We start from the raw sequence: 55,035 nt of genomic DNA, 5'->3' as shown, positions 1-55,035 counted from the left end.
CAACTTCGCCGAGATGGCCGTCGCGCGGCGCAACGATCTTGGTGTTCTGCAGATCGATTTCCGCAAGACGCACAACCGCTTCGGCGCTCGCCACATTGGCCTCAAGCAGCGAGCGATTGACGATGATCGTCGCAAGGTTCTGCTTGGAAACCTCAAGAGCGGCCTCGGCCTGGTTCACCGCGGCCTTGGCCTGGTCCAGCGTCGCCTGTGCTGCCTCCGTCTCGCTCTGCGATGCGATGCCACGGTTGCTGAGATTGTTTATGCGATCCCAGGCCTGCTGCGCGCGGGTCAGCGACGCGTTTGCGCTGTCGATCTGGGCCTGACTGGAGGCGATGCTTGCTTTTGCCGCAAGCTCAGACTGGCGAGAATTCTCCAGCGACGCTTTCTGCCCGTCGAGCGCGGCGCGCGCCTGGGCAAGTTTCTGGACGTAGATGCGGTCATCGATCTGCGCCAGCGTGTCTCCCTGTTTAACCTGCTGATAATCCTTCACCGGCACTTCGACGACATAACCGCTCACCTGTGGGCTCATGATCGTGACGTAGCCGCGCACATAGGCGTTATCCGTCGTCTCGATAGACGTCACGAAAGGTGGCAAACGCCAGGCGTAAAGAACGAGGAGAACGCCGGCGATGCCGGCAAGCACTGCGATGATGGTCGAAGGGGACCGGAGGGATTTCAGCATGATGGGATCCTGAGATCACGATTGAGCGGGAATTGCGTCGGCGCGCGCTGCCCAGGGCAGCCGCCGCCACGCCTGATGGAGAAGAATGAGGATCAGACCAACGAGCGACGCGTAGCCGATGACGAGGAAAGCGTCATTGTAAGCGAGAATGTATGCCTCGCGGCTAACCTGCTGGGCGAGCAGCGCCAGGCCTTCGGCATTGAGCAGCATCTTGTCGCCAAGCACCTTGCCGTAGGCGGCGCTGAGCTGTGAGACGCGCTGGGCCACAATCGGTTCCTGCAGCAGGATGTGCTCGACGAGCACGTTCGAATGGAACTTCTCCCGGATGGTCACAAAGGTTCCGAGCATCGCCGACGCGAACAGGGAGCCAATACTCTGCGTGAACACGAAGATTACCAGGAAGTTGACGATAAAGGGCATGCCGCGCGACATCGCGGCCTTGAACCCACTCGCCATCACCGGCGGTAGGAACATTGCCGCGCCGGCCGCGACCATCGCCTGGCTCAGATACATCTCCGGTGGTCTTGTCAGGCTCGTCGACCGGCTGTCCAGAAAGGCGCCGGCGGCGATAAGAAGGAGAGCCAGTACATGGGCGGTCTCGACGTAACGTGTGGTCATCAGAAAGGCACAGAAGAGCCCGCCAACCAAAGAGGCGAGAAGGATAATCGTGTAAAGCGTCACCGTCTGATCGTTCAGAAGCCCGAGCTGCTGATAGAAACTGGCAGCGGAGGAGGATTGCTCGGAGGAAACGAAACGGAAGAGAAGCAGCACCCCCGCCATCCGCATGTTGGCGCCTGAGAACAGCCAGCGGAAATCGATCAGCGGACTGGCGCGAGGCAGCTCCATGGCGAGCACGAGCGCGATGGAGCCCACCGAGATCGCCAGCAGCACGCCGATCCACGGTGCCTCGAACCACCAATAGAAGCGGCCGAGCGTCAGTACGACGGCGAGGCAACCGAAGCCGACCGCGAGCAGGAGATAGCTCAATATGTCGTGCGGCTGGATGACGTTACCCCGAGGCGGCGCCGTGAGCGGCAGCAGGTAGATGATCGGAAAGACGATAAGCGCCATCCCCATCTCGAACGTATAGAGCACCTGGTAACCGCCGAACTGAAGCAGCGAAGGCGAGACGATGCGCGCGACGGGGGATGCAAACAGCGTGCACATCAGCGCCAGGCTAATCCCGAGCGACAGCTTCTTCTCCTGCGGAAAGGGTTCGAGCATGTAGAGAAAGCCGAGCGTCGAAAGCGGTGCGGCAGCCATCCCGCTTAAGGTGCGCACGACGATCGCGGAATGCAGGTCGGTAATGAGAAGATTCAGGACCGCTGCAACGACGAAGCAGATGATGCCAAGTTCGGCGAAACGGCGAAGGCCGTATTGCGTGCGGATCTTGAAGAGCGCGATCGACATGCTGGCGTAAGGCGCCATATAGGCTGCCGAAAGCCAGGAGACCTCGGTTGTTGTTGCGGAAAACGATCCTTGCAGCTGGTAGATGTTGACGTTGAGCAAATTCATGCCGAGGCCCTGCGTCAGAAAGAGCAGGACCGACGCCACCATATAAAGCGGAGCCTTCCAGGCGGGCATCGCCACCGCTCCAGCAGCCGGAGGCGACGGGGGCGGCTTTTGCGCTCCCGTCTCTTCGGCGGACCTGGGCGCCATATTGTCATTGGCGCTTTGGGCGAGGCTCATCGGCAGGACCTCAAATTCCGCGGACACCCTGCAGGTTGGCTTGCATGGCCCGTATCACTTCCAAGGTAGTTTTCAGATCGTCTTCGGGAATACCGGCGATGACCTGCGCACGCACTCTCACGGCGATGTCATCGATTTCGCCTGCCACGACCCTGCCAGTCTCGGTGATATAGATTTCCTTGGCGCGACGATCGGAGCCGGCTACACGGCGTTGGACGAACCCTTGGCCTTCCATGGCGTCGAGTATCCTGACGAGCGTCGGCGTCTCGAGCTCCAACCGTTCGGCGAGTTCACGCTGGTTGATGCCGTCCTTCTTGTTGAGCGTGAAGAAGACGCGGGCGCGCGGCAACGTCATATTGCGTTCCCGCACTATCTTGTCGAAGACAGCCCTGAGCTTGCGGTTGAATGCTGCAAGATCTTCGATTAGCTCACGCCCGAGAACGGGATTCCCCATATTTTCAGCCCTATTTTGTTAGTGCACTAATTATATCTTTACTAACTATCGTATTTCCCGATCTTTTTCAAGAGCCGACTGCCTATGCTTGGGTGCAAGTCTCCTCCGACAGGCTTACACTATCATGTAAGGCATCATGGAAGTGAGTCGTTTCTGGCCGTGCTCTGCAGGTGACACTTTCGGTATTTTTGCACCGACTGCAAGTGTGACTGTGGAGAAGTCGAACAACGGGCAAACTATCCCCGTATCGATGGCGGCAGGGAAAACCTTCTTGCATCCGCGCTTGATTTTCTCGGTTGCGCACGCCAAACCCGAAGCTGAAGAAGACAGAACGGATCAAGATGAACGACGTCGCTCGAAAGATTGCCGCCGTTGCTCCAGCGGAGCAGCACTACCGGGAAGCGCCCAACAATATCGAAGCCGAACAGGCGCTCCTCGGCGCGATCCTGATGAACAACGATGCCTATTACCGGGTGTCGGACTTCCTGAAGCCGATCCACCTCTACGAGCCGCTGCACCGCAAGATCTTCGAGGTCGCGGGCGACATCATCCGCATGGGCAAGATCGCCAATCCGGTGACCATCAAGACCTTCCTCAAGGCCGAGGAAAAGGTCGGCGACATGACGGTCTCCGAGTATCTCGCCCGCCTTGCCCGCGAAGCCGTGACGATCATCAACGCCGAGGACTACGGGCGCGCTATCTATGATCTGGCGCTGCGCCGTGCGCTGATCACGATCGGCGAAGACGTCGTCAATATCGCTTACGACGCGCCGCTCGACATGCCACCGCAGACGCAGATCGAAGACACCGAGCGTCGCCTGTTCGAACTCGCCGAAAACGGCCGCTATGATGGCGGTTTCCAGTCGTTCAACGACGCCGTGGCGCTGGCGATCGACATGGCGGCCGTCGCCAAGGAACGTGACGGCGGCCTTTCGGGCATCTCGACCGGCATCCACTCGCTTGACGGCAAGATGGGCGGCCTGCAGCGCTCCGACTTGATCGTGCTTGCCGGACGTCCGGGCATGGGCAAGACCTCGCTTGCCACGAACATCGCCTACAACATTGCCGCCGCTTATGAAGGCGAAGTTCAGGCGGACGGCAGCATGAAGGCGAAGCAGGGCGGCGTCGTCGGCTTCTACTCGCTCGAAATGTCGTCGGAACAGCTCGCCACCCGTATTATCTCGGAGCAGACAGAGGTCTCCTCCTCGAAGATCCGCCGCGGTGACATCAACGACGCCGACTTCGAAAAGCTCGTCGCCTGCTCGATGATGATGCAGAAGGTACCGCTCTACATCGACCAGACCGGTGGTATCTCGATCGCCCAGCTTTCTGCCCGCGCCCGCCGCTTGAAGCGCCAGCGCGGTCTCGATTGCCTGGTCGTGGACTACATCCAGCTGATGACCGGCGCCGGCAAGGGTGACAACCGCGTCCAGGAAATCACCCAGATCACCACCGGCCTGAAGGCGCTCGGCAAAGAACTGAACGTTCCGATCATTGCGCTCTCCCAGCTCTCGCGTCAGGTGGAAAGCCGCGACGACAAGCGTCCGCAGCTCTCCGACCTTCGTGAATCGGGCTCGATCGAGCAGGACGCCGACGTCGTGCTCTTCGTGTTCCGTGAAGAATATTACGTCAAGAACCTCGAGCCTCGTGATCCCAACGATCCGAAGTATGCAGAATGGGAAGCCCTCTTCGACAAGGTGAAGGGCACGGCCGACGTCATTATCGCCAAGCAGCGCCACGGACCGACCGGCACGGTGAAGCTCGCTTTCCAGTCGGAATTCACGCGCTTTGCGGATCTCGCCGACCCATCCTTCATCCAGTACGAAGAGCACTGACGAGGTCTTTCCCGTCAGGGCTCCATCGCGGACTACAGGCCGGCTGCTCGCAAGATCGCAACGGTTGCCACCCCGACGGCAACGCTTGCGAGCATCGGCAGGCGACGCGCTGCGAGCGCCGTGACAAAGCAGGCTGCCGTTTCGGCCCAACCTGTCGCAAAGGCGGTTGGCGCGATCACCGCCATCAGTACCGCAGGCGGTATCGCCTCGATGGCCGTTCGGGTTTGCTCGGTCATTTCGACATGGCGAATGAGGAGCAGACCGCTCATACGGGTCAGTATTGTTGCGGCCGCCATGGTGAGGATCGCAGCAAGGGTGTAGATATCCAGAGTCATGCGGTCACTGCCTTTGTCTTGCCAGTCAAAAGCGCTGCCGCAAGCCCGGCAAGGGCTCCGGCAGCAATGTACCAGACACCGGGGATGAACTGGTGCACCAGGACGGCGGCCAGAGCACTGGCAGCCAGCACCGAACCGGTTTCGCGGCCTTTCCAAAACCCCATTGCCAGCACAACAAAGACGGCGGGAAAAGCGAAGTCGAGCCCGATGGCGGCTGGATCGCCGAGGAACGCGCCAAGAGAGGCGCCGATCAACGTGGACCCGACCCAGGCAAAATAGAAAGGCATAGCGATGCCGGCGAACCACGAAGGCGTCAGGCGCGCCACGCCCGCACGGAATTCCGCGATCGCCCATATCTCGTCGGCCAGAAACAGCATGGCGGCATATTTCCGCAGGCCGGAGAAACCTTGCATCTTCGTGCCAAGGGACGCACTCATCAGGACGTGGCGAATGTTGACGAGCAGCGCGGCAAAGCCGACCCCGGCCCAGCTTGCCGGATGCGTCCAGATATCCATGGCGATGAACTGTGAGCCGCCAGCGAAGACGAGCGCGCTCATCAAGGTCGCCTCCAGGGCCGACAGGCCTTTCGTTGCCGAAACCGCACCGAAGACGAGACCGATCGGAATGACGGCGACGACGAGCGGCAGGATTGCCCGCGAGCCGGCAAGGAAATCGCCGATGGGTCGCCTTTGAGTGAGCATTGGAACCTCCACAACTGCTAGAATTCGGAGGTGTTAAGCCGCCCAGCCGCGACCGTATTGAACGAAAGTGATCAGCGGGCGCGATACTGTCCCGGCGTAACGCCGGTTCGCGCCTTGAAGTGACGGGTGAAGTGCGCCTGATCAGCAAAGCCGCACTGGATTGCAACATCGGCCGGCGCCTTGCCGTCACGCAACAGTTTGCGCGCTTCACGCACCCGCTTGTCAGTCAGAAAGGCATGCGGCGTGATGTGATATTCCCGGCGGAAGGCCCGGATGAGGTGCGCGCGGCTCAAGCCTGCGACCTCGGCCAGTTCGTCAAGGCCGATGTCGCTGTCGAAATTGTCGGTCAGGTAGTCACGGGCGCGACCGACTGCGGAGCGCTCCTTGGTGTCAACCGGTGTCACGATCGTGCTGCCATAGCGCTGGAAGATCGCAGCCAGCACGCGGAACATCCCTTCCTCTGATTCCAGCGCTCCGGCGCCGCTCTCCAGCACACGATGGGCGGCATGGAAGGCGGCGGCCATCTCGGGATCGTTGAGGAGTTCCTTCGGGAAGGAGGGTGTGGCGTTGAAGGCCTTGCCGGTGACGTCTTCGAGGATATCGACGAACAGCTTTGTGTCGGGATAGATCATCCGGTAACGATATCCCTCACCGCCCGGCACGCCGTCATGCACGACGCCGGGATCGATGAGATAGAGATCGCCGGCGCCTGTCTCCTCCCGAACGCCCTTCATCGTCGCGATCTGCGTGCCGCTCTCGATCGCGCCGATACTGAAGGTGTCGTGGGCGTGAGGCGCATATTCATGCGTCAGGAAACTTGCGCTCAGACACTCCATATTGCGAAATCGCCGATCACGCCAGAAGCGAGTCCGCTCGGCGCCTGCAAGCGGCATCGCGTCGGCCGCCTCTTTCTGCGATACATTTTCCATCGAACCAATCTATCGCCGGCGCTACCCTGCGTCTTGAACAAAAGTGATCGCCGCGCCGATATCTCCTTGGCCTGCTTTCACTTTGCCTTATTGATCCTTAGACTGCCGTGCGACAAGCACTCTCCCCTCTTTTGTGAAGCACGATGACTGATTTTGTTGATAGTTTCGAAGATCAAGACCCATTCGATTCGGCCGGTTTGCGCCTGACCGTCGATCTGAAGGCACTCACCGAAAACTGGAAGGACATGGCGCGACGCTCCGGCAAGGCCCGTGCTGCCGCCGTCGTGAAGGCAGATGCCTACGGTACCGGGATCGAAGACGCCGGTGAAGCGCTCTTCATGGCCGGCGCACGCGATTTCTTCGTCGCTACGGTCGATGAAGGCGTGACGCTTCGGCCTTATGCGCCTGACGCCCGCATTTTCGTCCTCTCGGGTGTCTGGCCCGGCACCGAGCGGCGCCTGTTCGAAAACGACCTCGTGCCGGTGATTTCATCGGAAGAGCAGCTCGCCTTCTGGATGGCGGTTCTTGCCGATTACGGCGATTACCCCTGTGCGCTCAATGTCGATACGGGCTTCAACAGGCTGGGCCTTTCCATGCACGAGGCCATGGCGCTCGCCGATGACGTCTCACGCCCGGCAAGTTTTGCGCCGGTGCTTGTCATGAGCCATCTCGCCTGCAGCGACGACCATTCCTCTGACATGAACAGGCAACAGCTTGAATCATTCCGGCAGGTTAGCGCCGCCTATGAAGGCATCGATTCAAGCCTTGCGGCATCGGGCGGCATCTTTCTTGGCAGCGACTATCACTTCGATCTCACCCGCCCCGGCATCGCGCTCTACGGCGGCGAAGCCGTCAATGGCATGGCAAACCCGATGCGTCCGGTGGTGACCGCCGAGGCACGTGTCATTCAGGTGCGCTCGGCCAAGGCAGGCGAGTCCGTCGGCTACGGCCGCGCCTTGCAACTGACCCGCAACAGCAAGCTCGCCGTCGTGTCGGCCGGTTATGCCGATGGCTACCTGCGTAGCCAATCGAGCGGGGGTGTGCCGCTGCGTCAAACGGTGCCGCAGGGAGGTCACGGCTTCGTGGCCGGACAGAAGGTGCCCGTTGCCGGCCGCATCACCATGGACCTGACGATTTTCGACGTCAGCGATCTTCCGGAAAATGCAGTGCGCGCAGGCGATTACGTCGAACTGTTCGGAAAAAACGTGCTTGTCGACGACGTCGCTCGGTCGGCGGGGACGATAGGCTACGAGATCCTGACCAGCATTGGCCTTCGCCACGAGCGCCGGTATCTCTTCGAAGACGAGTGAGGCTCTCAGCGGGTGGTCAGGGCCAGCCGCACGCCGAGCGCCACCAGCAGCGCACCAAGGCCGCGATCGAGCCACAGGCCGATGCTTCTCTTGCGCTTGACGAGATCGGCAAGGCGCCCTCCGGCGAGGATGAGCGGCGGCTCGATGAAGGCTGCGACGACAATGATCAGGACGCCGTGGACCGCCAGCTGCAGCCAGGTCGGCCCGGCGCCCTCGACCACGAATTGCGGCAGGAAGGCTAGGAAGAAGATCGCGACCTTCGGGTTCAGCAGCGAAACGAGGATGCCCTGCCTGTAGACGCGGCTCCAGGGCAGGACGTCCTTTGCAGCATTGACCAGGCCGCCATCGCCCTTCGAGCGCAGAGCCTGAATGCCGAGCCAGACGAGGTAGATCGCGCCGACCCACTTCACGGCAGAGAAGGCTACCGCCGAAGCGGCGAGGATCGCCGAGAGACCAAATGCTGCCATTGCTACATGCAGGCTGGCGCCGGTCCAGATACCGAACAGGGCGGCAAAGCCGGTCCTCGTCCCGCTTTTGACGGTGTGGCCGAGAATGAAAGCCATGTCCGGACCGGGCGACAGGTTCAGTAGAACCGCCGCGGTCAAGAACGCGATCCAGTGCGCGAGCGAGTAGTCCAGCATCGTCGGGATCTCCAATACAGTGGAGAACAAGTGCCACCGTCGCCCCTTATAGGGAAATCATTAGTTTTGATCAGTGCCGCGAATGATTATTTGAGCAATCAAAGTGATTCGATGCGGCGCGCTGGCGACCATCCAACCGAAAGCATGACCCGATGGCGAAGGCCAGGACACACTTCATCTGCCAGAGCTGCGGCGCGGTCCATAACCGCTGGGCCGGCAAGTGCGACAATTGCGGCGAGTGGAACACCATCGTCGAAGAAGACCCGATGGGCGGCATTGGCGGCGGGCCGACCAAGACGCCAAAAAAGGGGCGGCCGGTCACCTTGACGACGCTGTCAGGCGAAATCGAGGAAGCGCCGCGCATCCACACCGGCATTTCCGAACTGGACCGGGCGCTTGGCGGCGGCTTCGTGCGCGGCTCGGCGGTGCTGATCGGCGGCGATCCCGGCATCGGCAAATCGACGCTGCTGATGCAAGGGGCGGCGGCACTTTCTCGCCGCGGCCATCGGATCATCTACGTCTCGGGTGAAGAGGCGGTTGCTCAGGTGCGGTTGCGGGCGCAGCGCCTGCAGGCTGCCGATACAGACGTGCTGCTCGCCGCGGAAACCAACGTCGAGGACATTCTGGCGACGGTGGCCGAAGGCAAGCGGCCGGATCTCGTCATCATCGATTCCATCCAGACGCTCTGGAGCGAACTGGCTGAATCCGCGCCCGGAACCGTGACGCAGGTCCGCACCGGTGTCCAGTCGATGATCCGTTTCGCCAAGCAGACAGGGGCTGCCATGGTTCTCGTCGGCCACGTCACCAAGGACGGGCAGATCGCAGGTCCGCGTGTCGTCGAGCATATGGTCGATGCCGTGCTCTACTTCGAAGGCGATCGCGGCCATCACTACCGCATCCTGCGTACGGTCAAGAACCGTTTCGGGCCGACCGACGAGATCGGTGTCTTCGAGATGTCGGACAAGGGGCTGCGCGAGGTCGCCAATCCATCCGAGCTATTCCTTGGCGAGCGCAACGAGAAATCGCCGGGAGCTGCCGTCTTTGCCGGAATGGAAGGCACACGCCCGATCCTGGTGGAAGTGCAGGCGCTCGTCGCGCCGACATCGCTCGGCACGCCCCGCCGTGCCGTCGTCGGCTGGGATTCGGCGCGTCTGTCGATGATCCTCGCCGTACTTGAGGCCCATTGCGGCGTTCGGCTCGGGCAGCACGACGTCTATCTGAACATCGCAGGCGGTTATCGTATCTCCGAGCCGGCCGCCGATCTCGCCGTCGCCTCGGCCCTGGTTTCGTCGTTGGCTGGTATTGCCCTACCGGCCAATTGTGTCTATTTCGGCGAAGTCAGCCTGTCGGGCGCCGTCCGGCCGGTTTCACAGACGTCCCAGCGCCTCAAAGAAGCCGAGAAGCTGGGCTTTTCTGCCGCGCTGCTTCCCTCGGCGTCAGCCGACCTGCCAAAGGGTTCCGGCGGTCGCTGGAACGAGATCGAGAGCCTTCCGGACCTGGTTGCACGTATTGCCGGGTCAAAAGGCGCACTGCGACGTGTGGAAGAAGAGGTTTGATCCTTTCATCGCCAGCATCGGTGATGTTATAGGAAGCACGCAATGAGGCGCGACCAAGCCGTAGATAAACGGCGGTCCTGGAGTTGAATTTATATGCCCATTACGATTTTCGACGGTATTGTCATCGGCGTCGTTCTTTTCTCCGCCGTACTTGCAATGGTCCGCGGCTTCTCCCGCGAAGTTCTTTCGATCGCAAGCTGGGGCGGCTCGGCAGCCGCCGCCTACTATTTCTATCCGTATCTGGTTCCCTACGCGAAGAAGTACACCGATGACGACCGCATTGCGATCGTCGGTTCAGCCGCGGTGGTGTTCCTGATCGCACTGATCGTGATCTCCTTCATCACCATGAAGATCGCGGACTTCATCATCGACAGCCGGATCGGCGCTCTGGACCGCACTTTGGGCTTTCTCTTCGGCGCGGCTAGGGGCATACTTCTTCTCGTCGTCGCCGTCGCCTTCTGGAACTGGCTCGTGGCGGATCACGGCCCGGCCTGGGTTAACAACGCCAAGTCGAAGCCGTTCCTGGACTCGATGGTCGTCAAGTTGCAGTCCGTGCTGCCAGCGGAATTCGCGCAGATGGTACGGGCGAACGTTATGGACAAAATTCAGCCGCAGGGCGGCAATACTGAGAGCGGCGACGCGCCCGCATCGGACCAGGCGCCAGCCGAAGACGCAACGCCCGCCCCTGCGAATGGTGCACAGCAGCCGTCTAATTGACGCAGTGTTCAACAGCTTGACCCGCCACCTGGCAATTGCCATTTGAGCGGAACGTGAATAAAGGTCCGGCCGGGCATCCGCTCTGCCGGGCCTCAGCCGTTTAAAGCGCATGATCACGGCGTCATGCTATGGAAAGCCGATCCATTCTTGTGAGAGCAAAGGCCCGCATCGATGAACCAGTCTCATTCCTTGACGCTCAATGACGAATTCGATGGAGACACGCTCCACGAAGAATGCGGCGTCTTCGGTATCCTTGGCCATGACGATGCGTCGACCCTGACGGCGCTCGGCCTGCATGCCCTTCAGCATCGCGGGCAGGAAGCAGCCGGTATCGTCTCTTTCGACGGACTGCGCTTCCACTCCGAGCGGCATATGGGCCTGGTCGGCGATCACTATACCAATCCGACCACCCTCGCCCGCCTCCCCGGCAATATCTCGATCGGCCACAATCGCTATTCCACAACAGGCGAAGTCGCGCTCCGCAACGTGCAGCCGCTCTTTGCGGAACTTGAAGTCGGCGGTATCGCTATTGCCCACAACGGCAACTTCACCAACGGCCTGACGCTGCGTCGCCAGTTGATCGCAGGCGGCGCCATCTGTCAGTCGACCTCCGATACGGAAGTCGTTCTCCACCTCATCGCCCGCTCGCGCTACACCTCCACGGCCGACCGCTTCATCGACGCGATCCGCCAGATGGAAGGCGGCTATTCGATGCTCGCCATGACGCGCACGAAGCTGATCGCCGCACGCGACCCCACCGGCATCCGTCCGCTTGTCATGGGTGAACTCGACGGCAAGCCGATCTTCGCTTCGGAAACCTGTGCACTCGACATCATCGGCGCGAAGTTTATCCGCGACGTCGAGAACGGTGAAGTCATCATCTGCGAGATCCAGCCTGACGGTTCGATCACGATCGACGCGCGCAAGGCCGGCAACGGCCAGCCGGAGCGCCTCTGCCTGTTCGAATATGTCTATTTCGCCCGCCCGGACTCGGTCGTCGGCGGCCGCAGCGTTTACGTGGCTCGCAAGAACATGGGTATCAACCTTGCCAAGGAAGCCCCCGTCGACGCCGACGTCGTCGTTCCTGTTCCGGATGGCGGCACGCCGGCCGCCCTCGGCTATGCGCAGGAAAGCGGCATTCCGTTCGAATACGGCATCATCCGCAACCACTATGTCGGCCGCACCTTCATCGAGCCGACGCAGCAGATCCGTGCATTCGGCGTCAAGCTCAAGCACTCCGCCAACCGGGCAATGATCGAAGGCAAGCGCGTCGTGCTCGTCGATGATTCGGTCGTGCGCGGCACAACCTCATTGAAGATCGTGCAGATGATCCGCGATGCCGGCGCCAAGGAAGTGCACCTGCGCGTCGCAAGCCCGATGATCTACTATCCTGACTTCTACGGTATCGACACGCCGGATCGCGAGAAGCTGCTGGCCAACCAGTACGACAGCCTCGAAGCCATGTGCAAATACATCGGCGCGGACTCCCTGGAGTTCCTGTCGATCAACGGCCTTTATCGCGCCGTCGGCGGCGAGGATCGCAACGATGCCCGTCCGCAGTTCACCGACCACTACTTCACCGGCGACTACCCGACCCGCCTCCTCGACAAGGACGGCGAGACGATGGGCCGCAAGGTTTCCTTGCTGGCGACCAACGGCTGATTGCCATTGGCTTTGACATTTGACCAAGGGGCGCTTATTGCGCCCCTTGCTTTTTCAGCTACGGGGGAACCAGGGGACCATGACACTGAACCTTGAAGGCAAGATCGCGCTCGTCACCGGCGCCTCCCGCGGCATCGGCTATTTCACGGCGCTGGAACTGGCAAAGGCCGGGGCACATGTGATTGCCTGCGCCCGCACCGTAGGCGGCCTTGAGGATCTCGACGACGCCATCAAGGCGGTCGGCGGCTCGGCAACCCTCGTTCCTTTCGACCTTGCCGACATGAACGCGATCGATGCTCTGGGCGCCTCGATCTTCGAGCGCTGGGGCAAGCTCGACATTCTCGTCGCCAATGCCGGTGTGCTCGGCGTGATCTCGCCGATCGGTCATGTCGAAGCAAAGACCTTCGAGAAGGTGATGAATATCAACGTGACCGCGACGTGGCGGCTGATCCGCTCAGTCGATCCGCTGCTGTCGCGCTCGGATGCCGGCCGCGCCGTCATTCTCTCGTCCGGCGCTGCGCACAAGTGTCGTCCGTTCTGGGGTCCCTACTCCGCGTCCAAGGCTGCCGTCGAGGCGCTTGCCCGCACCTGGGCCGGCGAAACGCAGCGCACGCCGCTCCGTATCACCAGCGTCGATCCGGGCGCGACCCGCACTGCCATGCGGGCCCAGGCCGTTCCTGGTGAAGATCCCGAAACGCTGCCGCATCCCTCCGAAGTCGCCAAGGCGATCCTGCCGCTGGTCGGCCCCGATGTGACCGAGACCGGCAAGCTCTTCATCGTGCGCGAGAACAAGCTGGTCGACTACCGCCTGCCGGAATAAGCCTGCGTCAGTTGGCCGTCAAAACCGGGAACAGGTGCGCGAAACCTGTTTCCGATGGGCACAACGCGTTGAGGTCAACGGGGCCTTGAATGCCCTCGAGCCTGCCGTTGTCGGCGAACTGCCAGATTGACCAGTCACCGCAATCGTTCTGGTGGGGCTCCTGCGCGATACTGCGCAGCCAGAGATAGTGATCGGGGAAGCGCGTCTCGTTTCCCTTGATGTACTGCTCGAAGAATTGCTGGTTCAAATAGAAGATCGGCTTGCCTGGATAGGCCCCATTCAGTTCGTCGAAGAAGGCTCTGATTTCCAGGCTCAGTTCGTCTGATGTCGGCACCTTGCCGCAATTGCCGGTGAATTCGAGATCAATCGCGATCGGCAGCGCATCCGCTTCGACCGGCACCGTTTCGATCAGATTGCGCGCCTGATCGCGGCCGGGGCGGCAGAAGGTGAAGAAGTGATAGGCACCGCGCACGATGCCTGCGTCTTTCGCGGCCTTCCAGTTTTCCGCAAAGCGCTTGTCGCGGTGGTCGCCGCCCTCCGTCGCCTTCATGATCGCGAAACGGACGGTCTGCTGACGCGCCAGGGCTTGCCAGTCGATGGCGCCTTGATGATGGCTGATGTCGATACCCTGTATGGGATAGTCCGCGAGCGTCGGGGAAGCGAATGGTGCCATGGCGCGATCGTATGCCAGATAGGATGCGACCGCGACAGCTAGAATCATCGCTGCGAGGACCATTCGATTGAGGTTTTTCACGTCAGGGAGCTTCCTCAGTTTCCTAGCGCGTTGTAGCAGAATTTTGTGGGGCTCGTGCGATTGGCACCGGCCCGGCCCTTCACTTCCGCTTCGGGCGTTCGGCGCTGCAATCGATTCACTGGATCGATTGCTCGGACTGGCGCCGGACCGCTCCTCACCCCCTTGACCAAACCCCGTTGGCGCGCCATAAAACCCGCCATGAAAACGGTTATCTGCATTATCTGCCGGAAGATTATTCGCTAGCGCGCTCGCTGGCCTGGCCGTTTTCGTCTCCTGAAAAGTCCAAGATGAGAAACGCCCCGGCCCGCCGGTGGTAGAGTTTTTTTCGGATCATTGCATTTGGGAGAGTAGACATGGCCGGCGCGCCAGACACTAAGAAGCCGGAACTGAAGCTTTACAACACGCTGACGCGCGAAAAGACGGCCTTTGCGCCGATCGATCCGCAGAACGTCCGCATGTATGTCTGCGGTCCGACTGTCTACGACTTCGCCCACATCGGCAACGCACGCCCGGTCATCGTCTTCGACGTGCTCTTCCGGTTGTTGAACCATGTATACGGCGGCGAGCACGTCACCTATGCGCGCAACATCACCGACGTCGACGACAAGATCAACGCACGTGCTTTGCGCGACTATCCCGCGCTGCCGCTCAATGATGCGATCCGCGCGGTGACGCAGAAGACCGAGAAGCAGTTCCTCGACGACGCCAAGGCGCTCGGCTGCCTTGAGCCCTCGGTCCAGCCGCGCGCGACCGACAATATTGCCAAGATGATCGAGATCATCGAAAGGCTGATCGCCAACGGCCATGCCTACCAGGCATCGGGCGAAGTGCTGTTCGACACGAAATCGATGGTCGATTACGGCCAGCTGTCGAAGCGCAATCTCGACGAACAGCAGGCCGGCGCCCGCATCGCCGTCGACGCGCACAAGAAGAACCCCGGCGATTTCGTGTTGTGGAAGCTCTCAAGCGACAACGAGCCCGGCTGGGAAAGCCCCTGGGGCCGCGGCCGTCCAGGCTGGCACATCGAGTGCTCGGCCATGAGCGAACGCTATCTCGGCGAAGTCTTCGACATTCATGGCGGCGGTTTGGACCTGATCTTTCCGCACCACGAGAACGAGATCGCCCAGTCGCGTTGCGCGCATGGCACCAAGGTCATGGCGAATGTCTGGATGCACAACGGCTTCCTGCAGGTCGAAGGCCGCAAGATGTCGAAGTCCGAAGGCAATTTCGTCACCATCTACGAGCTGCTGCACACCCAGAAGTTCGGCGGCCGCCAATGGCCGGGCGATGTGCTGCGTCTTGCGATGCTCATGACCCATTATCGCGAGCCGATCGATTTCTCGGTCAAGCGGCTCGAGGAAGCCGAACGCCTGCTCGCCAAATGGCCGGCGGCGGATGCGGCAGGCGCGCAGCCGGACGCCGCCGTGGTCAATGCCCTGGCCGACGACCTCAACACGGTGGCGGCAATCCAGGCATTGCACGCGCTTGCCCAATCAGGCAATCACGCCACATTCGCAGCCAGTGCCGCCCTGCTCGGCGTCCTGCCCGAAATGGCGGAGATCGACGAAGCGGTTGCCATCGAGATCGACCGCCGCGTCAAAGCGCGGCTGGAACTGCTGAAGGCGAAGAACTTCGCAGAGGCCGACAAGATCCGCGACACGCTGCTTGCAGAGGGCATCCAGCTCAAGGACGGCAAGGATGCGGCGAGCGGCGAACGCGTGACCAAGTGGGAGGTGAAGAGATGACCACCTACACCGGTGGATGCCAGTGCGGCGCGATCCGCTTCCGCGTTCGCGGGACGCTCAAGGATTCGTCCATCTGTCATTGCCGCATGTGCCAGAAGGCTTTCGGAGCCTATTACGCGCCGCTGGTTTCCGTTCGCGGTGCCGAATTCGAGTGGACGCGTGGCGAGCGCAAGCTTTTTCGCTCCTCCAACCTCGTCCAGCGCGGTTTCTGCGCGGATTGCGGCACGCCTTTGACCTACGAAGCGCCGGATGGAGTGGCGGTGGCGGCGGGTGCCTTCGACGACCCTTCCGCGCTTCCGCCTGTCATCCAGTTCGGCACCGAGCGCAAGATCGATTTCGTCGATCGCCTGCGCGACTTGCCTGCTCGCGAGACCGACGAGGACGCCGAGACTGCGCCCTTCCTGCACGACATCGTCTCCTACCAGCATCCGGACCACGACACGACCACCTGGCCTGAGGAGAGAGACTCGTGACAACGGTTGCGGCTCTGAGCGGAGGTTGCCAATGCGGCGCGGTTCGCTACCGGGCCGTTGGCGAGCTCGACTATCCGCACCTTTGCCACTGCCGCATGTGCCAGAAAGCGGCCGGGAACTACTTCATGCCGCTGGCCGCCGTCAAACGACGGGATTTTGCCCTGACGCGCGGCGAGCCAAAGTGGTTTCATTCGTCCGATATCGTTCGCCGCGGCTTTTGTGCCGACTGTGGGACACCGCTTTTCTATGATGTTCCGGACGCGGACTTCATCAACCTCGTGCTCGGTTCACTGGACGATCCTGATAGCGTCAAGCCGGTGATGCAATCGAACACAGGACGCAGGATGAGTTGGTTTCACGAGCTCGACGCTCTGCCCGTCGAACCGGAACCGGAAACGCCCGATCGCGAGAACGCGATTGCCGCCAGCAATCACCAGCACCCCGACCACGACACAGCCCATTGGCCAACCGGAGCCTCAGCATGAGCGAACCTATTCGAACCGGCGGCTGCCAGTGTGGCGCAGTCAGATTCCGTATCAGCGGCAAGCTTGGCCGCCCTTCGATCTGCCATTGCCGCATGTGCCAGAAGCAGTTCGGCGGCTTCTTTTCCGCGCTAGTGACAACGCCTGAGGAAGGCATGGAGTGGACGCGAGGTGAGCCAAGCTATTTCCAGTCTTCCATCAACATCGAGCGTGGCTTCTGCAAGGACTGCGGCACGCCGATGACCTACCGCCACCCGGGGGGCCTCGAGCTGGCAATCGGTACGTTCGACGATCGAACCGACCTGGCGCCGCAGATCCAGGTCAACTACGACGCACGCATTCCATGGGTCGAGACGATCTTCGACCAACCTGTCCACCAAGATCCGGATTATTACTCGCAGCAGGAGAAGATCATCTCCTTCCAGCACCCCGATCACGATACTGCAATCTGGCCAGCCAAAGGCGTCAAAATATGACTGAAGTGCTCCGTACCCTCTATCCTGAAATCGAACCCTACGCCTCGGGTCACCTCGATGTCGGTGACGGCCACAAGATCTATTGGGAGCGTTCGGGCACACCGGGTGCAAAGCCGGCGGTGTTCCTGCACGGCGGACCGGGCGGCGGTTTCTCGCCGAGCCACCGCCGTCTGTTCGATCCCGCTCTCTACGATGTGCTGCTGTTCGACCAGCGCGGCTGCGGCAAGTCCATGCCATACGCCGATCTCAACGCCAACACCACCTGGCATCTCGTCGCCGACATCGAGCGGCTGCGCGAGATGGCGGGTGTTGAAAAGTGGCAGGTGTTCGGTGGCTCCTGGGGTTCGACGCTGGCGCTTGCATATGCCGAGACGCACCCGGAGCGCGTGTCAGAGCTGGTTGTGCGCGGCATCTACACGCTCACCAAGGCCGAGCTCGACTGGTACTATCAGTTCGGCGTGTCCGAGATGTTCCCCGACAAGTGGGAGCGCTTCATCGCGCCGATCCCGCCGGAGGAGCGCCATGAGATGATGCTGGCCTACAATCGCCGGCTGACCGGCGCTGACCGGGCAGTTGCCCTTGAAGCTGCGCAAGCATGGAGCATTTGGGAAGGCGAGACGATCACTCTGCTGCCGGAGAAGTCCACCAGCGGCAAGTTCGAGGACGCCGACTTCGCCTATGCCTTTTCCCGGATAGAGAACCATTTCTTCGTCAATGCCGGCTGGATGGACGAAGGCCAGCTGCTGCGCGATGCCTACAAGCTGAAGGACATTCCCGGCGTCATAGTGCATGGCCGCTACGACATGCCCTGCCCGGCCAAATATGCCTGGCTGCTGCACAAGGCCTGGCCAACGGCCGAGTTTCATCTGATCGAGGGCGCCGGCCATGCCTATTCTGAGCCCGGCATCCTCGACAGGCTCATCCGCGCCACGGACAAGTTCGCCGGAAAGCAATAACAGGCCGCAAGGCTGACAGGACCACCATCATGACTCGCGAAAAGATCTACCTCTTCGACACGACGCTCCGCGACGGGCAGCAGACGCCCGGCATCGACTTCTCCGTCGAGGACAAGATTGCGATTGCGAGCATGCTGGATGAGTTCGGCCTTGATTATGTCGAAGGTGGCTATCCCGGCGCCAATCCGACCGATACCGCTTTTTTCAGTGAGAAGCGCACGACACAGGCTCGCTTCGTTGCCTTCGGGATGACGAAGCGCGCGGGCATCTCGGCTTCGAACGATCCCGGCCTGGCCAGCCTGCTGCAGGCCAAGAGCGACGCAATCTGTTTTGTCGCCAAAAGCTGGGATTACCACGTAAAGGTCGCGCTCGGCTGTACCAACGAGGAAAACCTCGAAAGCATTGCCGAAAGCGTCAAGGCCTGCGTCGCCGCCGGCAAGGAAGCCATGGTCGATTGCGAGCATTTCTTCGACGGCTACAAGGCAAATCCCGCGTATGCTATCGACTGTGCAAGGACGGCTTATGAAGCGGGTGCGCGCTGGGTCGTGCTCTGCGATACCAATGGCGGCACTCAGCCGCCGGAGATCCGTGCGATCATCGAAGCGCTAGTCGCCGCTGGCGTTCCGGGAAACTGTCTCGGGATTCATGCCCATAACGATACCGGCCAGGCGGTGGCCAATTCGCTCGCGGCTGTTGAGGCCGGTGTGCGCCAGATCCAGGGCACGTTGAACGGGATCGGTGAGCGCTGCGGCAATGCCAATCTCGTGACTCTGATCCCGACGCTGGCGCTCAAGGAAACCTACGCGCAACGCTTCGAGACTACGATCGACAACGACCGGCTGACCAACCTGACGCGGTTGTCGCATGCGTTCGACGAGCTTCTGAACCGCTCGCCCGATCACCAGATGCCGTATGTGGGCGCCTCCGCTTTCGCGACCAAGGCCGGCATTCATGCTTCCGCTCTGCTGAAAGATCCCCGCACTTACGAGCACGTGGCGCCTGACAGCGTCGGTAATTTCCGCAAGGTCATGGTCTCCGACCAGGGCGGCAAGGCGAACTTCATCAACGCCTTGAAGCGGCGTGGCATCGAGGTCGGCAAGGACGACCCGAAGCTCGACCATCTTATTGCGCTGGTCAAGGATCGCGAGGCGTCCGGCTATGCCTACGAAGGCGCCGATGCGAGCTTCGAGCTTCTGGCCCGCCGCACACTCGGAACCATCCCGGAATTTTTCTCGGTCGATGGCTTCCGCGTCATGGTCGAGCGCCGCTTCGATTCCCACGGCCGTGTGAAGATCGTCTCGGAAGCGGTCGTGAAGATCGTCATTGACGGGCAAACGATCATGTCGGTTGCCGAAGGCGACGGTCCGGTCAACGCGCTTGACCTTGCGCTGCGCAAGGATTTCGGCAAGTACCAACACGAAATCGACGATCTTGTGCTGGCGGACTTCAAGGTGCGTATCCTCAACGGCGGTACCGAAGCCATAACCCGCGTTCTGATCGAATCCACGGACAGCGACGGCGTTCGCTGGTGGACGGTCGGCGTCTCCGAAAACATCATCGACGCGTCGTTCCAGGCGCTGATGGATTCGGTGATCTACAAGCTGATGAAGAACCGCCAGCTGGCCGGCAAGATTGCCGCCGAGTAGGTTTCACGCACCGAAGACAAGGCCCCAATCGACTTCTGAATACCATTCCTTGCCCTGTCGCGGGCCTTTCCAGCGAAGCGCGCGAACCTGATCCATGCCACCCTTGTAGAAGGCGGCTTCCAGTCGCCTGTAGCTATCGAGCGCGCGCTTCACGGCTTCTCCCCAGACAAACGCAACTGGGCAGAGATACTCGGCTGCGTAACCATGTTCCTCGCGCCGGAACAGGAAGAATCCGGCATAGGAAGCAAGCCCCGTCGGCCCTCTCGCGTCGACATCGGGAACACCGAGCGGCAGGATGAGCCGGCCACCGACACGCAACCGCTCCACCCAGGCGTCAACGAGAAAGTGGATGGCGAAATTCACGTAGACGGCGTCTGTGGGCTCGCGCGGCCATTCGAGCCCGTCGCCGTGGACGACACGAACGTTCGGATAGGCGCGGAGATTTTCTTCTGCCCGCGTCGCCAGCTCGGCATCAAACTCCACGGCGGTCACATGGCCGCTACTGCCAACGAGCAGAGACAGGATCGCGGTATAGTAACCGCTGCCGGCGCCTACGTGGCAAACGGTGTCCCCCTCGCAGAGCGCCAGCTTGTGTATCCCCCGGGCGTGAAGGCTCGGGCTACCGTTGTTGATGTGCCGCCGATGCTGAAGCGCAAACAGTGCATCCTGATATACAGCTGCGGGATCGTCCGAGGCAATGTCGACATAACCGCCCCACCCCGCCATTTTCCACGGCGGCGGTCCAAGAAACCGCTCGCGCGGCACTGTCGCAAAGGCTCGCAGCAACGCCTCGTCACTGAGCACGCCTTCCTTCGAAAGCACCTGGGTGGCAAATGCCCTGCGGCTGTTCGCAAGAGCCTCGTCGTCCATGGTCCTCACCAGCGTGAAGGCCGGCATCCATTCACCGAAATGAATTGGCCTATTCACGTCCGTTAGGTTAAGCGGATCCGTAAAGAACAAATATGGAAACACTCGATGTCCGCCAATGCAAGCGCTCCGGTCGCCAAGAATGAAGACAGTCCACGCGGCTTCGCCTTTGCACTAACGGCCTATCTCCTCTGGGGTTTCCTGCCGATCTACATGAAGGCCGTGGCCCATATTTCTCCGGCCGAGGTCATCGCGCATCGCATTCTCTGGTCGCTGCCGCTGGCAGGCCTCGTGCTCATCGTGCTCGGCCGTACGCAGGACATCCGCACGGCCTTGCGGTCGCCGCGGATGCTGGCGATGGCGGCTCTGACCGCATCGCTGATCACGGTGAACTGGGGAACCTATGTCTGGGCGATCGGCACCGGCCATTCGCTCGACGCCGCACTCGGCTACTTCATCAATCCGCTGTTCAGCATCTTCCTCGGCGCCGTCGTGCTGAAGGAGCGGCTGCAACCACTACAGATCGCGGCCATCGTGCTCGCCGGTCTTGCGGTGGTTGTACTGGCACTCGATAGCGGCGGCCTACCGTGGGTGTCGCTGACGCTGACGATCTCCTGGGGTCTATACGCGCTGTTCCGCAAGACCTTGCCGCTTGGTCCGAACCAGGGCTTCTTTCTTGAAGTGCTGATCCTCAGCATTCCGGCATTCTTCTACATACTCTATCTCGAGCTTGGTACGGGCGAAGGGCACCTCTACCGCACGGGTCTGGCGGATACGGTGCTGTTGCTCGGCTGCGGTGTCGTCACCGCCGTGCCGCTCATGATCTACGCGAACGGCGCCAAGCTGCTGCGTCTATCGACGATTGGGATCATGCAGTACATCGCGCCGACGATGATCTTCCTCATCGCGATCTTCATTTTCCACGAGCCGCTCGGCACGGCGCGCATGATCGCCTTCCCGCTGATCTGGGCCGGCCTCGTTCTCTATAGCTGGGCGATGCTGCGCGGCAGCAGGGAGCGCTAAGGGGCGACCGAACGGGCGAGCGAACCAAAATACCGTTCTAACGTCAGAATCGACGGGACGCTGGTCCCTCGCCCCGGTGGCGCCCTACATCTTTGAGATCACCGCATCTTCGCCGTCGCGATCGACAGAGGCGATCTCGGCAGCTTGCGCCATGATGCCGGGGATGATTTCCGAAATGTCGTCGATGACAAGCGGCTGGACGCGATGGGCGGTGTGAACGAAGCCTTCGTCCGTCATATGCCGCAACAGCTCCATCATCGGATCCCAGAAGCCGCCGATGTTGGCGAATACCATCGGCTTCTCATGACGGCCGAGCTGTGCCCATGTCATGATCTCGACGATCTCCTCCAGCGTGCCTATGCCGCCGGGCAGCGCCACGAATGCGTCCGAACGCTCGAACATCGCATGTTTGCGCGTATGCATGTCAGGGGTTACAATCAACTCATTGAGCTGGCCGAGGGAATGGCGCGTAGCCTCCATGTCGATCAGGAACTCCGGAATGATCCCGGTTACCTGGCCCCCGTTCGAAAGCACGCCGCTCGCCACAGCCCCCATGATGCCTTTGGTGCCTCCGCCATAGATGAGGCGTAGGCCATACTCGGCGATTTCCTTACCCAGCGTACGGCCAGCGGCCATGTGGCGAGGATCGCTGCCCGGTCGCGAGCCGCAATAGACACAAATGGAGCGAATGGAATGAGATTGATCTGTCATACGGGCAAACAACTATTCTCTCTGGCTCCAGTCAAGAAAAATGACGGAAAACCTGTCTCTTACATTTGCCCGGCTACTTTGACTGCTTGTGCAAAGCAGCGGGAATCGCTAGCAATTTTAGGAAGTCCGGCAAGATTGCCGCCTGGGGAGACGTGATGATGAGAAACCGTGCCGGCTTGCTGGCTCTTGCAGTGCTTGTAGTCGCAATTCTTTTGATGGTATTTTTCGTCATGCCCCGCATCGGCGGAGACGCCGCAAAAGTTGGTGACGCAATCAACCAGGCCGGCTCCGAGGTGAAGAAGACGGTCACCGAATCGGCAAAGACATCCCGCCCCGCAGCTCCAGACGACGCCGCCACGACACAGACAGTCGGGCGCCTTGCTTCGGAAGCGGGCCAGTCGATTTCGGAACTTAAGGCGCTCTTTGCTGACGGCAAGGGCCCGACCCAGGAAGTTTTCGAAGCAGCTAAATCGAAGGCGACCACGTCTCTCCAGACTCTTGCAGATCTCGCGATCCCGGATGGCACGAATCCGGTCACGGCGGCTGCCGCCACCAAGGCCAAGGATGGCGCCGCCAAGGCTCTGACCATCATCAAGGCCTTGCCGGAAAACACTGCCGATGCGGCAATGGCGGTTGCAAAAGCTGAGGCGACGCTGACCGGCTCCACGGAAACTGGCACGGCGGCGAGCCAGCCGTCGCCGGCGGCTACCCCAACCGAAAATGCGAGCAACCTTCCGACGTTCGACGTGCTACGCGTCGAGCCGGACGGTTCTACCGTCATAGCCGGCTCGGCCGAGCCGAACAGCAAGCTTGAAATCGTCGACGGCGACACGGTCGTCACCACCACCAACGTCGGCCCGACCGGCGATTTTGCTGCGGTGCTGGACAATCCGCTTGCCGCCGGCGATCATCAACTCGTCCTCCGAGCCACCGGCAAGGACGGCAAAGCGTCGACATCTGAAGAGGTTGCCACCGTTTCCGTTCCGAAGGACGGCAAGAGCTCCGAACTGCTGGCGATGGTCTCCAAACCAGGAACTGCGAGCCGCATCATCACGGCACCCAAGCCAGACGCCCAGGTTGCCTCCAATGGCAATGTTGCGCCGTCGGATCAGCCTGCAGCTCCGGCCCAGACACCGAGTTCGACAGATGTTGCGAATGCGCCAGCAGCTGCCGGTGCACAACCCGGCCCTGCTGCGGCCGCTGATGTCATGGTCAACGCCGTCGAGATCGAAGGCGATAAGATCTTTGTCGCTGGCATGGCAAAGCCGTTGGCAAATGTGATTGCCTACGCGGACGACAAGATGATCGGCAAGGCAAAGGCCGGTCCAGATGGTCATTTCGTCGTCGATGGCGTCATGCCGCTTTCCGTCGGCGATCACAAGATTCGCGTGGACGTTCTCGATGACGCCGGCAAGGTCGCTGTTCGCGCCTCCGTCAATTTCAACCGTCCGGAAGGAAATCAGGTGACGGTTGCGGCGCAGGGCGCCGGCTCAACACCCGCAGCCTTACCCGCGACGGTGCCACTCGATGAAAGCGCACTTGGAAAGCTGAAAAGCGACGCCGCCAAGGCCTTCTCTCTGCTGAGCGGACTGTTCGCCGACGGCAAGATACCAGGCGCGGAGCAGCTTGCCGCCGCCCGCTCCGCCAACGAGTTCGCCCTGCGCGCCATCACAGAATTCCGCCCCGCAGCCGATGCGACTGCTGAGTTCAAGCAACAAGCGTCCACCGCAGCACAAACCGCTGCAGGGGCACTGAAGACGGTACAGGCCTTGCCGAAGGATGCGAAATCGGTTGGCGCTGCGTTGGCCCAGCTCGGTACTGATATCGCGCAATTGACGAGCCCTGCGCTGGTGCCAAGTGCGCCCGCGACGAACGAAGTCACAAGCGGTCAGGGCGAGCCGACGACGATCGAGCAGGCGCCGCTTGCTCCGAGTAACGAGACAGTCATTATCCGCCGCGGCGATACGCTCTGGCAGATTTCTCGACGTATCTACGGCGCCGGCGTTCGCTATACGACCATCTACGTCGCCAACGAGGACAAGATCACCAACCCGGACCGTATCCTGCCGGGCCAGATCTTCGGGCTTCCGAAGGATGCCCTGCCTAACGCAGAAGAGCTTCACCGGAAGCGGATGTCCGGCGAACATCTCTAGTACGCTGATACAATAAAAAGAGCGGCCGGACGGAGATCACGTCCGGCCGCTCTTTTCCTCTGGCGTCGATCTGTTGTATTGCTCCCGCCAACCCCTATATGGCGGTGACGACGATCATGTCCGGCGAAGCCTTTCGGCATTTCCGCCGCTCCCAAATTTGTCGGCAACGCAGCGCCATCAGCGCCTTTCGGCGGGAGATTCGCATGGCAAACGGCAAAACAGTCTCTGATTCCAACCTGCTGCGGACGCTGTTCAATCTCTGGCCCTACATGTGGCCGACCGGTCGTACCGATCTCAAGATGCGCGTCGTCTGGGCGTCGGTCTATCTGCTTGTCTCCAAGTTCGTCCTGCTGCTCGTTCCCTATTTCTTCAAGTGGTCTACGGATGCGCTGAACGGCAGGATGGACCTCGCCGGGAAAGTGCCGGACCTTTTCGTCGGGGCGACGGCGTTAGTGATCGCCTACAACGTCACGCGCCTCCTCCAACTCGGTCTGAACCAGTTACGCGATGCACTCTTTGCCAGCGTCGGACAACACGCCGTCCGGCAGTTGGCCTACAAGACGTTCGTGCATATGCACGAACTGTCACTGCGCTTTCACCTGGAACGAAAGACCGGTGGATTGTCGCGGGTCATCGAGCGGGGCACGAAAGGGATCGAGACCATCGTCCGCTTCACGATCCTCAACTCCGTTCCGACGCTGATCGAATTCCTGCTGACCGCCATCATCTTCTGGTGGGGCTATGGGTTTTCCTACCTCGCCGTCACCGCGTTCACAGTCTGGGCCTACATCTGGTTCACGATCCGGGCCAGCGACTGGCGCATCGCCATCCGCCGCACGATGAACGACAGCGACACCGACGCCAACACCAAGGCGATCGACTCTCTCCTCAACTTCGAGACGGTCAAGTACTTCGGCAACGAGGAGATGGAGGCCCGGCGCTTCGACAGGTCGATGGAGCGCTATGAGAAAGCGGCGACTGACGTCTGGACTTCGCTCGGCTGGCTGAACTTCGGCCAGGGCGTAATCTTCGGTCTGGGAACGACTGTCATGTTGATCCTGTCAGCCCTCGCGGTCCAACGCGGCGAACAGACAGTCGGCGATTTCGTCTTCGTTAACGCAATGTTGCTGCAGCTCTCCGTCCCGCTGAACTTCATTGGCTTCGTCTATCGCGAAATTCGCCAGGGGCTGACCGACATCGAGCAGATGTTCGATCTCCTTGAAGTCAAGGCCGAGGTGAAAGACGCACCCGATGCCGCCCCCCTGGATATCAAGCAAGGCGCCATCTCCTTCAAGGACGTGCATTTTTCCTACGACCCCGCCCGACCGATCCTCAAAGGCATTTCCTTCGAGGTGCCGGCCGGCAAGACCGTCGCAGTTGTCGGCCCGTCTGGGGCGGGAAAATCGACATTGTCGCGTCTGCTCTATCGTTTCTACGATATCCAGAGCGGTTCGGTCTCCGTTGACGGCCAGGATGTCAGGGCGGTGACGCAGAAGAGCTTGCGATCGGCGATCGGCATGGTTCCGCAGGATACCGTCCTTTTCAACGATACGGTTGCCTACAACATCCGCTACGGTCGCCCATCCGCCAGCGACGCAGAGGTAAAGACTGCCGCCGAAATCGCGCAGATCGCTCACTTCATCGATCTGTTGCCGGAAGGCTTTGACACCAGGGTCGGCGAGCGCGGCCTGAAGCTGTCCGGCGGCGAAAAGCAGCGCGTCGCAATCGCGCGAACGGTCCTGAAGGCGCCACCGATTCTCATCCTCGACGAGGCCACTTCTGCCCTAGACACCACGACCGAGCGAGACATCCAGACCGCGCTCGATGTGGTATCGAAGAACCGCACGACGCTGGTCATCGCCCACCGCCTGTCGACAGTCATCGGCGCCGACGAGATCATCGTTCTGAAGAGCGGCGAGATTGCTGAACGCGGCACCCACGCAGAACTCCTTCAAAAGAATGGCCTATACGCCTCGATGTGGAACCGACAGCGTGAGGCCACGCAGGCCGAAGAGCACCTGAAGCAGGTCCGCGAAAATGACGATTTGGGTATCGTGAACAGGCTTGCGCCCGCGAACTAGCCTGGCAATTCGACTGCTTTACTGTTCAGAAGCACGTCATAGATGTGGGTCGAGGAGGTGCGGCATTGCCGACGCCGCGGTTTCCTTGTAACCAGCGGTGAGAAAAGAACGCTAGGAGCGCGGTATAGATGAGCTTGTTCAATACGGTACGCAACACCATCGTCCCGGTGCACAAGGAAGGTTATCCCTTCATCGCCGCGTTCTTCGTCGCATCGCTGGTTTTGGGATGGATCTTCAAGCCACTGTTCTGGATCGGTCTGATCCTGACACTCTGGTGTGCCTATTTCTTCCGTGACCCCGAGAGAATGACGCCTCAGGACGACGATCTCGTCATCTCCCCGGCTGATGGCAAGGTTTCATCCGTCCAGATGGTCGTACCGCCGGTCGAGCTGAATCTCGGCAGCGAGCCGATGCTGCGCATCTCGGTGTTCATGAACGTCTTCAACTGCCACGTGAACCGCTCGCCGGTGCGTGGCCGGATCGTCAGCGTGAACTACCGGTCGGGCAGCTTCGTGAACGCTGAGCTCGACAAGGCGAGCGAAGACAACGAACGCAACGGCCTTGTCATCGAGACCAAGCATGGCCAGATCGGTGTCGTGCAGATTGCCGGCCTTGTTGCCCGACGCATCCTTTGCTGGGCAAACCCGAACGACCCGCTGGATGCCGGCGAACGCTTTGGCCTTATTCGCTTCGGTTCGCGTCTTGACGTATTCCTGCCGGCAGGCGCGGCGCCCCGGGTGACGCTCGGCCAGACGGCAATCGCCGGAGAAACCGTGCTGGCCGAATTCGGCTCAGCCAAGGGTCCGGTCGTCAGCCGTCGAAGCTAACAGCACTGGAGAGCGACATGGAAACGCCCTTCCCGCCCTTCGAACCGAACGGCCCTCCGGATGATTCGGGTCGCGGACCACGGCTTCGCGAAATTCCGTTTCGCCTTATCATTCCGAATCTCATCACGATTCTGGCGATCTGTGCCGGCCTCACCGGCATCCGGCTCGCCTTCGAGAACAGGTACGAGCTGGCGGTCGGCATGGTGCTTCTTGCCGCGTTCCTCGATGGGATCGATGGGCGAGTAGCGCGCCTTATGAAGGCAACGTCGAAGTTCGGCGCACAAATGGACTCGCTGGCTGATATCGTGAATTTCGGCGTCGCGCCGGCGCTCGTTGTCTATGTCTTTGCGCTCGATCAGGCCCGTTCGATCGGCTGGATCGCCGCCCTGATCTATTCCATCGCCGCGGGCCTTCGTCTGGCGCGCTTCAACGTCATGGCCGAGCGTGAGAATAAGGCATCGTGGCAGTCGGAGTATTTCGTCGGTGTGCCCGCGCCGGCCGGCGCGATGCTCGTGCTGTTGCCGGTCTACCTCGGCTTCCTCGGCCTCACGACGGATCGCACCTTCGCCTATCTCTCCTCCGCCTATACCGTGCTGATCGCCTTCCTGCTCATCAGCCGCCTGCCGGTCTGGTCCGGCAAATCCGAAGGCAGCAGGCTGCGGCGTGATCTCGTGCTGCCGGTCATGCTTGGCGTCGTTCTATACGTCGCCCTGCTGTCGAGCTTCACCTGGGAGGTCATGGTCGTGACCGCGGTGCTTTACCTTTGCACGCTGCCGTTCGGCGCCCGGAAATGGAAGCGCAAATACGGCACGCTGACGATCGAGGAACCCGGCGTCGGCGAAGACGATATCGGACGCCACATCTGACACTTTCCCGCGCTCCTTGCGGACATAGGCCTGACTCAAGCCTCGCGAATTATGCATTGGATTCATAATTCCTGATATGCGGCGCCTCGATTTTGTCGCTATTGCAGGCAAAAGAGCAATAAATATAAGAGTCTAGGGACAGCACGTGAGGAGAGTATTGTGACCCCGAAGAAGACAAGCGTCGAACAGCCGGCAAAGTCGGACCTCAGCGCTAACTACCGCCCGCTCGGCCTGAAGGCCGTCCTTGCGGCCGCCCTGATGCTCAAGAGCAAGCCACCGCTCGTCAAGAAGCTCGCCTAGCGATCGAAGCCGCCATAGCGGCAGACAACGACAGCCCAGAGCGGGCTTCTATTTCCGTCATCGAATTGAAATTGCAGCGCGCGTCTGATGACGCGCGACTGATTGTTACTGCTTGCCGACAGGCCGGAAGCCTAGGCCGGGTGGAGGAAGCGGACGAGCAGACTGATTGCCAGCAGTCCCATGACAATGCCGATGATGACGTCAAGGACCCGCCAGGCGGCTGGCCTTGCAAAGATCGGCTGCAACAGCCGAGCGCCGTAGCCCAAACCGAAAAACCAGATGAACGACGCGGTCGCGGCGCCGATGCCAAAGGCGATGCGATCCACTCCGTTGTAGGCGGCGGACAGGCTGCCGATCAGGACGACCATATCGAGGTAGACATGCGGGTTTAGGAACGTGAAGGTCAGGCAGGTTGCGACGGCTGCCTTCAGACCCAGTGGTCTCGGAGAATCAGCCTGCATTGCGCCCGGGTGAAAGGCCCTGCGAAATGCCACCACGGCGTATGAACCGAGGAAGATTGCCCCCCCTATCGTCACGACTGAGAGCAGAATTGGCGATTGAGCAACGAGGGTGCCTAGCCCGCCAACGCCGGCCGCAATCAGCGCTGCATCCGACAGTGCGCAGATGAGGCACAAGATGAAAACATGCGACCGGAGCAGACCCTGGCGCAGGATGAATGCGTTCTGCGCTCCGATCGCGATGATGAGCGAGGCGCCAAGGAAGAAGCCGGCAAGTGCGGCCGAAATGGAGATCATGGAATGTTCCGGAAAAATGATGCGGTGGGATTATCGGATTAGAAGAAGCTGAGCTGGCCGTCGTCCGGCTTTTTCTTTTCGGGCCGCGACGGCGGCTTTTCCACGCTCACCCTATCTTGCAGATCAGCGCCCATATTGGCGACTTTGTTGACCTTGTCGGAAACGGGGATTGCCTCGAAAAAATCCTCCTCAACCGGCCTCATCAGGTCGGCAACGTCGCGCGGTTCTTGCGTCTTGCAATCCAACCAGCGGGAAAAGTCTTCGGGTTTGATGACGACAGGCATGCGGTCATGGATCGGAGCGATCGCCGCATTCGCCGCAGTCGTCAGGATCGCGCCGGTATCGACTTCCGAACCGTCGGCAGAGGACCACGTCTCCATCAGGCCCGCGAAGGCGACGACACCGCCGCGGCGCGGCCTGATCCAGTAGGCCTGGGACTTCTCGCCGCTCGCCTTGCTCGGGCGATGCCATTCGTAAAAGCCGGAGGCAGGGACGAGGACGCGCCGGTGGCGCATGGCGGCGCGAAAGGAGGCCTTGCCGATCGCAGTTTCGGCGCGGGCGTTGATCAGCAGCGGAAACTGCTTCGGATCCTTCACCCAACCGGGCGTAAAGCCCCAGCGCACGAGCACCGCGCGCCGTTCCGGAAGGTTGCTGCCCTTTTCGCGGGTTTCATCCGAGACGACAATGAGGACGGGTTGGGTCGGGGCGATGTTGTAGCGCGCGGGAAAGTCCTCGAGATCCATGATCCCGAGGATTTCCTTCAATTCTTCAGGGGATACCGTCAGCGCATAGCGTCCACACATAGGAGTGTCTTTGCACTCCGATCCGCTGCGGTCAAGGTTCGCTCAGCTGCGCGGCGCGAACAGGATCATGGCGGTGCCGCAGAGGCAGACGAGTGCACCACCGATGTCCCAGCGGTCGGGGACACGGTTTTCCACAATCCACAGCCAGATCAGCGAAGCCACGATATAGATGCCACCATAAGCGGCGAAGGTGCGGCCAGCGGCCTCAGTTGGCACGAAGGTAAGGAGCCATGCAAAGAGCGCCAGAGACACCATGCCCGGCGCTAGCCACCAGGCGGGCTTTGCCATCCGCAGCCATGCCCAGAAGGCAAAACAACCGGCAATCTCGAACACTGCAGCAGCGGCATAGATGATATAGGTCACGACAGCTCCTTCGAATCGCCGAGTTCAATATATCCGGTGGAACGGCGGCGGCGCCAAGCAAGCCAACACAAGATCGACGTGGCATCCCATGAGTTCAATTCCGAAGGCCGCATCCTCGGCTATCCTCCAGCGTGGAGACCGGTTCTTGCTCGTGCTCCGGCGCAATCCGCCGTCGGCCGACATGTATGCGTTCCCCGGCGGACGGGCTGAGCCCGGCGAGACGCCCGAGGAAGCTGCCTTGCGAGAACTCGAGGAGGAAACCGGCATAACAGCTCACAGCCCTGAGCTCTTCGCGACATACGATCTGAAGACACATGCCGCCGACGGCGCTGTCGTCAGCCACTTCTTTCTGTCGGTATTTCGCGTCGAGGCCGACGGGGCCGCCATCGCAACCGCAGCCGACGATGCGGCTGCTATCGGCTGGTTCACCGTTGAGGAAATCCGCCGGCTGCCAGTGCCGCAAAGCGTGCTGGAATGTGCCGAACGGCTGGCATCCAGTGGTGAATAAGACAGTGGAAATTCTTGACCGCGCCTTGTTCCCGTCACGGTCAGAGTATCAACTATGAGCATGATTCCCGTTCGACGCGTGTTCTTGTCTCTTGCACTATGCGCAAGCGCCGCCCTACCCGCTCCCGTACGGGCACAGGGTCTAACGCCGACAGTGTTGCCGGAGGAAAATGCGCCAAAAACGGTCACCGTTCCCTACGACGACAAGCTTTCGCGGCTTGCCGAAGTATTGGGGTCGGTTCACTACCTGAGAACTCTCTGCAAGGCGGAAAACAGCGGCGAGTGGCGCGCGCGAATGCAGCAATTGCTTGATTCAGAGGCCAAGGACGAGCCGCAACGCAAGGAACAACTCACTGCCGCGTTCAATCGCGGCTACCGTGCTTTTGCGTCCGTTTATACGGATTGCACGCAGGCAGCCATCGTGGCAGAAGAGCGATACCGTAACGAAGGTGCAACACTTGCCACAGAAATTACGTCGCGGTTCGGAAATTAACGGTTAATTAACCTCTTTTCACTGGCGGCCGTGTCGTTTTGGGAAAAGGCTGATAAGGTTGTTAACTACGCAGTAAGGCATGCAGTTTGAGGAAATGACAATGGAACCAAGCCTCAATGACATCGACGACATGATCGTTCATGAGAAGACTCAGGCGGCCTTGGAGTACCATAACGAAGCCTGGGCCGACGGCATGGCAGACGGGATCGAACCCGAGATCATTGCCGATACAGCAATCATCCATGCGCTACGTGAAACCATTCGACTTCATGGCGAAAACAGCGCGGAAGCGCTATTGGAATCCTTACGCGAGCGCATGCTCGCCGGCGAGTTTTCTCCGACCCGCACCCTGCAATAACGATCACAGAGAGTTTCATGCATTCCGCTAGGGACAATGCTTCGCGGCCCGCGATCGTGCCGCTTTTGCTTGCAATCGGCCTTAGCGCCAGCAGCTTTCTGACCGGGACGTCAGCCCTGGCACTTTCCGAGCTGCAAAAGACTCAAGGACAAACTGAACAGAGCGCTCCCGGGCAAGGCGGCGACAAGCAGGCGCCCTCTCCGACCGCGCCCGGCGTGCCGATGCCCGACCCGTTGGTCAACTCGCAGGCCGGCCAAGGCAACGACAAGACGCCCGGCGCGCAGGACAACTCGAAGCCTGTCGAGGTCATCTACGATATCAGCAAGGTTCCTGAGCCCGTTCGCAAGATGCGGGAACAGATCGTCGAGGCTGCCGCTTCCGGCGATCTCGAGCGGCTGCGTCCCCTGCTCGGCACTGGTGCCACGCAGACACAGGTAACGGTCGGCGAGCCGACGGACGACCCGATCAGCGCGCTGAAAGACCTGTCGGGTGATCCCGAAGGCGATGAGATCCTGGCGATCATGCTTGACGTCATCTCAACCGGCTTTGTCCACGTGGGTCAGGGTACGGCTGACGAGATGTACGTCTGGCCCTACTTCGCCGAAAAGGATCTGAAAGCTCTCACGCCTCCCGAGCGTGTTGAATTGCTGCGAATCGTGACGGCCGGCGACCTTTCCGACATGCAGGAATTCGGCGGCTATAATTTCTATCGGCTGGGCATCACTCCCGACGGTAAGTGGAAGTATTTCACCGCCGGCGACTGAGACTTGCGATCCCCTCAGCGAAGACATACTTCTGAGCGATAACGAACGCGACAGGTGCCGCCATGCCAGCCGTATTTCTGAAGAACCGCTCGCTCGTTCACGTCGGCGGCTTGGAGGCTCAATCCTTCCTGCAGAACCTGATAACCACGGATATTGCCTCGCTTCCAGCCGACGAGGCGCGGCCGGGCGCGCTGTTGACCCCTCAGGGCAAGATCCTGTTCGACTTCATGATCTGGCGGGACGGCGATGGGTTCGTCCTGGAGACCGACGACCATCAGCGGGACGCGCTGCTTAAGCGGCTGACGATGTACAAGCTGAGGGCAGCCGTCGACCTATCGACCGCCGGCGAAGGTGTCACCGTTTCCTGGGAGGGCGAAAGCAAGGGGCCTGTCGACAGCCGCTTTGCCAAGGTCGGTCTTTCGCTCGTTCGGCAGCCGGGGCAGCACGGAATTGATGACCTCGACGCCTACCACGCCGTGCGTATTGCAAACGGAATCGCCGAGTCGGGACAGGACTATGCACTTCAGGACGCATTCCCGCACGATGTGCTGATGGATTTCAACGGTGGCCTGTCCTTCAAGAAGGGCTGCTATGTCGGCCAGGAGGTCGTCTCGCGCATGCAGCATCGTGGAACTGCGCGCCGTCGCGTTGTCACGGTGAAGGCCGAGGCGACCCTGCCACCTTCCGGCACGGAGATCACCGCTGCCGGCAAACCGGTCGGCACGCTTGGGTCGGTCGTGGGGAACGGCGGCCTTGCGATCGTTCGTATCGACCGTGCGGGAGAAGCCATGGCTGCCGAAACGCCACTGCTCGCAGGCGACATCCCCGTAACCCTGGAACTGCCTGCCTGGACCGGGCTGACATTTCCGTCAACGGCGGACGAGGCCAGCGCGTGACGGTAAAGGCGCCGCGCGCGTGGCAGCGCATGCTTTCCGGCCGCCGGCTTGATCTGCTCGACCCTTCACCACTCGACGTTGAGGTGAGCGACATCGCGCATGGGCTCGCGCGCGTTGCCCGCTGGAATGGACAGACGTCGGGAGACCATGCCTTTTCCGTCGCCCAGCATTGCCTTGTCGTGGAGGATATCTTCCGTCGGCTGAACGACACGACAGCCGATCAATGCCTGATGGCGCTGCTCCACGATGCACCCGAATATGTCATCGGCGATATGATTTCACCGTTCAAATCGGTCGTCGGCGGCGGATACAAGGCCGTCGAGAAGCGGCTGGAGGCTGCGGTACACCTTCGCTTTGGCCTGCCACCCCACCCGACACGCGAACTCAAGGAGAGGATCAAGAAGGCCGACACCATCGCCGCCTACTTCGAAGCAACACAGCTTGCCGGGTTCACACCGGCTGAGGCGCAGAAGTTCTTCGGCCAACCGCGCGGGATCACGAAAGACATGCTTCTAATGACACCGCTCCCGGCCGTCGAGGCGCAGCGCCTCTTTTGCGAGCGCTTCGAGACGATCGAGGCCATGCGGGGCAGCAAAGCATGACCACGATCGTTGTCGCCCCTCTCGCCAGGATCGCCGAGATGGCGGTCAGGCACGGCGCGCGTGAGATGATCAGCCTGATGGCGAAGGAGCAGGCCTTTCACCGCCCTGCGGTGATCCAGGCGCACCGGCACTTGCTCCTCAACATGAACGACATCGCCTTCAAGGGAACCGGAAACCTTGTCGCGCCGGATGAAACCCATGTGCGGCAGATCATCGATTTCACCCGTGATTGGGATCGGGTTGCGCCGCTGCTGATCCATTGCTGGATGGGCGTCTCCCGATCACCCGCGGCAGCCTTGATTGCCGCCCTCGCCGTCTTTCCGGAACAAGAGGACATGGTGCTCGTTCGCCGGCTTCGCGCTGCCTCGCCCTTTGCCACACCGAATACACGGCTGGTTCAGATTGGTGACGACGTGCTCGGACGACGGGGACAGCTCGTGGCCGCGGTTCGTTCCATCGGCAGGGGCGCGGACGCGGATGGAAACGCGCCTTTCGCACTCACTTTGAACGACCAAACCGCCGGAACGTTTTGAGTCGATACCGGTTAACCCTCTAGAAGAGGTTGATCGATGCCGCTGCAGAACTATCGCGATACGTTTATAAGCTGCTTGGCCACTCTCAAGAGCCTGACAGGCGCGTCGGATGAATATGTCCGTTTTCGCTGGCAGGCGATCTATCTCACGCGGGACCGATTTTCCTATTTTTTCCGCGGGGATCTCGATGGTGTCAAGACGAGCTTCTTTGGCCAGCAGATGGACGTGACAAACGGCGCCATCTGCTCGGTTCCGACACGTTCGATCGCCCTCTATGGAGCGACATTCGGTTTGAATGAGACTATCACGGTCTACGATGGGCCTCAGAGATCAGTCATCGACGTTGCGCATGCATTCAGCGAAGAAGGCGTTGAAGATTACCAGGCCGAGTTCTTCTACGTGAAGATGAGCTTGCTGCACGCGACCGATGACAGCCGAGCGGGATTGGGCGATGATCCCCTTCTGCGTGAGAATACCAATATCATATTCGTGGGGCTCGAAGATCGCGCGACTGCCGATCTGCTCGAAGGGAGCGGCGTCGGGCGATTGATGGCGACTGACAAGCCTATGGCATCAAGCGATTGGTATGCCGAGCGATATTACTATCGCTGAGTCGGTACGAATTACTTGATGACGCCACAGGCGAGGCGCTCACCTGCGTCCCCCGCAGGTTGGCTGCGATAATCATCGGAATTGGAGTGAACGATAAGCGCTCGACCGCGAATGCCGTCGGTCTTGCCGTCGAGGGTGACCATGCTGTCAAAAATTTGCGCCCGCAGAACACCGTCCTGGTCCACATACTGGTTCGGCATGTCTCCGGCATGAGGTCCTTTTGCGGATAACAAGCCGTGTTCGGCATTGGTGGGATTGAAGTGTTTTCCGGCTGACTCGTGATGGCCGGCAGCATCACAATTGCCGGTCTCGTGGACGTGGAAGGCAACCCATTTGTTGGCGGGCAGTTCAGTCACCTCTACTTCGATCAGCACACCGCCGTTTGCCGCGGTCGTCAGCGTCGCCCGGCCGCTTGCTTTCCCGTCCTTGTCAACAAAGTCGGCGGTGGCAGTTTGCTTCTCCTGAGCCATTGCCACCGACGAGACGTATATGAACGCCAGAGCGGCGATCGAGAGTGTTGTTTTCATTGGAGCTTCCTTCCGTGCGTCGTCGTTTCCAACGTGTGAGGCACGAAGCTGTTCCTGAAACGGCAACAAAGAAAAAGCCGGCCTTAGCGGCCGGCTCTGCAAATTTCAGCGTGCACAACGTGATCAGATGTCGAGATCATACTGACCGTAGGTGCTCTTATAGAGATCGGATGAAGCGCTCTGCTGGGACTGCGGATAAAAGTTGACGCTACCGCTCTCGCGCGTGCCCATCATGAACGCAAGCACGCTATCCGACAGCTTGGGCGCGAATTCCTGGCTGCCACCTTCTTCGCCGAGCTGCTTCAGAATGCCCGGCTTCTCATCAGCCGCCCGCTCGCCACGGCTCAACACGCCATCGCCGTTTGTGTCCAGCCGCGACAATGTCGCAAGGTATGCGTAGGACGTATCACTAACCGATGAAACTTGGCTCATACAAACCTCCACTCACCGCCGTTTCGGTGATGTTTGTACGCAATACGAAATGGGGAAATTGAAAGACTAAGCGGTCGTTAAACTGATTTGCGCACTGCGTCAATAAGCTGTTAACACGCCATTAACTATGATTGACAAAGTGTGATCTTCCAGCATCGGTTGCCCGGGCCCTACGTTCAATTCGCCTGGTTCTGAAGGCAATACGACAACATCCACTCAAATATAGTGCCCACGATATATTCGTTTGCGGTGCAATAGAATTTTAATGCGACCGAGGGATTATCTCCTCCACGGTGCGCTGCGCCACGTGAGTTTTTAAATTGCCCAGACAATAGTTTTTCGATTGCTTCAAAAGGTTCTTTCATGTCTGACGCGCAGCGTCGCAATTGCAGGCTAGTAGGCGACTCTCAGGATTCCGCTCAACGGCTTTTCTCTCCCGAAATCGAGATTGCCGCATATGGATGCTGAGACCCTCTTCCGGCAGCAATGTACGAGCGCTGTCGGCGGGGACGGCTCTGCAAACGCTGAGCGTCTGGTGGATCTCGTTGTCGAGACGTATCGGCTGCAGGCAGGAAAAGCGCGGGCGACCGAGCATCGATTTCAGCGGCTGAGCCACGACACCGACAGACTGAAAGGCACGCTTGCCGAAACGACGGCAAAACTCACGGAACAGCGACGCCTCTTTCAGATCGTACTCGACAACCTGCCAGAAGGGCTGAGCGTCTTTGACGCAGAACAACGCCTGATCGTCTGCAACACGCGCTTCCGACAGCTTTTCGGGTTCAGCGCTGATGGCGCATCGCCCGGGGCCTCCATGGGATGGCTGATTGGGAAGGTTCGCGGCACCGAGCGAGTCGAGCAAAAGGTTTCCCGTTTGCGTGACGCCAGCCCGCAGGGCGGACACATCCGTCACCGCGAATGGATGATGGATGACGGACGGACGATCCGGAGCGTTATCACCGTTCTGCCCGATGGCAGCAACATTTCCATCCACGCAGACATCACCGAGGAGCGCCGGGCGGCCGAACGGATCGCCTACCTTGCTCATCACGATCCGCTGACTGGGCTTCCAAACCGCATCAGCCTCAGGGAACGCATCGACGCAGCACTGCTCGGCCGCAAACCGGACGAACAGATCGCACTCGTACACCTCAATCTTGACCGCTTCAAATCGATCAACAACACCCTCGGCGTTTCGGCCGGAGACAAGATCCTGCGGCAGGTCGCCGAGCGCATCCGCATGTCGGCAGGCGCCGGCAACGTCTTGGCGCGCCTCGGCTCCGACGAATTCGCGATTTTGCAATCCGGCCGCCAGCAGCCATGGAATGTCACGGCTCTTGCCGATCAAATCCGGCGGGAACTGTCGGAACCGTTCTTCCGGGGCGAGAAGGCCGTCGAGCTCAGCGTGTCGATGGGTATCGCCATCAGTTCACAAGATGGAACGGAGACCGATATCCTGCTGAAGCATGCCGGGGTCGCACTGTCGCACGCCAAGAGCAGCGGCGGAAAGGGCGAGCGCTTTTTCACCGCCGACATGGAAGCGCAAATCGAGGCGCGGCATGCACTGGAAGCGGATTTGCGAAAGGCCGTCGAGCGCGAGGAATTCGAGCTCCACTATCAGCCGCTCTACGACCTCAGCCAGCAACGTATCTGCGGGTTCGAGGCGCTCGTGCGGTGGAACCACCCGACGCGCGGTCGGGTGCCGCCGCTGGAATTCATCCCCCTCGCCGAAGAGGTCGGTCTCGTGGTCGACATTGGCCGCTGGGTGCTGCGCCGCGCGTGCCGCGATGCCGTTTACTGGCCTGAGGATATCAAGGTCGCGGTCAACGTATCGGCCATTCAATTCACGGACAGTGACCTCCCAAGCGACGTCGCGGCAGCCCTTGCTGAAGCCGGGCTTGCGGCCGGTCGCTTGGAAATCGAGATCACCGAAAGCGTGCTGATGGAAAATCTCGATGAGGCTCTGCCGATCCTGCACGTGCTCAAGCAAAGCGGCATTCGCATCGGCATGGACGATTTTGGCACCGGCTATTCGTCCCTCAGCTATCTCCGGCGGTTTCCGTTCGACAAGATCAAGATCGACAAGTCGTTCGTCAACGGCATCGTCGAAGACAAGGAAGCCTTTGCGATCATGCGCGCCATCATTCTTCTCGGTGACGCGCTCGGCATGCGCGTAACGGTGGAGGGGGTAGAAACGGCCGAGCAAATGGCCTTACTTCGGTCTGAAGCGTGCGATGAAATCCAAGGCTATCACATCAGCCCGCCACGGCCTGCCGTTGAGGTCCCTTACCTGCTGTCACAGCTGCCGGAACACGAAAGGTTCAAGGCGAGCTGAACGGCAGCTCGTTGCGACTCTTGGTTCCGGCGTTTATGGAAGGACACCATTCTTCCAACACGGTGATCCCATGTTCCAGGCCAAGGCCTTCGCTCCTTTTGAAAAGCTTGCCAGCGATCTCGTGATCCACTCGTCAGAAGGCGACGACGGTTCGCATGACATTGCGCATGTGCTGCGGGTCTTCAAGAACGCAATGCGGATCCAGGCTCTCGAGGGTGGTGATGCGAGAATCCTTGCTGCCGCCGTCCTCCTGCATGACTGCGTCGCCGTGGAAAAGAACTCCCCTATGCGATCGAAGGCCTCTCTGCTGGCGGCAGAGAAGGCATCGGCCGTTCTCGCTGAGCTTGACTGGGACGGCGACGACATCGCAGCCGTGGCGCACGCCATTGTCACGCATAGCTTCTCGGCCAACGTTGCGCCAGAAACACTGGAGGCGAAAATACTGCAGGATGCCGACCGGCTGGATGCAATAGGTATGATCGGGGCTGGTCGCTGCTTCTACATCGGTGGCCGAATGTCATCGGCACTCTACGATCCATTCGATCCTTCCGGCAGCAATCGCCAACTGGACGACAAGCGCTTCGTCATCGACCACTTTCAGACCAAACTGTTCAAACTGGCCGATGGCTTTCAAACTAAGGCCGGACGCGCGCTTGCGGCAGAGCGCGATCAACGGCTACGCGACTTCCTCGCGGCATTCATGGACGAAATCTAGGAGCACTTGATGCGCATTACCGATCTTTTCATCTATCCGCTCAAGAGCACCCGAGGCATCGCGCTGGAGTCGTCAGAGATCGATGCATTTGGGCTTCCGGGCGACCGGCGTGCGATGATCACCGACAGGGACGGACACTTCATCACGCAACGCGAATTGCCGGACCTCGCTCGCATCGGTGTTCAGGCCGGGCCTTCGCAGCTCCATCTCAGCATGGGCGACAAGCAGATGGTTGCGCTGATCCCTATGGCCGCGAAGCGGATGGATGTTTCGATCTGGAAGTCCATCGTCAATGCCGCAGTTGCCGACGACGCCAGCAATCACCAACTCTCGGAATGGCTTGGTCGAGATGTGAAGCTGGTCTTCTTCGATCAGGATGCCAAGCGTTCCGCCAGCGCAGAATGGGCCGGCGAAGGCACGCCGGTCACGTTCGCCGATGGCTACCAGATCCTGGTGACGACAACCGGCTCCCTGCGGGCGCTGAATGCCGACCTGGAGACACACGGCGAAGGCCGCGTCGGCATGGAGCGGTTCCGGCCCAATATCGTGGTCGATACGGAAGAGGCTTGGAAGGAGGACCGTTGGGCGGCGATCGAAATCGGCGGCATTCGTTTTGATCTGGTCAAACCCTGTGCGCGTTGCATCATGACGACGCAGGACCAATCGACCGGATCGCGCGACGTTCCGAATCCGATGCCGGCCATGGGTCGCATTCGGATGTCAGCGGACCGGCGCGTACCCGGCCCGCTCTTTGGTTGGAATGTCACCCCGCGCGGAACCGGCAGGATCACGGTTGGCGATACAGTCAGAGTTGTCGAAGAAAGACCCGAGGGTTGGACCTTCAAGGTGCGCAACCGCGCCTAAGTCCGAAGCTGAGCAAGAGTCTCGTCGATTTCCGTCATCACCGCAGCAGGTAGCGGGCCTGCGGCCAGCGCGCCGGCATTCTCTTCAACCTGGGCGACGGTTCGGAAGCCCGGGATCGGCAAAGTTCGGGACGAGCGCGCCCACAGCCACGCCAGCGCGCCCTGCGTGAGCGTTCGACCGCCCGACTTCAGCAGCTCGCGCACCGCCTCAAGTCTCGCGGCGAACTCCGGCGCGATGCGCCCATCCTTGAAATAGATCATCCAATCCAGGCTCGCTCCGCGAACATCCTTGTCACCGACCTTCGTGTCGGCGCTGAATTTTCCGCTGAGCAATCCCATCGCCAGCGGCCCGCGGTTGATCGAGATCAGTCCATGCCGCTCGATCACCGAGATCATATCCGGCACCGGCTCGAAGACGTTCATCGTGTGCTGGACAGAAACGAAGCCAGGACGCGCTGCATGTCGCGCAGCCCGATCGCGATAGTCGGTACTCCAGCCAAAGGCGTCGACCTTACCTTCACTGCGCAGTTTCTCCAGCGTTTCGAAGACGTCATCCGACTGCTCGAGCGGAAAGTCGTTCAAGTGGAACTGGAGCAGATCGAGACGATCCCTCTTCAGCCGACGCAGCGATGTTTCCGCCGACCGCCTGATAAAGTCGGCGTCGGCAAAGGCCCCAGTTGCCTGCTTCGTCTCAGGATTGGTTGCGAAACCGAACTTGGTCGCAACGACAACGTCGCTGCGGTTGCCGATCGCCTCCCCAAGAACCTCCTCGGAATGCCCAGCGCCGTAGTTCGAGGCCGTATCAAAGAAACGAATGCCGAGCTCGATTGCACGATGAATGGCAGCGATGGATTCCTTGTCATCGACCTCGCCCCAGCCAAGCGGCGTATCGCCAGCATAGAACGGCCCTCCGATCGCCCAGCAGCCCATGCCCAGGCGCGGGATTTCATTGCCGTTCCAAAGATTTATTGTGGTCGTCGTATCGGGTTTGGTCAGCATGGCCTACTCCTCCAATCGCTGGGCTGTATGCGATCGACATAGGAAGATGTCCGAGGCGCGTAAAGCGCCTGCGCTGCACGACATTTTTCAAACATGAAAAACCGTCGATCAGGCCGGCAAGCCGTCCTTTGCGGAGGCGGCTTTTAGCGCCTTCAGAGCCGCCTGTACGAAGCCTTCGCGCGCCGCTGCCGCCTCCACGCCACGCGGCTCATAGACATGGCGATGCAGAAAGAATGCCGTCAACCGGAACGCGGCATTGAGGCTGTCGATGTCGGCCGCACGGTTCTGCTCGCTATTGAGGAACGGGGGCAGCAGCAGCATCTTGTCAGCCCACGGTGCACCCGCAGCCCGACTGACCGCCCTGCCCGACTTCGGCGACACGTAGGCGAGGTCGGAACGCGTGCCGGTCGCGGCACATTCGGTCAGATCGAGGCCAAAACCAAGGTCGTTCAGCACAGCGAGTTCGAAGCGAACGAAGAGTTCGCCTGCGTCGGCCGGATTGTGGAGATTGTCGAGGATGACCTCGAGAGCTTCGAACAGGTGCGGATGCGGATCGCGTTCCGGCAACAAGCGTAGCAACGCGCCCATCGCCTGCACGCCATAGACGGCGGTTGCCGTTTCCATCAAGCGCGCGGCCCGCAACGTCAACGGTTCGACTCGAAATTCGCCAAGGTGCTCGTCGAGACGGGCTCGCCACGTGACCTCGACCTCGTTCCCAGCCTGGAGCACAGGCTGCATGGCCCGCGACCGGCCGGAGCGGACCATTCCGAGATGGCGTCCGCGCTCGCGCGTCATCACCTCGGCAATAACGCTGTTCTCGCCGTGGCGCTTGACGCCCAAGATGATTGCTCGGTCGTGCCACTGCATCGGAAACGAACCCTGAACTCTACGATTCGATCCTACCGCAACACCGACGCCCTGTCATGAAAAGGCGCTCAGGCGTCCGCCGGGAACAATTTCTGAAGGAAGTCGCGCATCGCCGACTCGCCAAACGGCTTGACGAGCAGCGGCACGTTCCGGAGGTCTTCGGGAAAGTCCTTCGTATCTGAATAGCCGCTCACAAAGCCGAAGGGAATGTTCACGCGCGACAGATGGCGCGCGAAATCGAAGCTCATGACCTCACCAAGGTTGACGTCCAGCAGTGCGAAATCGAAAGCCTCGGTCTTGGTCACCTCCATCGCCTGCTCGAGGCCGCTGACGATACTAATCGTCTCGACACCCACCTGACGAAGGATATCCTCCGCCTCCATAGCGATGATCAAACTGTCCTCAAGGACCAGAACACGGTTTGCCTTCATACCCAATACGCCCCTTGCTGAGTGTCGCCTAAGACGCTCGGCCCCTGCATTTTCCGGATTTCCACCTCTGACGCCCCATATCCGACGACTATCTACCGCTTAACTTGCATAGCCGCTTTTTCGTTTCGGGTCGATAAAAAGCAAGCAGGAAGAAAGATGGCATGGATGACCTTAGGTCCATGTCTCGCAGCATGCATTTAAAAAAGACATAGCGCCCGCATGCATTATATGAACGGCCGGACTTTTTCTCCAAGCCCTTCCCACCCAGCGGCGGCAAGCAGCCCTTCGCCATCAAGCACCTCGCAGGCACGCTCCTGCCAGCGGATCAAATTTCGATTTGATAATTTTTTCAATGTTTTATTCGTGTGAACGATCGATAAGCCGAGCGTATCCGCCACATGCTGTTGGGTAATCGGGATCGAGGCATTTTTGGTGAGAAGCTTTAGTCGCCTTGCCCGCTCGAACAGGAATGCAATGAGGTAGGCTGCGCGCTCGAGGGCTGTCCGGCGGCCGATGCTCAAGAGATGTTCATCAAGCATTCGCTCTTCCTGGGCCGCGATCCAGGTAATGTCGAAGGCGAGCGAAGGATGCTTGTTGTAAAGAGCCATTAGTTTGTCGCGTTCGAAGACGCACAGGGACACAGGCGATAACGCTTCGACTGAGTGCTGCATTTCACCCATGATCGTCCCCTGCAGACCGATCAGATCGCCCGGCATTATATAGTTCAGGATCTGCCGGCGCCCGTCTTCCAGCGTTTTATAGCGGAAGCCCCAGCCGGAGAGAACCGTGAAGAGATGAGCGCTATGGGCGCCCTCGACGAGGATTGTCGCGCCGGCGTCAGCAGCCAGTTCGCCTCGCTTGAACTTAGAAACGAAATCCAGCTCTTCGCCACTGAATTCCCGGAACGTCGGGTCGGCACGCAGCGGACACTGCTCGCACGGTGTTTTGAACGAGTGAGTGGCGCGCGGGGTTGCCATAGAGGCCCTTGTGCTCGATGACGAAAGCCGCCGGCAATGGCGGCGCGTTCATATAAGAACACGCAAACCCCAGGGTTGTTCCATACGCGACCGAATTTTTGCCGCAGAAACAACGCTGTAGAAGCTGTTTTCGCTACTTCGGGAAATCCAGCCCCATTTCGCGGAAGCGCTCGGGATCATCGCCCCAGTTTTCGCGAACCTTCACGAACAGGAACAGATGGACCGGCTGCTCGAGAATTTCGGAAAGCTCTCGGCGTGATGCAGAAGAGATGGCCTTGATCGTTTCGCCGCCCTTGCCGAGCGCGATCTTCTTCTGACTGTCGCGCTCGACGTAGATGACCTGCTCGATGCGAACCGAGCCGTCCTTGCGTTCTTCCCACTTCTCCGTCTCGACATGCGACGAATAGGGAAGTTCTTGGTGCAGGCGAAGGAACAGCTTCTCGCGGGTGATCTCAGCCGCAAGCTGGCGCATGGGGAGATCGGAAATCTGGTCTTCGGGGTAATACCATGGCCCTTCCGGCAGCGTCTTTGCCAGATAATCCATGACGTCTTCGCAACCGGACCCGTTCTCGGCCGAGATCATGAAGGTTTGCGTGAAGGTGACCTTCTCGTTGGCGGCTGCCGCCAGCGCCAACAGATCTTCGCGCTTGACCCGGTCGATCTTGTTCAGGACGAGGATCTTCGGCTGATGCACCTCCTTGAGGCCCTCAAGAATGGCTTCCGCGTCACCGCGCAAACCGCGCTCGCTGTCGATCAGCAGCATGATGAGGTCGGCATCTTTGGCGCCACCCCAGGCCGACGTGACCATCGCGCGATCGAGCCGCCGGCGCGGTTTGAAAATACCTGGCGTGTCCATGAACACGACCTGGGCATTGTCGTGGATCGCGATGCCCCGGACGATCGCACGCGTCGTCTGCACCTTGTGGCTGACGATGGAGACCTTTGCGCCGACCAAACGGTTCACCAGTGTCGACTTGCCGGCATTCGTCGGACCGATCAGGGCAACGAAGCCCGACCGTGTCGCACCCGCAGTTTCAGCGGAGCCGTCCGCCATTTCGTGTTCTTCTGTCATCTGTCCCGTCAGTTTCCGGCAGAGGATTTCTGCCAAATGCCTTCGCGCTCCAGCATTCGCGTGGCTGCGACCTGCTCCGCGGCCCGCTTTGAGCGTTCAATTCCCGTTTCGGGCTGAACACCGGCGACCTCCACAGTAACCGTGAAGCGTGGATCATGATCCGGTCCGCTGCGTTCATCAACCCGGTAGATCGGCGTGACGCCGAATTTGGCATGCGACCACTCCTGCAGTTCGGTCTTCGCGTCGCGCCGCGCACCGTCGGCGCGTGCTGCCCGCTTCTCCCAGAACTTCAGGATAAAGCGCCGCGCGACCTCAAGGCCGCCGTCGAGGTAGATCGCCGCGATGAGACTCTCGACCACGTCGGCCCGGACATTCATCATGCGCTTTCCGGTCAGCTTCTTGACGTCAGCGCCGGTGCGAATGAAGTAGTGCAGACCGAGCTCATCGGCGACTTCGGCGCAGGTATCGGCACTGACGAGCTGATTGAGACGGACCGAGAGCTCGCCCTCGGTTGCCGCGCCGAATGTGCGGAAGAGCAATTCGGCGACGCAGAGGCCAAGCACCCTGTCGCCAAGAAACTCCAGCCTCTCGTAGTTCCCGCCTTTTTGCGTGCGGGCACTCGCATGCGTCAAAGCCCGATCCAGCCGCTCCTTCTCGGCGAACTGATGACCGATCAGGGCTTCAAGCCGTGTCCGATCCGCCGCCGAGAGCGTCTGCGCCTTACTCATTCAACGCCCTTGAAGAGACGATCCCAGCGCATGTTCGTCGGCCACTTCCAGATTTCGCGGAACGATGTGTCGTTGCCGAGCGAGAAGAAGATGACGCTGGCGCGACCGACCAGATTTTCCGCCGGCACAAAGCCGACATCGAAGCGGCTGTCGAGCGAATTGTCGCGATTGTCGCCCATCATGAAGTAGTGACCTTCCGGAACGATGAACTCGCGCGTGTTGTCGCCACGGGAAACCGGAGACTGGTCGAGCGTGTCGTAGGTAACGCCATTGTCCAGCGTCTCGCGGAAGACGGGCACATCCTGGCCCGGATCTTGAGCATAGTCGGAATTGAAAGTGCCGTCCGGCACCTTCGGAACCGCCGTGCCGTTCACGTAGAGAACACCTTCCCGGACCTGAATATGATCACCGGGAAGGCCGACCAGCCGCTTGATGTAATCAACTTCGGGATTCGGCGGGAAGCGGAAGACAACGATGTCGCCGCGTTTCGGTTCACTCGCGAAGATGCGACCGCTGAACAGGTTCGGGGAAAAAGGCAGCGAGTACTTCGAATAGCCGTAGGCGAACTTGTTGACGAAAATGTAGTCGCCGACAAGCAGGGTCGGCATCATGGAGCCGGACGGAATGGTGAACGGCTGAAAAAACACCGTTCGGATAACCATCGCCAAAATCAGCGCCTGTGCGATGACCTTGATGTTTTCCCAAAGGGCGTTCGGCTTGGTTTCGACTTTTTCGGACACGCAGTCTTATTCCTTCAACGCGCCAATAACGACGCAACTCTTGTTTGCTTCTCTCTAGCGGCTTCGGCCGATTGCGGCAATGGCGCCAACATTAAAAGCGACTCTACGTCGCTGATCAGACGCTATCCGGCAGCGCTTCGATAATGACGAAAGCCTGCGCCAAGGGATAATCATCCGTTATCGTCAAATGAATGGCAGCCCTGTGGCCGGCCGGCAGCATCGATTGCAGCATCTCTGCCGCGCCGCCCGTGAGCTTCATCGTCGGCTTGCCGCTTGGCAGGTTCACGACACCGAGATCCCTCCAGAACACGCCTTGCGCCATGCCGGTTCCAAGGGCCTTGGAGCATGCCTCCTTGGCGGCAAAACGCTTGGCATAGGAGGCCGCCCGATTGGCACGCCGATCGGACTTCGCTCGCTCGATCTCGGTAAAGCAGCGATTGGTGAAGCGCTCGCCGAAGCGCTCGAGGGACCTCTCGACGCGCCTGATATCGATGAGATCGCTGCCGATGCCGATGATCATACGGTTTCCTGCACTGGATGTGACAAACGAATGCGGGCACGCGTCATCAGCCGTTCGCGGCGGCGCGTCTGGAAGCCCTTCACGGCGTAGAAGGTTCCGAAATACACGATGACAGAAGTCAAAAGTGCAGGCGGAATGGAGCCGACAAGCATCGGCTCGAGAACGGGTCGCCAGAGTTCGCTGAAATGCAGTTCGTGGAACAGCGCGCCGAGGTCGATCGATTGCCCCGGCATTGCGTCGTGACGCGCAAGCAGCAGGTGACCGATCTCCCAGGTCGCTCCCCAGATGAATGGGTAGGTCAGCGGATTGCCGAAAGCGGCGCAACCGAGCGCCGCAGCGACCATATTGCCGGAGAAGAAGTAACTGAGCACGAAGGCCATGACGAAGTGGACGCCAATAAAGGGCGTCCAGGACACGAAGATTCCTGCGGCGACACCCATCGCGACGGCGTGCGGCGACGCCGTCAAGCGGAGAACACGCATCGTGAGGTAGCGGAGCGGCCGCAAGAATCCCTTACGGGGCCACAGCAACTCACGGACCTTTTCACGAAATCCGGCAGGTTTTCTACGTCTGAACAACATGGCGCGTATGTAGTGCACGCCGCACCGGCGTGACAAGAGCGCCAGACCATCTCAGTCAATATTTGATCATCGCAGACTGAGCATTCACCAGGGGCGCGATATGCGATACGCCCCCTCCGTTCTTCAAGTATAGGCTCGGTATTACCGGATGCGGAACAGGCCGCGATCAACCTGACGCTGACGATATTCAAGATCGATACGGTCGAAAGAGCCGTTCAGGTAAGCCATTTCACGTTCTTCAGCAGTCGGCGCACGCAGTGCACGGGCGATCTTCTTAATCGGTGTAAACATTTCTTTGCCTCATCTTCTGTTCAATTTTCCGATGACTGGAAGATAGGCGCACGCGGCCGTGATTACCAACGCTCTAACATAGGCGCAGCCATGCGCATATCGCATACCTAGCCCTATATCCGTGCGATTTCCGTCACGAAACGATCACAAAATGTGCAACAGCCTTATTCGTAAAGCCGACGAACGGTTGCGACGCACTCCAGATCCTTCAGCTGGGCGAGCAGCTGGTTAAGCTGCCGTAGATCCCATACCTCGACGTCGAGCGTCATTTCGGTGAAGTCGGTTGCGACACGGACGGTATTGAACACCCGGATATTGACGTCGACACCGGCAACGGTCTGGGCGAGTTTCGCCAAAGTACCGGGCTCGTTCAACGCATTGACCATAATGCGCGCCATGAAACGCGACTTGTTGGCCTCGTCGAGATCCCAGCGCACGTCGATCCAACGGTCCGGCTGATCGTCAAAACGCTGCAGCGTCGGAGACTGGATCGGGTAGATCGTGATCGCGTTCCCCTTCTCCGTGACGTTCATGATCCCGACGATACGGTCACCGGGGACAGCGCCGGTCGGAGCGAACTGCACCTCGACATTGCTGGAGATGCCGCGGATCGGCATCGCATCCATATCGATGTCCGCTTTGACATCCGCGCCGTCGATGGCCGACTTGGGCTTGCCCGGGATCTTGAAGATCATGCCTGAGGCGCTGCGAACATTGAACCATCCGTCGTCGCCGCTCGGCTTGGCCGTCACACGCTCCTCCAGATGATCAGGATAAACCGCACGCAGCACGTCCAGTGACGACATCTCGCCACGACCGACTGCCGCGATGGCGTCTTCGACGTCTTTCTGCCCCAGGCGATGGAGCGCGGGCTTCATCGCTTCGCGCGAAAAGATCTTTCCGGCTCGGTCAAACGTCCGCTCCAGAATGCGATGGCCAAGGCCGGCATACTGTTTGCGGATAGCCAATCGCGTGGCGCGACGGATCGCCGCCCTTGCCTTGCCCGTTACGACGATCTCTTCCCAGGCTGCCGGCGGCACCTGCACGCCGGAACGAATGATCTCGACCTCGTCGCCGTTCGCCAAACGGGTCACGAGCGGCATGATGCGGCCATTGATCTTAGCGCCGACGGTCGTGTCGCCAATATTGGTGTGAACCGCATAGGCGAAGTCGATCGGCGTCGCGCCACGCGGAAGCGCGATCAGCTTGCCCTTTGGGGTGAAGCAGAAGACCTGATCCTGGAACAACTCAAGCTTGGTATGCTCAAGAAACTCTTCAGGACTATCCCCTTCTGCGAGTGCCTCGATCGTATGGCGCAGCCAGGAATAGGCATTGGATTCACGCGAAAGGATATCGTTGTCTGAGGTCGAAGCGGCGTCCTTGTAGAGCGTGTGGGCAGCAATGCCGAACTCTGCAATCTCATGCATGCGCCTGGTGCGGATCTGCAGCTCGATGCGCTGGCTGGATGGACCAACGATCGTCGTGTGCAGCGAACGGTAGTCGTTCTGCTTCGGTGTCGAGATGTAGTCCTTGAAGCGGCCGGGGACCACGCGCCAGCGGGTGTGAACTATACCCAGCCCCCGATAGCAGGCAGGAATATCGTCAACGATGATGCGGAAACCGTAGACATCCGAAAGCTGCTCGAAGGACAGCGACTTCGACTGCATTTTGCGAAACACGGAGTACGGCTTCTTCTGACGCCCCTTGACGATCGCGCCGGTCATCCCGTTGGCAACGAGCAGATCGCCCAGTTCGGTCTCGATCTTCTTGACCAGACCTTCGTTGCGCTTCGAGAGTTCCTCCAGCCGCCCGGTGACAGTCTCGTACGCTTCCGGGTTGATATGGCGGAATGAGAGGTCTTCCAGTTCCTCGCGCATGTCCTGCATACCCATGCGCCCGGCCAGCGGCGCATAGATATCCATCGTCTCCTCGGAAATGCGGGCGCGCTTTTCCGGCGACATGTGATCCAGTGTGCGCATGTTGTGCAGGCGGTCGGCGAGCTTGACGAGAAGCACACGCACATCGTCGGAAATGGCCAGCAGCAGCTTGCGCAGGTTTTCAGCCTGCTTGGCCTTCTTGGTGACGAGATCGAGCTTCTTGATCTTCGTCAGTCCCTCGACCAGTCGCCCGATGTCCTCCCCGAAGAGCTCATCGATCTCGGCGCGGGTTGCCGTCGTATCCTCAATGGTGTCGTGAAGCAGCGCAACCGCGATGGTCGACTCGTCAAGGTGCATGTCTGTCAGGATGGCGGCAACTTCCAGCGGATGCGAAATATAGGGATCGCCGCTCGCACGCTTCTGTTGTCCATGCTTTTGCATTGCATAGACGTAGGCCTTGTTCAGCAGTGCTTCGTTGGCATCGGGCTTGTATTTCTGAACCCGCTCCACGAGCTCGTACTGCCGCATCATCCCGAAACCGCTCCATTAAAAAAGAAAAGCGCGCCAATCACGGATTGGCGCACATGATATGCAATAATATGCCGAAGCTATAATGGTGCAAGGTTGACGATTAGTAATCGTCGCTCTTTTCCGGCGGCACCAGGCCTTCGATACCAGCCAGAAGCTCTTCTTCCGACATCTGGTCGAAGGTAATCGTTTCCGGCAGGTCTTCCTGCTCTTCGCTGTCTGCCGCGGCAACGCCGCCGGCTGCGATGAGGCTCGCCGGATCGGGCTCTGGCTCGTCGATTTCGACGTGCTTCTGCAGCGAATGGATCAGATCTTCCTTCAGATCATCCGGAGACAGCGTCTCGTCAGCAATTTCGCGAAGCGCCACAACCGGGTTCTTGTCGTTGTCACGATCGATCGTGATCGAAGCGCCCTGAGAAATCAGCCGGGCACGGTGGCTGGCAAGCAGAACCAACTCGAAGCGGTTCTCAACTTTATCGATGCAATCTTCAACGGTGACACGGGCCATTGCCTGTCCTTTGCGGTCGTGATCTCGGGATTAACACGCCCGATACAATTAAAACCGGGCAAATTCAAGTTTTCATTGCGCAAAGCCCCAACTCACAACGCCAACGAATTTTGGATGCAAAGCGGGTTTCCACCAAAAGTTGCTTGGAATATCGCGAATCGTGCCCTAAATCTTTCTTATATGAATAGTTCATAAAGTAAGAATTGTTCCAAGCGATCGCATAACCCATTGTTTTTTTGGGTTTCTGACGAAAGCATTAAGATTGCTCACATTGGATTGGTACGCGATGTTTGATCCACGCGAAAAAATTGCTCTTTTTATCGATGGCGCCAATCTCTACGCTGCGTCCAAAAGTCTGGGTTTCGATATCGACTACCGCAAGCTGTTGAAGGCATTTCAGAAACGCGGCTATCTCCTGCGCGCCTACTACTATACGGCTCTGATCGAAGATCAGGAATACTCCTCCATTCGCCCGCTGATCGATTGGCTCGACTACAACGGCTATAAGGTCGTCACCAAGCCGGCCAAAGAGTTCACGGATTCGATGGGACGCCGAAAGATCAAGGGCAACATGGATATCGAGCTGGCGATCGATGCCATGGAGCAATCGGAAACCGTCGATCATCTCGTCATCTTCTCCGGCGACGGCGACTTCACGACGCTTGTCGAGGCACTTCAGCGCAAGGGCCGCAAGGTCTCGGTCATCTCGACGATGGCAACGCAACCGCCGATGATTGCCGATGACCTGCGCAGGCAGGCCGATCACTTCATCGATCTTCTGTCGTTGAAGAACGAAATCGGACGCGATCCTTCGGAGCGGCCACCGCGGCCTACGACCGAACCTGCGGCACCAACCGACCTGGACGCCTAAATTCGAGCGTTCAGCGTCGTCTTCAACGCCGATGCTCGGATTCCGATTAGCCGTTGTCCTTGAGAAGACGGCTCTTCTGCCTGTTCCAATCGCGCTCTTTCTCGGACTCGCGCTTGTCGTGGAGCTTCTTGCCCTTGGCGAGCGCCAATTCCATTTTCGCGCGGCCGCGGTCGTTGAAATAGATCTTCAACGGAATCAAGGTCATGCCCTCGCGGTTGATGCCGGCGCGCAGCCGGTTGATCTCGCGGCCGGAGAGCAGCAGTTTGCGGCGCCGACGCGGCTCGTGATTGAAGCGGTTTGCCTGCAGATATTCAGGTAGGTAGGAATTGATCAGCCAGATCTCGCCATCTTCGTCGGAAGCATAGGATTCGGCGATATTGGCCTTCCCCTCGCGCAACGACTTGACCTCGGTGCCCTTGAGCACGAGGCCGGCTTCGTAGGTGTCGATGATCTCGTAGTTGAAGCGCGCCTTGCGGTTTTCCGCCACGATCTTCTTGACCACGCGCTCGCTGCCTTTGGGCGCCATAACACATTCCAAAATGCTCGAGGGCGCGACGACCGCGCCCTTCTCTCTTGCCTTTATGTAGGGGAACATCGGCTGCCTGTGAAGGCAGGCCGAGCAGCTTGCCTCAGTTCAGCAAGCCGGCATGACGCATGGCGGCATCGATCGCTACTTCGGTGGCGGGTTCCAGCGTCGAAATCAGCGGCGAACGCACGTTGCGGCTCATTCTTCCCAACTTTGCGAGGCCATATTTCGCCCCGCAAAGACCGGGTTCCAGGAAGATCGCCTTGTGCAAGGGCATCAGACGATCCTGGTATTCCAACGCCTTGGCATAGTTGCCGGCAAGCGTCGCGGCCTGAAACTCGGCGCAAAGGCGCGGCGCGACGTTGGCTGTCACCGAGATGCAACCGACGCCACCGTGGGCATTGAAGCCAAGCGCCGTCGCATCCTCACCCGACAACTGTCTGAACTCCTTGCCGCAGCTAAGGCGCTGCTCGGACACGCGCTCGATCTTGCCGGTGGCGTCCTTGACTCCAACGATATTGGAGTGCGCCTTGGCAAGTGCGCCCATCGTTTCCGGCGTCATATCGATCACGGAACGGCCGGGGATATTGTAGATATAGATCGGCAGCTTCACCGCCTCGGCGATTGCCGAAAAATGTGCGATCAGACCCTTCTGCGTAGGCTTGTTGTAGTAAGGCGTAACCACGAGGATCGCATCCGCGCCCGCCTTCTCGGCATGCTGGGCAAGTTCAATTGCTTCGCGCGTATTGTTCGAACCAGCGCCGGCCATCACAGGCACGCGCTTGGCCGCAGCCTCGATGCAAAGTTCCACCACCCGCTTGTGCTCGGCATGCGACAACGTCGGAGATTCGCCGGTCGTGCCGACCGGAACGAGACCGCTGCTGCCTTCTTTGATCTGCCAGTCGACGTGGCTCGCGAACGAGGCCTCATCCACCTGGCCAGCATCAGTGAAGGGAGTGACGAGAGCGGGAATGGATCCCTGGAACATGCAGAACTCCTCATGGCCGACTTCACGCTTCGGCCGCATTCCTTGAATATTGGTGGGGCACCATAGTGCGGTGAAATCGCCGCGACAAGCGCGCAGGGATCGGTTTAGGGCAAATTCCGATAGCAAATGTGAACGAAGTTTACTGGCTTCAGTAAGCTTTCGTTAAGATGGCTCCCGCCAAATGGTTGGGCGTGTTTTCATTGCGAGAGTCCCATGAAGAGAGCAGTCCTGATCCTGTCCGCCCTCGGCTTTACCGCCGCCGCGTGGAGCAGCCTGGCGTCTTCGCTTCCGAATGAGGCCGTGCCCGTTCCCGATGTAAAGCCGATAGGTTTCGTTCCGCAGACGTCGGTACCGGAATCAATCATCACCGGCTCGATTCCGCGCAGCCAGGCACCGATCAACAGCGACCTGAAATCCGGGCTGGACGCGCTTTCGGATAACAATCCCGCGCAGGCGATTTCCATTCGTGACCGTATGGGAAGCGGGACGCTTGACCGGCACATTCTGACTTGGGCAATCGCGGTCTCGGGCCAGAAGGGTATTCCCTCCTCGGAAATCGCCGGAGCCGCCCAGGAGTTGCAGGGATGGCCGGGGCTAGCGAAGCTACGGGCCTATTCCGAGCGTGCCATCTACGACGAAAACCCTGCCCCTGGCTCCGTTTTGGCTGCTTTCGGGCAGACTGCGCCCGAGACGACGTCCGGCGCGATGATCCTGTCTCGGGCACTCGTCGCCACCGGCAAGCAGAGCCAGGCGGCAAAGTACATCCGGAAGGTCTGGCGCGGCGAGACACTCGACAAGCCGACTGAAGACAAGATTCTCGCAGAATTCGCCAGCCTGCTGACACCAGCCGATCATAAGGCGCGAATGGACTACCTGATGTATCGCAATCGCGCGGCGCAGGCCAAGCGCTTTGGTGATATGGGGCAGGTTCAATCGCTCTACAAAGCCTGGGCGGCTGTTATGAACAAGGCGCCCAACGCCGGTGCACTTCTCACCGCTGTCGACGGCCAGTGGAAAGGCGACGCCGGCTACCTTTTCGCACGCATCGAATACCTGCGAAAACAGGACAAATATGCGGAAGCGGCCAAGCTATTGCAAAAGGCCCCCCGCAATCGGGACGAACTGGTCAATGCCGGCGAGTGGTGGAACGAACAACGGATTGTGAGCCGCGGCCTGGTCGATCAAGGGGAATTCAAGACCGCTTACGGGATTGTTGCCAACTACACTGCAACAACACCCACCGACGTCGTTGAGGCGGAGTTCCATGCGGGCTGGTACGCTCTGCGGGGCCTACAGGACGCGGCGGCAGCACAGGCGCATTTCCGCAAGATCCTCGATTTTTCCAATGGACCGATTTCGGTGTCTCGCGCCTGGTACTGGATGGGACGGTCCGCCGAGGCCGGTGGACCTGGAAAGGCATCCGAATTCTATGCCAAGGCCGCCAGCTATCCGACGACCTTTTATGGGCAACTGGCCAGCGACAAGCTCGGCCGCAAGACACTGAATGTCACCTACCCATCACCCACCCAGGCCGACCGGCAACGCTATCTTGAACGCGAAGCGGTACAGGCCATCGCCCGCCTTGACGCGGCCGGCCATGGGTGGCGGGCGAAGAGCCTTTATCTCGCGCTCGCCGAGCAACTGCAGAGCCCCGGCGAACTTTCGGTTTTGAGTGCGCAGGCGGAACGTTCAGGCGACCACCATCTGTCGCTGCAGGTCGGCAAGATCGCCTATTCGCGCGGCGTCGATGTCGCAGCGCTTGCCTTCCCTCTCGGTGTCATTCCGACGAACGCCAACATTTCCGGTTCCGGCAAAGCACTCGCGTACGCGATCGCCCGGCAGGAGAGCGCTTTCGACCCGGCCGCGGTTTCGGCCGCGGACGCTCGCGGGCTTTTGCAGATATTGCCGGGAACCGCGAAGGCCGTCGCTAAGCGCCACAGCATCGCCTATTCCAAGGACCGACTGACAGCCGACGCCGGCTACAATGCGACGCTCGGGGCACATTATCTCGGCGAGCAGATCGACGCCTTTGGCGGTTCCTATATCATGACGTTCATAGCCTATAACGCCGGTCCCAAGCGTGTGCCTGAATGGATCGGCCGCTACGGCGACCCACGCGGCCAATCGATCGACACCATTGTCGATTGGATCGAGCGGATCCCCTTCCCCGAAACCCGCAACTATGTACAGCGGGTGATTGAGAACTATGAGGTCTACAAGGCACGGTTGGGTCAGCCGAGCGACATCGTCCGCGACCTGACCTACGGCCGTTCCTCCTGATT

The 55,035-nt window shown here is 60.1% G+C and carries 60 protein-coding genes (1 of these 60 only partly in view); 31 read left to right on the top strand and 29 right to left on the bottom strand.

Annotated elements, in window-relative coordinates; all coding sequences use genetic code 11:
• The 3 genes in view from FHX16_RS14615 to FHX16_RS14605 are tightly spaced (at most 15 nt apart) and all read right to left on the bottom strand, a layout consistent with a single transcriptional unit that may run on beyond the window.
• On the bottom strand, window positions 1-682 hold the 5' portion of the coding sequence (locus tag FHX16_RS14615) for an HlyD family secretion protein (RefSeq protein ID WP_183859408.1). Its footprint begins 383 nt before the window's first position; 682 of the gene's 1,065 nt are visible here — the first part of the coding sequence; it begins with the start codon at window positions 680-682; its stop codon lies beyond the left edge, outside the window.
• A 15-nt stretch (window positions 683-697) separates the two neighbouring features.
• Window positions 698-2,371 (bottom strand): MFS transporter, encoded by a 1,674-nt coding sequence (locus FHX16_RS14610; RefSeq protein ID WP_183859410.1) that lies wholly within the window; start codon window positions 2,369-2,371, stop codon window positions 698-700.
• Window positions 2,372-2,381: 10 nt separating this feature from the next.
• Window positions 2,382-2,825 carry a MarR family winged helix-turn-helix transcriptional regulator gene (locus FHX16_RS14605; protein ID WP_016553428.1) on the bottom strand — a complete coding sequence of 148 codons (444 nt, stop codon included), beginning with the start codon at window positions 2,823-2,825 and terminating at the stop codon, window positions 2,382-2,384.
• A gap of 341 nt (window positions 2,826-3,166) precedes the next feature.
• Between FHX16_RS14605 and FHX16_RS14600 the strand changes: the two genes are divergently transcribed.
• Complete coding sequence (locus FHX16_RS14600) at window positions 3,167-4,660, top strand: replicative DNA helicase (RefSeq protein ID WP_183751576.1); 1,494 nt, start codon at window positions 3,167-3,169, stop codon at window positions 4,658-4,660.
• A 32-nt stretch (window positions 4,661-4,692) separates the two neighbouring features.
• Here the strand turns inward: FHX16_RS14600 and FHX16_RS14595 are convergent, their stop codons facing one another.
• From FHX16_RS14595 to FHX16_RS14585, 3 genes are all read right to left on the bottom strand, one after another.
• The gene (locus FHX16_RS14595; RefSeq protein ID WP_183751578.1) at window positions 4,693-4,995 is read right to left on the bottom strand and encodes an AzlD family protein; all 303 of its coding nucleotides are present in this window, start codon (window positions 4,993-4,995) and stop codon (window positions 4,693-4,695) included.
• Window positions 4,992-5,696, bottom strand: a complete 705-nt coding sequence (locus tag FHX16_RS14590) for an AzlC family ABC transporter permease (protein WP_183751580.1) — start codon at window positions 5,694-5,696, stop codon at window positions 4,992-4,994. The genes FHX16_RS14595 and FHX16_RS14590 overlap by 4 nt, the downstream gene beginning before the upstream one ends.
• Window positions 5,697-5,767: 71 nt before the next feature.
• Window positions 5,768-6,589 carry an AraC family transcriptional regulator gene (locus tag FHX16_RS14585; RefSeq protein WP_183860713.1) on the bottom strand — a complete coding sequence of 274 codons (822 nt, stop codon included), beginning with the start codon at window positions 6,587-6,589 and terminating at the stop codon, window positions 5,768-5,770.
• Between the two features lie 179 nt (window positions 6,590-6,768).
• On the opposite strand from FHX16_RS14585, the gene alr reads away from it, so the two are divergent.
• Window positions 6,769-7,935: an alanine racemase gene (gene alr, locus FHX16_RS14580; RefSeq protein ID WP_183859412.1), complete on the top strand. Its 1,167-nt coding sequence runs from the start codon at window positions 6,769-6,771 to the stop codon at window positions 7,933-7,935.
• A gap of 5 nt (window positions 7,936-7,940) precedes the next feature.
• On the opposite strand, the gene FHX16_RS14575 is transcribed toward alr, so the two are convergent.
• Window positions 7,941-8,576 carry a LysE family translocator gene (locus FHX16_RS14575; protein WP_183751584.1) on the bottom strand — a complete coding sequence of 212 codons (636 nt, stop codon included), beginning with the start codon at window positions 8,574-8,576 and terminating at the stop codon, window positions 7,941-7,943.
• Window positions 8,577-8,728: 152 nt separating this feature from the next.
• On the opposite strand from FHX16_RS14575, the gene radA reads away from it, so the two are divergent.
• The 4 genes from radA (at window position 8,729) to FHX16_RS14555 (ending at window position 13,331) form a co-directional block, all read left to right on the top strand.
• The gene (gene radA / locus FHX16_RS14570) at window positions 8,729-10,132 is read left to right on the top strand and encodes a DNA repair protein RadA (RefSeq protein WP_183859414.1); all 1,404 of its coding nucleotides are present in this window, start codon (window positions 8,729-8,731) and stop codon (window positions 10,130-10,132) included.
• Window positions 10,133-10,225: 93 nt separating this feature from the next.
• The gene (locus FHX16_RS14565; protein WP_183859415.1) at window positions 10,226-10,849 is read left to right on the top strand and encodes a CvpA family protein; all 624 of its coding nucleotides are present in this window, start codon (window positions 10,226-10,228) and stop codon (window positions 10,847-10,849) included.
• A 171-nt stretch (window positions 10,850-11,020) separates the two neighbouring features.
• Window positions 11,021-12,511, top strand: coding sequence for an amidophosphoribosyltransferase (purF, locus tag FHX16_RS14560; RefSeq protein ID WP_183859417.1), 1,491 nt, complete (start codon window positions 11,021-11,023; stop codon window positions 12,509-12,511).
• Window positions 12,512-12,590: 79 nt separating this feature from the next.
• Window positions 12,591-13,331: an SDR family NAD(P)-dependent oxidoreductase gene (locus FHX16_RS14555; RefSeq protein ID WP_183859419.1), complete on the top strand. Its 741-nt coding sequence runs from the start codon at window positions 12,591-12,593 to the stop codon at window positions 13,329-13,331.
• 7 nt (window positions 13,332-13,338) lie between these two features.
• Here the strand turns inward: FHX16_RS14555 and FHX16_RS14550 are convergent, their stop codons facing one another.
• Window positions 13,339-14,085 (bottom strand): GH25 family lysozyme, encoded by a 747-nt coding sequence (locus tag FHX16_RS14550; RefSeq protein WP_405049285.1) that lies wholly within the window; start codon window positions 14,083-14,085, stop codon window positions 13,339-13,341.
• Between the two features lie 353 nt (window positions 14,086-14,438).
• On the opposite strand from FHX16_RS14550, the gene cysS reads away from it, so the two are divergent.
• Genes cysS through cimA form a run of 6 tightly spaced genes read left to right on the top strand, consistent with a single transcriptional unit; the run spans window position 14,439 to window position 19,863 of the window.
• Window positions 14,439-15,830 carry a cysteine--tRNA ligase gene (gene cysS, locus FHX16_RS14545; protein ID WP_183859421.1) on the top strand — a complete coding sequence of 464 codons (1,392 nt, stop codon included), beginning with the start codon at window positions 14,439-14,441 and terminating at the stop codon, window positions 15,828-15,830.
• Window positions 15,827-16,303 (top strand): GFA family protein, encoded by a 477-nt coding sequence (locus FHX16_RS14540; RefSeq protein WP_183859423.1) that lies wholly within the window; start codon window positions 15,827-15,829, stop codon window positions 16,301-16,303. The genes cysS and FHX16_RS14540 overlap by 4 nt, the downstream gene beginning before the upstream one ends.
• On the top strand, window positions 16,300-16,788 hold the full coding sequence (locus FHX16_RS14535) for a GFA family protein (protein WP_183859425.1): 489 nt from the start codon (window positions 16,300-16,302) through the stop codon (window positions 16,786-16,788). Before FHX16_RS14540 ends, FHX16_RS14535 begins: the two co-directional genes overlap by 4 nt.
• Complete coding sequence (locus FHX16_RS14530; protein ID WP_183751600.1) at window positions 16,785-17,261, top strand: GFA family protein; 477 nt, start codon at window positions 16,785-16,787, stop codon at window positions 17,259-17,261. The genes FHX16_RS14535 and FHX16_RS14530 overlap by 4 nt, the downstream gene beginning before the upstream one ends.
• Window positions 17,258-18,217 (top strand): prolyl aminopeptidase, encoded by a 960-nt coding sequence (gene pip, locus FHX16_RS14525; RefSeq protein ID WP_183751602.1) that lies wholly within the window; start codon window positions 17,258-17,260, stop codon window positions 18,215-18,217. The genes FHX16_RS14530 and pip overlap by 4 nt, the downstream gene beginning before the upstream one ends.
• Before the next feature lie 29 nt (window positions 18,218-18,246).
• Window positions 18,247-19,863: a citramalate synthase gene (gene cimA / locus FHX16_RS14520; protein ID WP_183859427.1), complete on the top strand. Its 1,617-nt coding sequence runs from the start codon at window positions 18,247-18,249 to the stop codon at window positions 19,861-19,863.
• Window positions 19,864-19,866: 3 nt separating this feature from the next.
• On the opposite strand, the gene FHX16_RS14515 is transcribed toward cimA, so the two are convergent.
• Window positions 19,867-20,733, bottom strand: a complete 867-nt coding sequence (locus FHX16_RS14515; protein ID WP_183859429.1) for a protein-L-isoaspartate O-methyltransferase — start codon at window positions 20,731-20,733, stop codon at window positions 19,867-19,869.
• Window positions 20,734-20,838: 105 nt separating this feature from the next.
• Between FHX16_RS14515 and rarD the strand changes: the two genes are divergently transcribed.
• Window positions 20,839-21,753, top strand: a complete 915-nt coding sequence (gene rarD / locus FHX16_RS14510) for an EamA family transporter RarD (protein WP_183751608.1) — start codon at window positions 20,839-20,841, stop codon at window positions 21,751-21,753.
• 84 nt (window positions 21,754-21,837) lie between these two features.
• On the opposite strand, the gene FHX16_RS14505 is transcribed toward rarD, so the two are convergent.
• The gene (locus FHX16_RS14505) at window positions 21,838-22,464 is read right to left on the bottom strand and encodes a TIGR00730 family Rossman fold protein (protein ID WP_183751610.1); all 627 of its coding nucleotides are present in this window, start codon (window positions 22,462-22,464) and stop codon (window positions 21,838-21,840) included.
• A gap of 155 nt (window positions 22,465-22,619) precedes the next feature.
• On the opposite strand from FHX16_RS14505, the gene FHX16_RS14500 reads away from it, so the two are divergent.
• From FHX16_RS14500 to FHX16_RS14480, 5 genes are all read left to right on the top strand, one after another.
• Window positions 22,620-24,617, top strand: coding sequence for a LysM peptidoglycan-binding domain-containing protein (locus FHX16_RS14500; protein ID WP_183859431.1), 1,998 nt, complete (start codon window positions 22,620-22,622; stop codon window positions 24,615-24,617).
• Between the two features lie 203 nt (window positions 24,618-24,820).
• The gene (locus FHX16_RS14495; RefSeq protein WP_183859433.1) at window positions 24,821-26,698 is read left to right on the top strand and encodes an ABC transporter ATP-binding protein/permease; all 1,878 of its coding nucleotides are present in this window, start codon (window positions 24,821-24,823) and stop codon (window positions 26,696-26,698) included.
• 128 nt (window positions 26,699-26,826) lie between these two features.
• A complete protein-coding gene (locus FHX16_RS14490; RefSeq protein WP_016553405.1) occupies window positions 26,827-27,525 on the top strand; it encodes a phosphatidylserine decarboxylase in 699 nt (232 codons plus the stop codon).
• Between the two features lie 17 nt (window positions 27,526-27,542).
• Window positions 27,543-28,391 carry a CDP-diacylglycerol--serine O-phosphatidyltransferase gene (pssA, locus tag FHX16_RS14485; RefSeq protein ID WP_114712176.1) on the top strand — a complete coding sequence of 283 codons (849 nt, stop codon included), beginning with the start codon at window positions 27,543-27,545 and terminating at the stop codon, window positions 28,389-28,391.
• A 159-nt stretch (window positions 28,392-28,550) separates the two neighbouring features.
• Entirely contained in the window at window positions 28,551-28,691 is a 141-nt protein-coding gene (locus tag FHX16_RS14480) for a hypothetical protein (protein WP_183751616.1), read from the top strand.
• Between the two features lie 131 nt (window positions 28,692-28,822).
• Here the strand turns inward: FHX16_RS14480 and FHX16_RS14475 are convergent, their stop codons facing one another.
• The 3 genes from FHX16_RS14475 to FHX16_RS14465 are packed head-to-tail and all read right to left on the bottom strand — an operon-like array spanning window position 28,823 to window position 30,612.
• Entirely contained in the window at window positions 28,823-29,446 is a 624-nt protein-coding gene (locus tag FHX16_RS14475; protein ID WP_183859435.1) for a LysE/ArgO family amino acid transporter, read from the bottom strand.
• A 38-nt stretch (window positions 29,447-29,484) separates the two neighbouring features.
• On the bottom strand, window positions 29,485-30,249 hold the full coding sequence (locus FHX16_RS14470) for an SOS response-associated peptidase (protein ID WP_183859437.1): 765 nt from the start codon (window positions 30,247-30,249) through the stop codon (window positions 29,485-29,487).
• Between the two features lie 42 nt (window positions 30,250-30,291).
• Window positions 30,292-30,612 carry a YnfA family protein gene (locus FHX16_RS14465; protein ID WP_183859439.1) on the bottom strand — a complete coding sequence of 107 codons (321 nt, stop codon included), beginning with the start codon at window positions 30,610-30,612 and terminating at the stop codon, window positions 30,292-30,294.
• An 88-nt stretch (window positions 30,613-30,700) separates the two neighbouring features.
• Between FHX16_RS14465 and FHX16_RS14460 the strand changes: the two genes are divergently transcribed.
• The 8 genes from FHX16_RS14460 to FHX16_RS14425 all read left to right on the top strand — a co-directional run bounded on the left by FHX16_RS14460 (window position 30,701) and on the right by FHX16_RS14425 (window position 35,377).
• A complete protein-coding gene (locus FHX16_RS14460) occupies window positions 30,701-31,120 on the top strand; it encodes an NUDIX domain-containing protein (protein ID WP_183859441.1) in 420 nt (139 codons plus the stop codon).
• A 60-nt stretch (window positions 31,121-31,180) separates the two neighbouring features.
• Complete coding sequence (locus FHX16_RS14455; protein WP_183860717.1) at window positions 31,181-31,612, top strand: TIGR02301 family protein; 432 nt, start codon at window positions 31,181-31,183, stop codon at window positions 31,610-31,612.
• A 100-nt stretch (window positions 31,613-31,712) separates the two neighbouring features.
• Window positions 31,713-31,970, top strand: coding sequence for a hypothetical protein (locus FHX16_RS14450; protein ID WP_114712503.1), 258 nt, complete (start codon window positions 31,713-31,715; stop codon window positions 31,968-31,970).
• Window positions 31,971-31,987: 17 nt separating this feature from the next.
• Window positions 31,988-32,734 carry a hypothetical protein gene (locus FHX16_RS14445; RefSeq protein WP_183859443.1) on the top strand — a complete coding sequence of 249 codons (747 nt, stop codon included), beginning with the start codon at window positions 31,988-31,990 and terminating at the stop codon, window positions 32,732-32,734.
• Between the two features lie 62 nt (window positions 32,735-32,796).
• Window positions 32,797-33,630, top strand: coding sequence for a folate-binding protein YgfZ (locus FHX16_RS14440; protein ID WP_183859445.1), 834 nt, complete (start codon window positions 32,797-32,799; stop codon window positions 33,628-33,630).
• On the top strand, window positions 33,627-34,232 hold the full coding sequence (locus tag FHX16_RS14435) for a YfbR-like 5'-deoxynucleotidase (RefSeq protein WP_183859447.1): 606 nt from the start codon (window positions 33,627-33,629) through the stop codon (window positions 34,230-34,232). The genes FHX16_RS14440 and FHX16_RS14435 overlap by 4 nt, the downstream gene beginning before the upstream one ends.
• Entirely contained in the window at window positions 34,229-34,765 is a 537-nt protein-coding gene (locus FHX16_RS14430) for a tyrosine phosphatase family protein (RefSeq protein ID WP_183859448.1), read from the top strand. Before FHX16_RS14435 ends, FHX16_RS14430 begins: the two co-directional genes overlap by 4 nt.
• A 36-nt stretch (window positions 34,766-34,801) precedes the next feature.
• Complete coding sequence (locus FHX16_RS14425; RefSeq protein WP_183859450.1) at window positions 34,802-35,377, top strand: hypothetical protein; 576 nt, start codon at window positions 34,802-34,804, stop codon at window positions 35,375-35,377.
• Window positions 35,378-35,388: 11 nt separating this feature from the next.
• Here FHX16_RS14425 and FHX16_RS14420 read toward each other — a convergent pair whose 3' ends face one another.
• On the bottom strand, window positions 35,389-35,904 hold the full coding sequence (locus tag FHX16_RS14420; protein ID WP_183859452.1) for a superoxide dismutase family protein: 516 nt from the start codon (window positions 35,902-35,904) through the stop codon (window positions 35,389-35,391).
• 123 nt (window positions 35,905-36,027) lie between these two features.
• Window positions 36,028-36,336, bottom strand: coding sequence for a hypothetical protein (locus tag FHX16_RS14415; RefSeq protein WP_183751638.1), 309 nt, complete (start codon window positions 36,334-36,336; stop codon window positions 36,028-36,030).
• A gap of 457 nt (window positions 36,337-36,793) precedes the next feature.
• Here FHX16_RS14415 and FHX16_RS14410 point away from each other — a divergent pair, with 457 nt between their 5' ends.
• The 3 genes from FHX16_RS14410 (at window position 36,794) to FHX16_RS14400 (ending at window position 40,250) form a co-directional block, all read left to right on the top strand.
• On the top strand, window positions 36,794-38,671 hold the full coding sequence (locus tag FHX16_RS14410; protein WP_183859454.1) for a bifunctional diguanylate cyclase/phosphodiesterase: 1,878 nt from the start codon (window positions 36,794-36,796) through the stop codon (window positions 38,669-38,671).
• A gap of 70 nt (window positions 38,672-38,741) precedes the next feature.
• Complete coding sequence (locus tag FHX16_RS14405) at window positions 38,742-39,386, top strand: HD domain-containing protein (RefSeq protein WP_183859456.1); 645 nt, start codon at window positions 38,742-38,744, stop codon at window positions 39,384-39,386.
• A gap of 9 nt (window positions 39,387-39,395) precedes the next feature.
• The gene (locus FHX16_RS14400; RefSeq protein ID WP_183859457.1) at window positions 39,396-40,250 is read left to right on the top strand and encodes an MOSC domain-containing protein; all 855 of its coding nucleotides are present in this window, start codon (window positions 39,396-39,398) and stop codon (window positions 40,248-40,250) included.
• Here the strand turns inward: FHX16_RS14400 and FHX16_RS14395 are convergent.
• The 12 genes from FHX16_RS14395 to rpoZ form a co-directional block, all read right to left on the bottom strand.
• Window positions 40,247-41,248: an aldo/keto reductase gene (locus tag FHX16_RS14395; protein ID WP_183859459.1), complete on the bottom strand. Its 1,002-nt coding sequence runs from the start codon at window positions 41,246-41,248 to the stop codon at window positions 40,247-40,249. The genes FHX16_RS14400 and FHX16_RS14395 overlap by 4 nt on opposite strands.
• 108 nt (window positions 41,249-41,356) lie before the next feature.
• A complete protein-coding gene (gene recO, locus FHX16_RS14390) occupies window positions 41,357-42,115 on the bottom strand; it encodes a DNA repair protein RecO (RefSeq protein WP_183859461.1) in 759 nt (252 codons plus the stop codon).
• A gap of 68 nt (window positions 42,116-42,183) precedes the next feature.
• Entirely contained in the window at window positions 42,184-42,627 is a 444-nt protein-coding gene (locus tag FHX16_RS14385; protein ID WP_405049287.1) for a response regulator, read from the bottom strand.
• 143 nt (window positions 42,628-42,770) lie between these two features.
• A complete protein-coding gene (locus FHX16_RS14380) occupies window positions 42,771-43,523 on the bottom strand; it encodes a Crp/Fnr family transcriptional regulator (RefSeq protein WP_183751652.1) in 753 nt (250 codons plus the stop codon).
• Between the two features lie 133 nt (window positions 43,524-43,656).
• The gene (gene era, locus FHX16_RS14375) at window positions 43,657-44,595 is read right to left on the bottom strand and encodes a GTPase Era (RefSeq protein ID WP_019279736.1); all 939 of its coding nucleotides are present in this window, start codon (window positions 44,593-44,595) and stop codon (window positions 43,657-43,659) included.
• A gap of 8 nt (window positions 44,596-44,603) precedes the next feature.
• Window positions 44,604-45,323: a ribonuclease III gene (rnc, locus tag FHX16_RS14370; protein WP_016553382.1), complete on the bottom strand. Its 720-nt coding sequence runs from the start codon at window positions 45,321-45,323 to the stop codon at window positions 44,604-44,606.
• Complete coding sequence (gene lepB / locus FHX16_RS14365; RefSeq protein WP_183751654.1) at window positions 45,320-46,063, bottom strand: signal peptidase I; 744 nt, start codon at window positions 46,061-46,063, stop codon at window positions 45,320-45,322. The genes rnc and lepB overlap by 4 nt, the downstream gene beginning before the upstream one ends.
• Window positions 46,064-46,178: 115 nt before the next feature.
• A complete protein-coding gene (gene acpS / locus FHX16_RS14360; RefSeq protein WP_183859463.1) occupies window positions 46,179-46,583 on the bottom strand; it encodes a holo-ACP synthase in 405 nt (134 codons plus the stop codon).
• Entirely contained in the window at window positions 46,580-47,164 is a 585-nt protein-coding gene (locus FHX16_RS14355; RefSeq protein WP_183751656.1) for a DUF2062 domain-containing protein, read from the bottom strand. The genes acpS and FHX16_RS14355 overlap by 4 nt, the downstream gene beginning before the upstream one ends.
• 141 nt (window positions 47,165-47,305) lie before the next feature.
• Entirely contained in the window at window positions 47,306-47,455 is a 150-nt protein-coding gene (locus FHX16_RS14350) for a DUF3563 family protein (protein ID WP_065814341.1), read from the bottom strand.
• Between the two features lie 164 nt (window positions 47,456-47,619).
• The gene (locus tag FHX16_RS14345; RefSeq protein ID WP_183751658.1) at window positions 47,620-49,863 is read right to left on the bottom strand and encodes a bifunctional (p)ppGpp synthetase/guanosine-3',5'-bis(diphosphate) 3'-pyrophosphohydrolase; all 2,244 of its coding nucleotides are present in this window, start codon (window positions 49,861-49,863) and stop codon (window positions 47,620-47,622) included.
• Between the two features lie 100 nt (window positions 49,864-49,963).
• A complete protein-coding gene (gene rpoZ, locus FHX16_RS14340) occupies window positions 49,964-50,368 on the bottom strand; it encodes a DNA-directed RNA polymerase subunit omega (protein WP_016553376.1) in 405 nt (134 codons plus the stop codon).
• A gap of 286 nt (window positions 50,369-50,654) precedes the next feature.
• Here rpoZ and FHX16_RS14335 point away from each other — a divergent pair, with 286 nt between their 5' ends.
• A complete protein-coding gene (locus FHX16_RS14335; RefSeq protein ID WP_016553375.1) occupies window positions 50,655-51,239 on the top strand; it encodes an NYN domain-containing protein in 585 nt (194 codons plus the stop codon).
• Window positions 51,240-51,285: 46 nt separating this feature from the next.
• Here the strand turns inward: FHX16_RS14335 and smpB are convergent, their stop codons facing one another.
• Both smpB and dapA read right to left on the bottom strand, forming a co-directional pair.
• On the bottom strand, window positions 51,286-51,765 hold the full coding sequence (smpB, locus tag FHX16_RS14330) for an SsrA-binding protein SmpB (RefSeq protein WP_025659866.1): 480 nt from the start codon (window positions 51,763-51,765) through the stop codon (window positions 51,286-51,288).
• A 103-nt stretch (window positions 51,766-51,868) separates the two neighbouring features.
• Entirely contained in the window at window positions 51,869-52,753 is an 885-nt protein-coding gene (gene dapA, locus FHX16_RS14325) for a 4-hydroxy-tetrahydrodipicolinate synthase (RefSeq protein WP_259129118.1), read from the bottom strand.
• 213 nt (window positions 52,754-52,966) lie between these two features.
• On the opposite strand from dapA, the gene FHX16_RS14320 reads away from it, so the two are divergent.
• Window positions 52,967-55,033, top strand: coding sequence for a lytic transglycosylase domain-containing protein (locus tag FHX16_RS14320; RefSeq protein ID WP_259129117.1), 2,067 nt, complete (start codon window positions 52,967-52,969; stop codon window positions 55,031-55,033).
• Window positions 55,034-55,035 lie beyond the last annotated feature (2 nt).

Source organism: Rhizobium sp. BK661 (genome assembly GCF_024808825.1).
GTDB lineage: Bacteria > Pseudomonadota > Alphaproteobacteria > Rhizobiales > Rhizobiaceae > Rhizobium.
The sequence above is the reverse complement of the archived record's forward strand: the minus strand, read 5'-3'. Positions and strand labels throughout refer to the sequence as shown.

Bases quoted from the DNA above. Each gene is read 5' to 3' on its own strand.
- FHX16_RS14335 (WP_016553375.1), top strand. From the start codon at position 50,655: ATGTTTGATCCACGCGAAAAAATTGCTCTTTTTATCGATGGCGCCAAT.
- FHX16_RS14470 (WP_183859437.1), bottom strand. From the start codon at position 30,249: ATGTGTGGACGCTATGCGCTGACGGTATCCCCTGAAGAATTGAAGGAA.
- FHX16_RS14380 (WP_183751652.1), bottom strand. From the start codon at position 43,523: ATGGCAACCCCGCGCGCCACTCACTCGTTCAAAACACCGTGCGAGCAG.
- FHX16_RS14450 (WP_114712503.1), top strand. From the start codon at position 31,713: ATGGAACCAAGCCTCAATGACATCGACGACATGATCGTTCATGAGAAG.
- FHX16_RS14565 (WP_183859415.1), top strand. From the start codon at position 10,226: ATGCCCATTACGATTTTCGACGGTATTGTCATCGGCGTCGTTCTTTTC.
- FHX16_RS14530 (WP_183751600.1), top strand. From the start codon at position 16,785: ATGAGCGAACCTATTCGAACCGGCGGCTGCCAGTGTGGCGCAGTCAGA.
- FHX16_RS14610 (WP_183859410.1), bottom strand. From the start codon at position 2,371: ATGAGCCTCGCCCAAAGCGCCAATGACAATATGGCGCCCAGGTCCGCC.
- purF (WP_183859417.1), top strand. From the start codon at position 11,021: ATGAACCAGTCTCATTCCTTGACGCTCAATGACGAATTCGATGGAGAC.
- FHX16_RS14455 (WP_183860717.1), top strand. From the start codon at position 31,181: ATGATTCCCGTTCGACGCGTGTTCTTGTCTCTTGCACTATGCGCAAGC.
- FHX16_RS14410 (WP_183859454.1), top strand. From the start codon at position 36,794: ATGGATGCTGAGACCCTCTTCCGGCAGCAATGTACGAGCGCTGTCGGC.
- FHX16_RS14445 (WP_183859443.1), top strand. From the start codon at position 31,988: ATGCATTCCGCTAGGGACAATGCTTCGCGGCCCGCGATCGTGCCGCTT.
- radA (WP_183859414.1), top strand. From the start codon at position 8,729: ATGGCGAAGGCCAGGACACACTTCATCTGCCAGAGCTGCGGCGCGGTC.
- FHX16_RS14430 (WP_183859448.1), top strand. From the start codon at position 34,229: ATGACCACGATCGTTGTCGCCCCTCTCGCCAGGATCGCCGAGATGGCG.
- FHX16_RS14605 (WP_016553428.1), bottom strand. From the start codon at position 2,825: ATGGGGAATCCCGTTCTCGGGCGTGAGCTAATCGAAGATCTTGCAGCA.
- FHX16_RS14585 (WP_183860713.1), bottom strand. From the start codon at position 6,589: ATGCCGCTTGCAGGCGCCGAGCGGACTCGCTTCTGGCGTGATCGGCGA.
- FHX16_RS14415 (WP_183751638.1), bottom strand. From the start codon at position 36,336: ATGAGCCAAGTTTCATCGGTTAGTGATACGTCCTACGCATACCTTGCG.
- FHX16_RS14420 (WP_183859452.1), bottom strand. From the start codon at position 35,904: ATGAAAACAACACTCTCGATCGCCGCTCTGGCGTTCATATACGTCTCG.
- FHX16_RS14350 (WP_065814341.1), bottom strand. From the start codon at position 47,455: ATGTTTACACCGATTAAGAAGATCGCCCGTGCACTGCGTGCGCCGACT.
- alr (WP_183859412.1), top strand. From the start codon at position 6,769: ATGACTGATTTTGTTGATAGTTTCGAAGATCAAGACCCATTCGATTCG.
- rpoZ (WP_016553376.1), bottom strand. From the start codon at position 50,368: ATGGCCCGTGTCACCGTTGAAGATTGCATCGATAAAGTTGAGAACCGC.
- acpS (WP_183859463.1), bottom strand. From the start codon at position 46,583: ATGATCATCGGCATCGGCAGCGATCTCATCGATATCAGGCGCGTCGAG.
- FHX16_RS14440 (WP_183859445.1), top strand. From the start codon at position 32,797: ATGCCAGCCGTATTTCTGAAGAACCGCTCGCTCGTTCACGTCGGCGGC.
- smpB (WP_025659866.1), bottom strand. From the start codon at position 51,765: ATGGCGCCCAAAGGCAGCGAGCGCGTGGTCAAGAAGATCGTGGCGGAA.
- FHX16_RS14555 (WP_183859419.1), top strand. From the start codon at position 12,591: ATGACACTGAACCTTGAAGGCAAGATCGCGCTCGTCACCGGCGCCTCC.
- FHX16_RS14505 (WP_183751610.1), bottom strand. From the start codon at position 22,464: ATGACAGATCAATCTCATTCCATTCGCTCCATTTGTGTCTATTGCGGC.
- cimA (WP_183859427.1), top strand. From the start codon at position 18,247: ATGACTCGCGAAAAGATCTACCTCTTCGACACGACGCTCCGCGACGGG.
- dapA (WP_259129118.1), bottom strand. From the start codon at position 52,753: ATGTTCCAGGGATCCATTCCCGCTCTCGTCACTCCCTTCACTGATGCT.
- FHX16_RS14490 (WP_016553405.1), top strand. From the start codon at position 26,827: ATGAGCTTGTTCAATACGGTACGCAACACCATCGTCCCGGTGCACAAG.
- recO (WP_183859461.1), bottom strand. From the start codon at position 42,115: ATGCAGTGGCACGACCGAGCAATCATCTTGGGCGTCAAGCGCCACGGC.
- FHX16_RS14395 (WP_183859459.1), bottom strand. From the start codon at position 41,248: ATGCTGACCAAACCCGATACGACGACCACAATAAATCTTTGGAACGGC.
- FHX16_RS14515 (WP_183859429.1), bottom strand. From the start codon at position 20,733: ATGGACGACGAGGCTCTTGCGAACAGCCGCAGGGCATTTGCCACCCAG.
- FHX16_RS14540 (WP_183859423.1), top strand. From the start codon at position 15,827: ATGACCACCTACACCGGTGGATGCCAGTGCGGCGCGATCCGCTTCCGC.
- FHX16_RS14355 (WP_183751656.1), bottom strand. From the start codon at position 47,164: ATGTTGTTCAGACGTAGAAAACCTGCCGGATTTCGTGAAAAGGTCCGT.
- FHX16_RS14400 (WP_183859457.1), top strand. From the start codon at position 39,396: ATGCGCATTACCGATCTTTTCATCTATCCGCTCAAGAGCACCCGAGGC.
- pssA (WP_114712176.1), top strand. From the start codon at position 27,543: ATGGAAACGCCCTTCCCGCCCTTCGAACCGAACGGCCCTCCGGATGAT.
- pip (WP_183751602.1), top strand. From the start codon at position 17,258: ATGACTGAAGTGCTCCGTACCCTCTATCCTGAAATCGAACCCTACGCC.
- rnc (WP_016553382.1), bottom strand. From the start codon at position 45,323: ATGAGTAAGGCGCAGACGCTCTCGGCGGCGGATCGGACACGGCTTGAA.
- FHX16_RS14320 (WP_259129117.1), top strand. From the start codon at position 52,967: ATGAAGAGAGCAGTCCTGATCCTGTCCGCCCTCGGCTTTACCGCCGCC.
- FHX16_RS14500 (WP_183859431.1), top strand. From the start codon at position 22,620: ATGATGAGAAACCGTGCCGGCTTGCTGGCTCTTGCAGTGCTTGTAGTC.
- FHX16_RS14600 (WP_183751576.1), top strand. From the start codon at position 3,167: ATGAACGACGTCGCTCGAAAGATTGCCGCCGTTGCTCCAGCGGAGCAG.
- rarD (WP_183751608.1), top strand. From the start codon at position 20,839: ATGTCCGCCAATGCAAGCGCTCCGGTCGCCAAGAATGAAGACAGTCCA.
- FHX16_RS14405 (WP_183859456.1), top strand. From the start codon at position 38,742: ATGTTCCAGGCCAAGGCCTTCGCTCCTTTTGAAAAGCTTGCCAGCGAT.
- FHX16_RS14495 (WP_183859433.1), top strand. From the start codon at position 24,821: ATGGCAAACGGCAAAACAGTCTCTGATTCCAACCTGCTGCGGACGCTG.
- FHX16_RS14460 (WP_183859441.1), top strand. From the start codon at position 30,701: ATGAGTTCAATTCCGAAGGCCGCATCCTCGGCTATCCTCCAGCGTGGA.
- FHX16_RS14475 (WP_183859435.1), bottom strand. From the start codon at position 29,446: ATGATCTCCATTTCGGCCGCACTTGCCGGCTTCTTCCTTGGCGCCTCG.
- FHX16_RS14590 (WP_183751580.1), bottom strand. From the start codon at position 5,696: ATGCTCACTCAAAGGCGACCCATCGGCGATTTCCTTGCCGGCTCGCGG.
- cysS (WP_183859421.1), top strand. From the start codon at position 14,439: ATGGCCGGCGCGCCAGACACTAAGAAGCCGGAACTGAAGCTTTACAAC.
- FHX16_RS14425 (WP_183859450.1), top strand. From the start codon at position 34,802: ATGCCGCTGCAGAACTATCGCGATACGTTTATAAGCTGCTTGGCCACT.
- FHX16_RS14595 (WP_183751578.1), bottom strand. From the start codon at position 4,995: ATGACTCTGGATATCTACACCCTTGCTGCGATCCTCACCATGGCGGCC.
- FHX16_RS14575 (WP_183751584.1), bottom strand. From the start codon at position 8,576: ATGCTGGACTACTCGCTCGCGCACTGGATCGCGTTCTTGACCGCGGCG.
- era (WP_019279736.1), bottom strand. From the start codon at position 44,595: ATGACAGAAGAACACGAAATGGCGGACGGCTCCGCTGAAACTGCGGGT.
- FHX16_RS14345 (WP_183751658.1), bottom strand. From the start codon at position 49,863: ATGATGCGGCAGTACGAGCTCGTGGAGCGGGTTCAGAAATACAAGCCC.